Origin of the sequence: Natronobeatus ordinarius, assembly GCF_024362485.1 — an archaeon.
GTDB classification, from domain to species: domain Archaea; phylum Halobacteriota; class Halobacteria; order Halobacteriales; family Natrialbaceae; genus Natronobeatus; species Natronobeatus ordinarius.
Genome location: NZ_CP101456.1, coordinates 890,603 through 943,858, shown reverse-complemented (window position 1 = coordinate 943,858; position 53,256 = coordinate 890,603). Strand labels below are relative to the sequence as shown.

At 66.8% G+C, this 53,256-nt stretch carries 62 protein-coding genes (2 of these 62 only partly in view); 34 read left to right on the top strand and 28 right to left on the bottom strand.

Annotated elements, in window-relative coordinates; translation table 11 throughout:
• Together NMQ09_RS04850 and NMQ09_RS04845 are read right to left on the bottom strand one after the other, a co-directional pair.
• Positions 1 to 14: the start of an O-acetylhomoserine aminocarboxypropyltransferase/cysteine synthase family protein gene (locus NMQ09_RS04850; protein WP_255193316.1), read on the bottom strand. The gene continues 1,273 nt to the left of window position 1, outside the view; 14 of the gene's 1,287 nt are visible here — the first part of the coding sequence; its start codon is at positions 12 to 14; the stop codon falls past the left edge of the window.
• Between the two features lie 378 nt (positions 15 to 392).
• The gene (locus NMQ09_RS04845; protein ID WP_255193315.1) at positions 393 to 1,118 is read right to left on the bottom strand and encodes a helix-turn-helix domain-containing protein; all 726 of its coding nucleotides are present in this window, start codon (positions 1,116 to 1,118) and stop codon (positions 393 to 395) included.
• Between the two features lie 176 nt (positions 1,119 to 1,294).
• Between NMQ09_RS04845 and NMQ09_RS04840 the strand changes: the two genes are divergently transcribed.
• Positions 1,295 to 2,617 (top strand): MFS transporter, encoded by a 1,323-nt coding sequence (locus NMQ09_RS04840; RefSeq protein ID WP_255193314.1) that lies wholly within the window; start codon positions 1,295 to 1,297, stop codon positions 2,615 to 2,617.
• Between the two features lie 98 nt (positions 2,618 to 2,715).
• Positions 2,716 to 3,408 carry a LiaF transmembrane domain-containing protein gene (locus tag NMQ09_RS04835; RefSeq protein ID WP_255193313.1) on the top strand — a complete coding sequence of 231 codons (693 nt, stop codon included), beginning with the start codon at positions 2,716 to 2,718 and terminating at the stop codon, positions 3,406 to 3,408.
• A gap of 21 nt (positions 3,409 to 3,429) precedes the next feature.
• Here the strand turns inward: NMQ09_RS04835 and gpmI are convergent, their stop codons facing one another.
• Complete coding sequence (gene gpmI, locus NMQ09_RS04830; protein ID WP_255193312.1) at positions 3,430 to 4,992, bottom strand: 2,3-bisphosphoglycerate-independent phosphoglycerate mutase; 1,563 nt, start codon at positions 4,990 to 4,992, stop codon at positions 3,430 to 3,432.
• Between the two features lie 76 nt (positions 4,993 to 5,068).
• Positions 5,069 to 5,395: a winged helix-turn-helix domain-containing protein gene (locus tag NMQ09_RS04825; RefSeq protein ID WP_255193311.1), complete on the bottom strand. Its 327-nt coding sequence runs from the start codon at positions 5,393 to 5,395 to the stop codon at positions 5,069 to 5,071.
• Positions 5,396 to 5,509: 114 nt separating this feature from the next.
• Between NMQ09_RS04825 and NMQ09_RS04820 the strand changes: the two genes are divergently transcribed.
• The 10 genes from NMQ09_RS04820 to NMQ09_RS04775 all read left to right on the top strand — a co-directional run bounded on the left by NMQ09_RS04820 (position 5,510) and on the right by NMQ09_RS04775 (position 15,159).
• Entirely contained in the window at positions 5,510 to 6,262 is a 753-nt protein-coding gene (locus tag NMQ09_RS04820) for an HFX_2341 family transcriptional regulator domain-containing protein (RefSeq protein ID WP_255193310.1), read from the top strand.
• Positions 6,263 to 6,334: 72 nt separating this feature from the next.
• Complete coding sequence (locus tag NMQ09_RS04815) at positions 6,335 to 8,026, top strand: acetate--CoA ligase (RefSeq protein ID WP_255193309.1); 1,692 nt, start codon at positions 6,335 to 6,337, stop codon at positions 8,024 to 8,026.
• A gap of 101 nt (positions 8,027 to 8,127) precedes the next feature.
• Positions 8,128 to 8,448: a DUF7344 domain-containing protein gene (locus NMQ09_RS04810; RefSeq protein WP_255193308.1), complete on the top strand. Its 321-nt coding sequence runs from the start codon at positions 8,128 to 8,130 to the stop codon at positions 8,446 to 8,448.
• 281 nt (positions 8,449 to 8,729) lie between these two features.
• Complete coding sequence (locus tag NMQ09_RS04805; protein WP_255193307.1) at positions 8,730 to 9,224, top strand: Lrp/AsnC family transcriptional regulator; 495 nt, start codon at positions 8,730 to 8,732, stop codon at positions 9,222 to 9,224.
• A gap of 256 nt (positions 9,225 to 9,480) precedes the next feature.
• A complete protein-coding gene (locus NMQ09_RS04800) occupies positions 9,481 to 10,314 on the top strand; it encodes a TrmB family transcriptional regulator (RefSeq protein ID WP_255193306.1) in 834 nt (277 codons plus the stop codon).
• A 260-nt stretch (positions 10,315 to 10,574) separates the two neighbouring features.
• Complete coding sequence (gene pheS / locus NMQ09_RS04795) at positions 10,575 to 12,095, top strand: phenylalanine--tRNA ligase subunit alpha (protein ID WP_255193305.1); 1,521 nt, start codon at positions 10,575 to 10,577, stop codon at positions 12,093 to 12,095.
• Positions 12,095 to 13,828, top strand: coding sequence for a phenylalanine--tRNA ligase subunit beta (gene pheT, locus NMQ09_RS04790; RefSeq protein WP_255193304.1), 1,734 nt, complete (start codon positions 12,095 to 12,097; stop codon positions 13,826 to 13,828). The genes pheS and pheT overlap by 1 nt, the downstream gene beginning before the upstream one ends.
• 5 nt (positions 13,829 to 13,833) lie before the next feature.
• Positions 13,834 to 14,286 (top strand): DUF2240 family protein, encoded by a 453-nt coding sequence (locus NMQ09_RS04785; protein WP_255193303.1) that lies wholly within the window; start codon positions 13,834 to 13,836, stop codon positions 14,284 to 14,286.
• 23 nt (positions 14,287 to 14,309) lie between these two features.
• Complete coding sequence (locus NMQ09_RS04780; RefSeq protein WP_255193302.1) at positions 14,310 to 14,705, top strand: DUF7993 family protein; 396 nt, start codon at positions 14,310 to 14,312, stop codon at positions 14,703 to 14,705.
• A 67-nt stretch (positions 14,706 to 14,772) separates the two neighbouring features.
• Positions 14,773 to 15,159 carry a MaoC/PaaZ C-terminal domain-containing protein gene (locus NMQ09_RS04775; protein ID WP_255193301.1) on the top strand — a complete coding sequence of 129 codons (387 nt, stop codon included), beginning with the start codon at positions 14,773 to 14,775 and terminating at the stop codon, positions 15,157 to 15,159.
• Positions 15,160 to 15,161: 2 nt separating this feature from the next.
• On the opposite strand, the gene NMQ09_RS04770 is transcribed toward NMQ09_RS04775, so the two are convergent.
• Entirely contained in the window at positions 15,162 to 15,425 is a 264-nt protein-coding gene (locus tag NMQ09_RS04770) for a hypothetical protein (RefSeq protein ID WP_255193300.1), read from the bottom strand.
• Between the two features lie 149 nt (positions 15,426 to 15,574).
• On the opposite strand from NMQ09_RS04770, the gene NMQ09_RS04765 reads away from it, so the two are divergent.
• The 6 genes from NMQ09_RS04765 (at position 15,575) to NMQ09_RS04740 (ending at position 22,355) form a co-directional block, all read left to right on the top strand.
• Positions 15,575 to 16,855 carry a DNA double-strand break repair nuclease NurA gene (locus tag NMQ09_RS04765; RefSeq protein WP_255193299.1) on the top strand — a complete coding sequence of 427 codons (1,281 nt, stop codon included), beginning with the start codon at positions 15,575 to 15,577 and terminating at the stop codon, positions 16,853 to 16,855.
• A 65-nt stretch (positions 16,856 to 16,920) separates the two neighbouring features.
• Positions 16,921 to 17,280, top strand: coding sequence for a DUF7113 family protein (locus tag NMQ09_RS04760; RefSeq protein ID WP_255193298.1), 360 nt, complete (start codon positions 16,921 to 16,923; stop codon positions 17,278 to 17,280).
• 252 nt (positions 17,281 to 17,532) lie between these two features.
• On the top strand, positions 17,533 to 18,195 hold the full coding sequence (locus tag NMQ09_RS04755) for a DUF7344 domain-containing protein (protein WP_255193297.1): 663 nt from the start codon (positions 17,533 to 17,535) through the stop codon (positions 18,193 to 18,195).
• A gap of 120 nt (positions 18,196 to 18,315) precedes the next feature.
• Complete coding sequence (locus tag NMQ09_RS04750) at positions 18,316 to 19,638, top strand: iron transporter (protein ID WP_255193296.1); 1,323 nt, start codon at positions 18,316 to 18,318, stop codon at positions 19,636 to 19,638.
• On the top strand, positions 19,635 to 20,420 hold the full coding sequence (locus NMQ09_RS04745; RefSeq protein ID WP_255193295.1) for a cohesin domain-containing protein: 786 nt from the start codon (positions 19,635 to 19,637) through the stop codon (positions 20,418 to 20,420). The genes NMQ09_RS04750 and NMQ09_RS04745 overlap by 4 nt, the downstream gene beginning before the upstream one ends.
• A 111-nt stretch (positions 20,421 to 20,531) precedes the next feature.
• Complete coding sequence (locus NMQ09_RS04740) at positions 20,532 to 22,355, top strand: ATP-binding protein (protein ID WP_255193294.1); 1,824 nt, start codon at positions 20,532 to 20,534, stop codon at positions 22,353 to 22,355.
• A gap of 49 nt (positions 22,356 to 22,404) precedes the next feature.
• On the opposite strand, the gene NMQ09_RS04735 is transcribed toward NMQ09_RS04740, so the two are convergent.
• The 4 genes from NMQ09_RS04735 to NMQ09_RS04720 form a co-directional block, all read right to left on the bottom strand.
• Entirely contained in the window at positions 22,405 to 23,763 is a 1,359-nt protein-coding gene (locus NMQ09_RS04735; protein WP_255193293.1) for a hypothetical protein, read from the bottom strand.
• Between the two features lie 107 nt (positions 23,764 to 23,870).
• Positions 23,871 to 24,299: a universal stress protein gene (locus NMQ09_RS04730; protein ID WP_255193292.1), complete on the bottom strand. Its 429-nt coding sequence runs from the start codon at positions 24,297 to 24,299 to the stop codon at positions 23,871 to 23,873.
• Between the two features lie 83 nt (positions 24,300 to 24,382).
• Positions 24,383 to 24,763, bottom strand: coding sequence for a hypothetical protein (locus tag NMQ09_RS04725; RefSeq protein ID WP_255193291.1), 381 nt, complete (start codon positions 24,761 to 24,763; stop codon positions 24,383 to 24,385).
• Positions 24,763 to 25,002, bottom strand: a complete 240-nt coding sequence (locus NMQ09_RS04720) for an amphi-Trp domain-containing protein (RefSeq protein WP_255193290.1) — start codon at positions 25,000 to 25,002, stop codon at positions 24,763 to 24,765. Before NMQ09_RS04720 ends, NMQ09_RS04725 begins: the two co-directional genes overlap by 1 nt.
• Before the next feature lie 194 nt (positions 25,003 to 25,196).
• On the opposite strand from NMQ09_RS04720, the gene NMQ09_RS04715 reads away from it, so the two are divergent.
• Positions 25,197 to 26,024, top strand: coding sequence for an NAD(+)/NADH kinase (locus tag NMQ09_RS04715; protein WP_255193289.1), 828 nt, complete (start codon positions 25,197 to 25,199; stop codon positions 26,022 to 26,024).
• Positions 26,025 to 26,029: 5 nt separating this feature from the next.
• On the opposite strand, the gene NMQ09_RS04710 is transcribed toward NMQ09_RS04715, so the two are convergent.
• Both NMQ09_RS04710 and NMQ09_RS04705 read right to left on the bottom strand, forming a co-directional pair.
• On the bottom strand, positions 26,030 to 26,656 hold the full coding sequence (locus NMQ09_RS04710) for a DsbA family oxidoreductase (protein WP_255193288.1): 627 nt from the start codon (positions 26,654 to 26,656) through the stop codon (positions 26,030 to 26,032).
• An 89-nt stretch (positions 26,657 to 26,745) separates the two neighbouring features.
• Positions 26,746 to 27,465: a DNA-directed RNA polymerase subunit epsilon gene (locus tag NMQ09_RS04705; RefSeq protein WP_255193287.1), complete on the bottom strand. Its 720-nt coding sequence runs from the start codon at positions 27,463 to 27,465 to the stop codon at positions 26,746 to 26,748.
• A 497-nt stretch (positions 27,466 to 27,962) separates the two neighbouring features.
• On the opposite strand from NMQ09_RS04705, the gene mptA reads away from it, so the two are divergent.
• Entirely contained in the window at positions 27,963 to 28,892 is a 930-nt protein-coding gene (mptA, locus tag NMQ09_RS04700) for a GTP cyclohydrolase MptA (protein WP_255193286.1), read from the top strand.
• 276 nt (positions 28,893 to 29,168) lie between these two features.
• Here mptA and proS read toward each other — a convergent pair whose 3' ends face one another.
• Positions 29,169 to 30,653 (bottom strand): proline--tRNA ligase, encoded by a 1,485-nt coding sequence (gene proS, locus NMQ09_RS04695; protein ID WP_255193285.1) that lies wholly within the window; start codon positions 30,651 to 30,653, stop codon positions 29,169 to 29,171.
• A gap of 292 nt (positions 30,654 to 30,945) precedes the next feature.
• On the opposite strand from proS, the gene NMQ09_RS04690 reads away from it, so the two are divergent.
• Complete coding sequence (locus NMQ09_RS04690; RefSeq protein ID WP_255193284.1) at positions 30,946 to 31,479, top strand: hypothetical protein; 534 nt, start codon at positions 30,946 to 30,948, stop codon at positions 31,477 to 31,479.
• A 33-nt stretch (positions 31,480 to 31,512) separates the two neighbouring features.
• Here NMQ09_RS04690 and NMQ09_RS04685 read toward each other — a convergent pair whose 3' ends face one another.
• Positions 31,513 to 32,613, bottom strand: a complete 1,101-nt coding sequence (locus NMQ09_RS04685; protein ID WP_255193283.1) for an asparagine synthase C-terminal domain-containing protein — start codon at positions 32,611 to 32,613, stop codon at positions 31,513 to 31,515.
• Positions 32,610 to 33,296, bottom strand: coding sequence for a PHP domain-containing protein (locus NMQ09_RS04680; protein ID WP_255193282.1), 687 nt, complete (start codon positions 33,294 to 33,296; stop codon positions 32,610 to 32,612). Before NMQ09_RS04680 ends, NMQ09_RS04685 begins: the two co-directional genes overlap by 4 nt.
• A 138-nt stretch (positions 33,297 to 33,434) precedes the next feature.
• Between NMQ09_RS04680 and NMQ09_RS04675 the strand changes: the two genes are divergently transcribed.
• Both NMQ09_RS04675 and ilvD read left to right on the top strand, forming a co-directional pair.
• A complete protein-coding gene (locus tag NMQ09_RS04675; RefSeq protein WP_255193281.1) occupies positions 33,435 to 34,472 on the top strand; it encodes a DNA methyltransferase in 1,038 nt (345 codons plus the stop codon).
• A gap of 76 nt (positions 34,473 to 34,548) precedes the next feature.
• Positions 34,549 to 36,267, top strand: coding sequence for a dihydroxy-acid dehydratase (gene ilvD, locus NMQ09_RS04670; protein ID WP_345781280.1), 1,719 nt, complete (start codon positions 34,549 to 34,551; stop codon positions 36,265 to 36,267).
• An 829-nt stretch (positions 36,268 to 37,096) separates the two neighbouring features.
• Here ilvD and NMQ09_RS04665 read toward each other — a convergent pair.
• The 5 genes from NMQ09_RS04665 to NMQ09_RS04645 form a co-directional block, all read right to left on the bottom strand.
• Complete coding sequence (locus tag NMQ09_RS04665) at positions 37,097 to 37,792, bottom strand: hypothetical protein (RefSeq protein WP_255193280.1); 696 nt, start codon at positions 37,790 to 37,792, stop codon at positions 37,097 to 37,099.
• Positions 37,793 to 37,847: 55 nt separating this feature from the next.
• Entirely contained in the window at positions 37,848 to 38,276 is a 429-nt protein-coding gene (locus NMQ09_RS04660) for a DUF5807 family protein (protein WP_255193279.1), read from the bottom strand.
• A 48-nt stretch (positions 38,277 to 38,324) separates the two neighbouring features.
• Positions 38,325 to 38,762: a DUF7112 family protein gene (locus tag NMQ09_RS04655; RefSeq protein ID WP_255193278.1), complete on the bottom strand. Its 438-nt coding sequence runs from the start codon at positions 38,760 to 38,762 to the stop codon at positions 38,325 to 38,327.
• Positions 38,763 to 38,768: 6 nt separating this feature from the next.
• Positions 38,769 to 39,164: a 30S ribosomal protein S6e gene (locus tag NMQ09_RS04650; protein WP_255193277.1), complete on the bottom strand. Its 396-nt coding sequence runs from the start codon at positions 39,162 to 39,164 to the stop codon at positions 38,769 to 38,771.
• 80 nt (positions 39,165 to 39,244) lie between these two features.
• A complete protein-coding gene (locus NMQ09_RS04645; protein WP_255193276.1) occupies positions 39,245 to 39,715 on the bottom strand; it encodes a hypothetical protein in 471 nt (156 codons plus the stop codon).
• A gap of 88 nt (positions 39,716 to 39,803) precedes the next feature.
• Here NMQ09_RS04645 and NMQ09_RS04640 point away from each other — a divergent pair, with 88 nt between their 5' ends.
• The 7 genes from NMQ09_RS04640 (at position 39,804) to NMQ09_RS04615 (ending at position 46,400) form a co-directional block, all read left to right on the top strand.
• Positions 39,804 to 39,983, top strand: coding sequence for a hypothetical protein (locus NMQ09_RS04640; protein WP_255193275.1), 180 nt, complete (start codon positions 39,804 to 39,806; stop codon positions 39,981 to 39,983).
• A gap of 179 nt (positions 39,984 to 40,162) precedes the next feature.
• Positions 40,163 to 40,987, top strand: coding sequence for an SAMP-activating enzyme E1 (gene ubaA, locus NMQ09_RS04635; protein WP_255193274.1), 825 nt, complete (start codon positions 40,163 to 40,165; stop codon positions 40,985 to 40,987).
• A gap of 201 nt (positions 40,988 to 41,188) precedes the next feature.
• Positions 41,189 to 41,374 carry an HVO_0416 family zinc finger protein gene (locus NMQ09_RS04630; RefSeq protein WP_255193273.1) on the top strand — a complete coding sequence of 62 codons (186 nt, stop codon included), beginning with the start codon at positions 41,189 to 41,191 and terminating at the stop codon, positions 41,372 to 41,374.
• A gap of 177 nt (positions 41,375 to 41,551) precedes the next feature.
• Positions 41,552 to 41,710, top strand: a complete 159-nt coding sequence (locus NMQ09_RS21155) for a DUF7563 family protein (protein ID WP_425607257.1) — start codon at positions 41,552 to 41,554, stop codon at positions 41,708 to 41,710.
• An 83-nt stretch (positions 41,711 to 41,793) separates the two neighbouring features.
• Positions 41,794 to 43,695, top strand: coding sequence for a UvrD-helicase domain-containing protein (locus tag NMQ09_RS04625; RefSeq protein WP_255193272.1), 1,902 nt, complete (start codon positions 41,794 to 41,796; stop codon positions 43,693 to 43,695).
• Positions 43,692 to 44,774, top strand: a complete 1,083-nt coding sequence (locus NMQ09_RS04620) for a M24 family metallopeptidase (RefSeq protein WP_255193271.1) — start codon at positions 43,692 to 43,694, stop codon at positions 44,772 to 44,774. Before NMQ09_RS04625 ends, NMQ09_RS04620 begins: the two co-directional genes overlap by 4 nt.
• 303 nt (positions 44,775 to 45,077) lie before the next feature.
• Positions 45,078 to 46,400: a polysaccharide deacetylase family protein gene (locus NMQ09_RS04615; RefSeq protein ID WP_255193270.1), complete on the top strand. Its 1,323-nt coding sequence runs from the start codon at positions 45,078 to 45,080 to the stop codon at positions 46,398 to 46,400.
• Between the two features lie 25 nt (positions 46,401 to 46,425).
• On the opposite strand, the gene NMQ09_RS04610 is transcribed toward NMQ09_RS04615, so the two are convergent.
• Entirely contained in the window at positions 46,426 to 46,677 is a 252-nt protein-coding gene (locus tag NMQ09_RS04610) for a DUF7533 family protein (RefSeq protein WP_255193269.1), read from the bottom strand.
• A gap of 78 nt (positions 46,678 to 46,755) precedes the next feature.
• Between NMQ09_RS04610 and NMQ09_RS04605 the strand changes: the two genes are divergently transcribed.
• On the top strand, positions 46,756 to 47,355 hold the full coding sequence (locus NMQ09_RS04605; RefSeq protein WP_255193268.1) for a riboflavin synthase: 600 nt from the start codon (positions 46,756 to 46,758) through the stop codon (positions 47,353 to 47,355).
• A gap of 37 nt (positions 47,356 to 47,392) precedes the next feature.
• Here the strand turns inward: NMQ09_RS04605 and NMQ09_RS04600 are convergent, their stop codons facing one another.
• Genes NMQ09_RS04600 through NMQ09_RS04590 form a run of 3 tightly spaced genes read right to left on the bottom strand, consistent with a single transcriptional unit; the run spans position 47,393 to position 49,302 of the window.
• Positions 47,393 to 48,061 (bottom strand): cytochrome c biogenesis protein CcdA, encoded by a 669-nt coding sequence (locus tag NMQ09_RS04600; RefSeq protein ID WP_255193267.1) that lies wholly within the window; start codon positions 48,059 to 48,061, stop codon positions 47,393 to 47,395.
• Entirely contained in the window at positions 48,054 to 48,617 is a 564-nt protein-coding gene (locus NMQ09_RS04595; RefSeq protein ID WP_255193266.1) for a TlpA family protein disulfide reductase, read from the bottom strand. Before NMQ09_RS04595 ends, NMQ09_RS04600 begins: the two co-directional genes overlap by 8 nt.
• A gap of 1 nt (position 48,618) precedes the next feature.
• Positions 48,619 to 49,302 carry an SCO family protein gene (locus NMQ09_RS04590; protein WP_255193265.1) on the bottom strand — a complete coding sequence of 228 codons (684 nt, stop codon included), beginning with the start codon at positions 49,300 to 49,302 and terminating at the stop codon, positions 48,619 to 48,621.
• Positions 49,303 to 49,538: 236 nt separating this feature from the next.
• Between NMQ09_RS04590 and NMQ09_RS04585 the strand changes: the two genes are divergently transcribed.
• Entirely contained in the window at positions 49,539 to 49,772 is a 234-nt protein-coding gene (locus NMQ09_RS04585; protein WP_255193264.1) for a hypothetical protein, read from the top strand.
• Between the two features lies 1 nt (position 49,773).
• On the opposite strand, the gene NMQ09_RS04580 is transcribed toward NMQ09_RS04585, so the two are convergent.
• The 4 genes from NMQ09_RS04580 to NMQ09_RS04565 all read right to left on the bottom strand — a co-directional run bounded on the left by NMQ09_RS04580 (position 49,774) and on the right by NMQ09_RS04565 (position 51,512).
• Positions 49,774 to 50,040: a DUF7521 family protein gene (locus NMQ09_RS04580; protein ID WP_255193263.1), complete on the bottom strand. Its 267-nt coding sequence runs from the start codon at positions 50,038 to 50,040 to the stop codon at positions 49,774 to 49,776.
• Positions 50,037 to 50,396: an ArsR/SmtB family transcription factor gene (locus tag NMQ09_RS04575; protein ID WP_255193262.1), complete on the bottom strand. Its 360-nt coding sequence runs from the start codon at positions 50,394 to 50,396 to the stop codon at positions 50,037 to 50,039. The genes NMQ09_RS04580 and NMQ09_RS04575 overlap by 4 nt, the downstream gene beginning before the upstream one ends.
• A gap of 82 nt (positions 50,397 to 50,478) precedes the next feature.
• Positions 50,479 to 50,967 carry a hypothetical protein gene (locus tag NMQ09_RS04570; protein ID WP_255193261.1) on the bottom strand — a complete coding sequence of 163 codons (489 nt, stop codon included), beginning with the start codon at positions 50,965 to 50,967 and terminating at the stop codon, positions 50,479 to 50,481.
• Entirely contained in the window at positions 50,964 to 51,512 is a 549-nt protein-coding gene (locus tag NMQ09_RS04565; RefSeq protein ID WP_255193260.1) for a hypothetical protein, read from the bottom strand. The genes NMQ09_RS04570 and NMQ09_RS04565 overlap by 4 nt, the downstream gene beginning before the upstream one ends.
• Positions 51,513 to 51,624: 112 nt before the next feature.
• Here NMQ09_RS04565 and NMQ09_RS04560 point away from each other — a divergent pair, with 112 nt between their 5' ends.
• Positions 51,625 to 52,353 carry a DsbA family protein gene (locus NMQ09_RS04560; RefSeq protein ID WP_255193259.1) on the top strand — a complete coding sequence of 243 codons (729 nt, stop codon included), beginning with the start codon at positions 51,625 to 51,627 and terminating at the stop codon, positions 52,351 to 52,353.
• Between the two features lie 70 nt (positions 52,354 to 52,423).
• A complete protein-coding gene (locus tag NMQ09_RS04555; protein WP_255193258.1) occupies positions 52,424 to 52,900 on the top strand; it encodes a cupin domain-containing protein in 477 nt (158 codons plus the stop codon).
• Here NMQ09_RS04555 and NMQ09_RS04550 read toward each other — a convergent pair.
• On the bottom strand, positions 52,885 to 53,256 hold the end of the coding sequence (locus NMQ09_RS04550; protein ID WP_255193257.1) for a PrsW family intramembrane metalloprotease. It continues 675 nt past the right edge of the window; 372 of the gene's 1,047 nt are visible here — the last part of the coding sequence; the start codon falls outside the window, past its right edge; the stop codon is at positions 52,885 to 52,887. The two genes, NMQ09_RS04555 and NMQ09_RS04550, sit on opposite strands and share 16 nt — an antisense overlap.

Here is a 53,256-nt window from a genome sequence, read left to right as displayed (position 1 = left end):
TCGTCGTCGCTCATACGACGGGGAGGTGCCCCGAGGGTTGTAAAGCTACCAGAAGGTGCAAAAGCGGACGGGATCGCCGACGACGCGCTCGAGGCTGGAACTGGGCGGCGACGAACGCGGTCCGACTGGCGATCACGGTGCTCGAGGAGGGGCCCCGTCGAGACGTTCCTGCTCGGCGACGGCGTCGAGGCGCCCGACCTCGAGGGAGACGACCTCCGCCCGCGGTCGACGATGGGCGACCTGCTCGAGCTGATCGAGATGGCCGACAAGGTGGTGACGATCGGGTAGGCGCCTCCTCGTCATCGCCCGTCTCGGAAGCGGTCGGCAGTCGGCTGGCTGACGGAGACGTCGGCAATACTGGACGCAGGATCGTCTGGTGCTACCAGCCCGTCTCAGTCATCAGCTGGCGTGACTTCTCGAGTCTCGGCCCGGAGTACGTCACGCTGGGCTTCGGTCAACAACCGAACGAACTGGCCGGCGTTCGTGACGAGCTTGTTCTCTGCTTTCCGCAGGTGTTCCTCGAAGGTCGCCCGGGCGACGGTCGTCTCCTCGGCGAGTTCGGCGACCGACGCGCCGCGGGGCTGGTCGTAGTAGCCCGCGTCCAGCGCGATCCGCAGCGCCTCGAGCTGACGGCCGGTGAGGCCGTCGAAGAGCCGATCGACCGAAAGCAGCGAGCTGTGGGGAACCTGGCGCTGGTCGATCGAGGTCTTGGCGAGGACGTCAATCTCGCGGCTCTCGTCGAGGTCGGCCAGCAGGGCGGTGACGTCGCCCTCGTCGAAGCCGATGACGGTGTAGTGCTCCCAGCCGTTGCGGTAGACCGTCGGCGGGAGGTGCACGCAGTTGTGGCGTTCGAACGTCCGGACGATCGACTCCTCGAGCGAGCACGCACACGACCGGACGATCACGTGCAGGCCCGGACCGTCGACCGAGGTGTGAAGCACCGTCCCGAGTGCGTCGATCTCCTCGAGCAGGTCGTCCTCGGCGTCCGGGGCGGTGAGCTCGAGGACCTGGCAGTCCTGCAGGTACCACTCCCGGATCGACACGCCGGGAAACCGCTCGGAGAGCTCCCGGTACGGGCACTCGTGGCGGAGTTTGAAGGAGACTTCGTACATGCTCATGCGTCAGTAGACGACCTCGATCGACGATAACAGTGCCGGTCATAACTGGCACTGCTGATATGGCCCTGCTGTGCCTACGGATGGTCGATGACGGAGGTCACGCCGGAAGCCGTTGCACAGCGACTCGAGAGCGGGGAAGACGACTCCACCCTGGTCGACATCCGCGACACTGAGTGATGAGCGGCGAGTACGCACAGGGCATCCGCCGGAACTGGCGGCAGTTCGCCCTCCAGGTAGCCACGGTCTTCGCCGTCGGGCTCACGATGGGTTCTCAGCGCAACGTGGTGCCCATCATGGGCGAGGAGACCTTCGGCGTCGAGTCGCTGCTGGTCATCGGCTCGTTCGTCGTGAGCTTCGGGATCGTGAAGGCCGTCCTCAACCTCTACTCGGGGAAGTGGGCCGACGCCTACGGCCGCAAGCCGATCCTGATCGCAGGCTGGATCGCCGCGATCCCAATCCCGTTCATCCTGATCTACGCGCCGAGCTGGAGCTGGATCGCGGTCGGGAACGTCCTGCTGGGGGTCAACCAGGGCGTCGCCTGGAGCATGAGCATGATCTCGAAGATCGAGCTCGCCGGCCCCGACCAGCGCGGGCTCGCCGCCGGGATCGACGAGGCCTTTGGCTACACCGGCGTCGCCGCGGGCGCGTGGCTCACGGGCGTGATCGCCGCCCAGTACAGCCTCCGACCGGAGCCGTTCTACTTCCTCGCGGCGGTGATCGTCGTCGCGCTCCTGCTCGCGGTCGTCCTCATCCAGGAGACCCTCCCCTACGCGAAAGCGGAGGCCGCAGGGATCGAGGACACTGATGACGCGGCCGAAGCCGACGGCGGCGAAGTTCGAGAGGTCGACCTCTCCTTTACCGAGATCGTCAAGCGAGCGACGTACAAGGATCGGACGCTCTTTACGGCCGCCCAGGCGGGTCACGTCGAGAACTTCGTCGACACGCTCGTCTGGATCGCCTTCCCCATCTTCCTCGTCTCACAGGGCCTCGGCGTCGCCCAGGTCGGGGTCGTCGTCGGGGCTCACAGCGCGGCGTACTTCCTGCAGATCTACACCGGGCAGCTGAGCGACCGGATCGGCCGCAAGCCGCCGATCGTCGCCGGCTTCTTTCTCGCCGGCGCGGGCGTCCTCGGGATGGTGCTGGTCGAGGGCTACTCCCTCTGGATCCTCTTCTCGGCGCTCTCGGGCGTCGGCATGGCGCTTCACTATCCCAACCTGATCGCCGTCGCCAGCGACGCCGCCCACCCGCTGTGGCGCTCGACCGGCCTCGGTGTCTACCGCCTCTGGCGCGACCTCGGCTACGCCGTCGGCGCCATCCTCATCGGGCTGACCGTCGACGCACTCACCATCGAGGCCGCCTTCTACGGCACTGCCATCGCGATGTTCCTCTCGGGCGGGCTCGTGGTGTTCTGGATGGAAGAGACCCACCCCGAGTTCGGCACGCACGAGCCGCCGGCGGTCGAACTCGAGACGACTGACGAGGTCGCCACCGAGGACTGATCACGTCGAGAGTCAGCTTCCTCGGTTGACCATGAATGGTATCGGCAGCGACATGACAGAGTGGTATTTTATATCTCCGCTCGAGTCGTCTCCCTCGTATGGATTCCACTTCCACGTCCCGGCGCCTTCCGACCAGCCAGCTCCTGCTCGGAGCGATCGTGATTCTGGTCGGCGTCTTGCTCTTGCTCCAGACGACCGGTCTCTTTCCGACGCGGAGCCTCTTGCTGTACGTCCCGTCGCTGTTCGTCCTCGTGGGCGTCTGGGCGCTCGTGCAGAGTCGCTTTCGGAACCTCGTCGGCCCGGTCGTCCTGATCGGCGTCGCCGGGGCGTGGCAACTGGTCGCCCTCGAGTACGCGACCGTCGACCAGGTCGTCGTCTTCTGGCCGGTGCTCGTGATCGCCTTCGGCCTCTCGATCGTTCTGGGCCAGTACCGCTCGCGCGTTCGCGCCACCGACGACGCCTACACGTCCACCTTCGCCGCGTTCGGGAGCGTCGAAAAGCGCAACACCTCACAGTCGTTCGCCGGTGGCGACCTGACCGCCATCTTCGGCGGCACCGAACTCGACCTCCGTGACGTCGAGCTCGAAGAGCGCCCGGCGCAGGTAAATGCCGTCGCCCTCTTCGGCGGCGTCGACGTCATCGTCCCCCGCGAGTGGAACGTTCGGATGGACGTCCTGCCGATCCTGGGCGGTGCCTCCGACGACCGTCCCCGCCGCGAGGGCCAGCACGAGGAAGTCGACCTCGTCGTGACCGGCTTCGCCGCCTTCGGTGGCGTCTCCGTGGTCGACTGAGTACCGTTCCACTCGGCAGGATTACTCGAGCAGCGGCTCGCCGGTCATCTCGTCGGGCTGGTCGACGTCGATGGCCTCGAGCAGCGTTGGCGCGATGTCGGCTAAGGTGCCGCCCTCCCGGACTGCTCGGTCCCCGTCGGTGCCGTCTGGAGTCACGTAGACGAACGGCACGTCGTTGTAGGTATGAGCCGTGTGCGGGTCGTCTTCGGTGCCCATGTCGTCGGCGTTGCCGTGGTCGGCCGTGACGAAGACGTGCGCGTCGTGGGCCTCGAGCACGTCCACAAGCCGGCCGAGCTGGGTGTCGACGGCCTCGACGGCCTCGACGGCGGCGCGGTAGTCGCCCGTGTGGCCGACCATGTCGGGGTTGGCGTAGTTGAGCACGAGCACGTCGGGATCGTCGGACTCGATGACGTCGATCGCCGTGTCCGTGACCTCGGGGGCGCTCATCTCCGGTCGCTCGTCGTAGGTCGGGACGTCCGGGCTCTCGACGATCTCGCGAATCTCGCCGTCGAACTCGACCTCGCGGCCGCCGTTTAAGAAGTAGGTGACGTGGGCGTACTTCTCGGACTCGGCGATCCGGAGCTGGGTCTTGCCGGCCTCGGCGAGCACCTCCCCCAGGGTGTTCTTCGGCTGGCTCGGCGGGAAGGCGATCGGGAGGTCGAACGTCTTGTCGTACTGGGTCATCATCACGGCCGCCGTCTCCGGCGGGTCGGTCTCGAAGTCCCACACTGGCCGGATGTCGGCGAGCATCCGCGTCAGCTGGCGGGCCCGATCCGAGCGGAAGTTGAACCAGATCACAGAATCGCCGTCTGCGAGCGCCGGACCGCCCTGCTCACGGCTTCGCCGGTCGCCCTCCGAAGCGCGGATCGCCTCGCTCTCGACCAGCGTCGGCTCGACGAACTCGTCGGTGACGCCGCGCTCGTAGGACTCTTCGACGGCCTCGACGGCCGACTCCGCGGTGTGGTCGCCCTCGCGGTGCACGATCGCGTCGTAGGCTCGCTTCGTCCGCTCCCAGTTCTGGTCGCGGTCCATCGCGTAGTACCGGCCCGTCACGGTCGCGACGTGACCCGTCCCCACCTCGTCGATCACGTCCTCGAGTTCGGCGAGGTAGCCTGCCCCGCCCGTGGGGGACGTGTCGCGGCCGTCCATGAACGCGTGGGTGACCGCCTCGAGGCCGCGATCCGCGGCCATCTCGATCAGCGCGTGGAGGTGTTCGTGATCGGAGTGAACGCCGCCGTCGCTGACGAGGCCGAGGAAGTGCACGCGGCCGTCCTCCTCGGCGGCGTGGTCGAACGCCGTATTGATCGCCTCGTTCTCGCGGAACGAGCCGTCCGCGATGGCGTCTTCGATCCGGGTGTACTCCTGGTAGACGACCCGTCCGGCGCCGATGTTGAGGTGGCCGACCTCGCTGTTGCCCATCTGCCCCTGCGGGAGGCCGACGCGCCGACCGGACACCTCGAGTCGGCCCGAGGCTCCCGTCCTCGAGAGCCGGTCGAACACCGGCGTGTGGGCTGCCTCGACCGCGTTTCGGCGATCGTGCGCACCGAGTCCCCAGCCGTCGAGGATGACGAGTGCCGCTTCCATGCGAGACGGGTCACGGCCGCGGCGTAACTACCTGTCGTTCGCCGGTTGGCGCCGCGCGTGGCGACGGCCGGGCGCGTCACCGGTCGCCCTCGAGTTCGACATCGACCCCGTCCGGCGAGAGGGTGATTCGAACCGTCCGGTCGACGGTCCGGAACACCTTGCAGTGGTTGCCATCCGACCGGATCTTCGTCCGCGAGCGGACGAACCCGAGCTCCTCTAAGTCGTTCAGTCGCCGATAGATCGTCACCCTCGAGGCGCGACACCGGTCGGTCAGCTCGTCGACGGTCGCCGGCCCGTCCTCGAGCGCCTCGAAGAGTTCGTGGACGTAGTCGTCACCGAACAGAGTGAACACCGACTCGGCGTCGATCGGTCCTCCGTGCCGATTCGTCGCTGTCTGTGGCATACATCTCTCTTCTCCGACCGATATATTCATTTCTATGACATTACAATCAATACCATATATACTATCAAAACAATCAATACTTCTATAGTATGGGTACAAACCATACTATCTACAATGGCAGGTGAGACCGAGTTACGGTCGATCGTCGAGGTCCACGTCGCCCCACTCGGCTACGAGTACGACCGGATCAAAGACCCCGTCCTCGAGTACGGTGCGGACGTGCTGTACGCGCTCGACGACGCCGACCGCGACCGGCTGGCGTACCACGACGAACTCGAGGCCGTCCTCGCCGACGCGGGCGTCACCGTCCACGTCCGGGAGGTCGACCTCGGCGACGTTTACGACGTGCTCGGCGAGATCACGACGATCGCCGATCGCTACGCAGCGGACATCGTCCGAGTCAACGTCTCGAGCGGGCCGAAGCTGGCGGCGATCGGGGCAGCACTGGCGTGTATGGCGACCGATGCGATCGGCTACCACGTCCACCCCGAGTCCCGCTCACACCCCGTCGAGGAGACACCACGGACGGCGGGTATGCGGGTCGCCGAGCAGCTTCCGTCGTACCCACTCGAGACGCCGACCGAAGACCAGGTCCGCATCCTGAACTACGTCGAGGAGACCGACGACGCGGCCTACACGCCGAAAAAGAGCGACCTGATCGACTACGCCGAGGAGGCCGAACTCGAGTTCATCACTCGTTCTGCACCCGCCAACGGCAAGGCCAAGTTTGCGCTGTTGAACAACCGCATCGTCGACCCGCTCGTCGCGGACGGCTACCTCGAGGTCGAAACCGTCGGCCGGTCCAAACAGGTGTCGCTGACCGAGACGGGCCAGAACGCGCTACGGGCGTTTCGACACAAGCTGTGACGGAACGCTCCGTTCGCCTCGAGTCATCAACTGGCAGTTACGTTTATCGGGGCTCGAGTCGCTCGTCAACACATGTCGTGGCATCTCACGCTCGAGGGAGACACCTACGAGGCCGCCCGGGAGGCGTTCGAGTGGGACGTTCCGGAAGGGTACAACGCCGCCCACGATCTGGTCCGAAAACACGACGATCCCGATGCGGTGGCGCTGTACCAGACCTACCCGGACGGGCGACGGGAGACGTACACGTTCAGGGACCTGGATCGGCGGTCGAACCGGCTGGCGAACGCGCTCGAGGCGCTGGGTGTCGAGCGGGGCGACCGCGTCGGCGTCGTCCTGCCACAGCGCCCCGAGAATCCCCTCACCCACCTCGCCTGCTGGAAGCTTGGAGCCATTTCGATACCGCTCTCGGTGCTGTTCGGCCCCGACGCCCTCGGCTACCGGCTGGCCGACAGCGAGGCGCGGGTGGCCGTCGTCGACGCGAGCGTCGGCGACCGTGTCGACGACGCCCTCGAGGAGTGTCCTGGGCTCGAGCACGTCGTGGTCGTCGGCGACGACGGAGCGCCAGCGGCGGCCGCCGACGTCGCTCGCGAGGAGGTGGGTGCCACCGGATCGTCCACCGAGATCCACCCGTTCGCGGACGTACTCGACGGCTACGCCGCCGAGCGCGACCTCCCCGAGACCGACGTCGATACCCCGGCGATCGTCATGTATACGAGCGGGTCGACCGGGCCGCCGAAGGGAGTCTTACACGGCCACGGCGTCTGGCTCGGCCACTGTCCGGCCTTCCACATGTACTTCGAGCGGGACGTCTTCGAGTCGGTCTACTGGACGCCCGCCGACTGGGCGTGGATCGGCGCGCTCGGCGACCTCCTCTTTCCGGCGTGGCACTACGGCCAGCCCGTCGTCGGCTCCCCGATGGCGGGATTCGACGCCGACGAGGCGTTCTCGATCCTCGAGGCGTTCGAGGTCACCGACGCGTTTCTCCCACCGACGGCGATCCGCATGTTAATGGAGGTCGACGAGCCCGCAACCACGTACGACCTCGCACTCGAGGCGATCTGCTCGGGCGGCGAGCCGCTGACGCCGGAGATCCTCGAGTGGGCCGACGAGGAACTGGACGGCGTCGTCGTCAACGAACTCTACGGCCAGACGGAGGCGAACCTGCTGGTGACGAACTGCCGCGACTGGTTCCCTGCCCGGGTCGGCAGCATGGGCAAGCCGGTACCGGGCCACGAGGTGGCGGTCATCGACCCCGAGACGGGGACGGAGCTGCCGCTCGGCGAGGTCGGCGAGTTCGCGGTTCGTCGAGACGGCGACGATCCGGTGGTGTTCGAGGAGTATTGGCGCAAACCCGAGCAGACCGCGGCGGCGACGGTCGGCGAGTGGCACCGCACCGGTGACCTCGGCTGGCGCGACGTGGACGGTTACTGCTGGTTCAAAGCGCGCGACGACGACGTCATCATCACGAGCGGCTACCGGGTCGGACCGGGCGAGGTCGAGCGGGCCATCCTCGAGCACCCCGACGTCGAACAGGTCGGCGTCGTCGGCGTTCCGGACGAGACCCGCGGCGAGGTGATCAAAGCGTTCGTCCAGCCCGTCTCGGGCGTCGACGGCGACGACGACCTGCGCGAGGAGATTCGGTCACTGGTCAGAGAGAACCTGGCCCAGTACGAGTATCCCCGCGAGATCGCGTTCGTCGACTCGCTCCCCCAGACGACGACGGGGAAAATAAAGCGGCGGAAGCTGCTCGAGGACGGCGGCTGAGCCGCTTCTTCCCGCCGACTCGGTCTGTCACTCAGTTCCTCAAACGGTGGTAAATTCTGAAAAGCTGTGTCTTTCTTGTTGCTCGGGATCCATAACTGGATATGGCCTCTCACGCGCTCGACGAGCAGTTCGAGATGGTGTCGAACGTCCATCGGCGGCGATTGCTGCTCTCGCTGCTGGCACACAATCCCCAGCCGGATCGACCAGTAGAACCCGATCGATCGGACCGGGCCGCCGACGAACGGGCGTTGACGATCGAACTGCGACACGTTCACCTGCCCAAGCTGGCGGCGGCCGGATACGTCGAGTGGGATCGGTCGACGGGAACGGTGATCAAGGGTCCACGGTTCGACGACCTCGAGCCGTTGCTCACCCTGTTGCACGAGAATCGCGAGGAGCTTCCCAGCGACCTGTCTCCGTAGCGATCGGCGCTCGAGGACTGCTCACGTGTACGGTGCGGCGGGGTCCTAATTTTGTCGACGCGGCTCGTCCCGTGGTTCGCTAACTGGACGAGGAGTCGCGACTCTCGAGAAACGATGGCACGGAACGTCAGTGGTTGGGACCCTGCTGAATTCCGTGCCAGGTTCCCCTTCGAACCGGTCCGGTATAACCTTACTGTGATTATCTGGGTGACGATCTGTATCGGACCGTTCGACGCGTCGACGGCCCAGCGTACATATGTGTCGTCCACGACTGTATCGGTATGCCCAGGGAGTTGGACGAGGTCGACAGAGGAATTCTGTATCGCCTCCAGCGTGACGCTCGAGGCACGACCGCCCAGGAGATCGCCGAGACCGTCGGCGTCTCGCCGAGCACGGTTCGAAACCGAATCGACCGGCTCGAAACGGAGGGGGTGATCAACGGCTATCATCCGGAGATCGACTACGAAGCGGCGAACCTGCCGTTACAGGTGCTTTTCATCTGCACCGCACCGGCGAGCCACCGGTCCGAACTGGCCGATCGAATTCTGGACGTACAGGGGGTGGTCGATCTCCGCGAGATGATGACTGGCCGACATAACATCCACGTCGAGGTCGTCGCGACGAGCACGACCGACATCTCCCGGATCACGGATGCGATCCACGACCTCGGCCTCGAGATCGAGAGCTCCGAACTCATCAAACGGCGACGGAGGCAGCCGTTCGATCACTTCCATTTCGCCGACCTGGATGGTGGGACGTCGGATGCAGGACCGTGATAGTTCTGGAATCCACAGTATTTCGGAGCCATTTCCGTGTTTCAAATATCTTTGATTGTGAATACCGGAGTATAATGCTCCATAAGCCACAATATTCGCAACGTATCGGCTTTTGTATGAGTGTGATTCATAGCCGTTGACGCACTCGAAGTTGGTATGATTGTCGAGACCGGTTGGTGGGACAGGAACTATCTTGTAAGCGGCGGCATAACACCGGAGACGGTACCGGAAGCTCCCGGTAGCATGGTTGGGACCCATGGACGAATTATCTAATCGGCAGCAAGCAGTCGAATTGCTTCAGCAACTCGGGTTGAAAGAGTACGAAGCGCGGTGCTTCGTGGCGCTGACGCGCCTCCCGAAAGGGACGGCCAAGGAAATAAGCGAGAACTCCGACGTCCCCCGGACCCGCGTGTACGACGCGATCCGGGTGTTAGAGAGCAAGGGGCTCGTCGAGGTTCAACACTCGAGTCCGAAGCAGTTTCGGTCCGTTCCGGTCGGGGAGGCGGCCGAGACGCTCCGCCAGGAGTACGAATCGCGAACGGAGACGCTCGTCGACCTGATCGAAACGATCGCCCCCGCGTCGGGTGACGACGACCGGGAGGTGACCCACGAGGTCTGGGCGTTGTCGGGCAGTCCGTCGATCGCGAACCGGACGCGGCAACTCGTCGAGGGTGCCGGACGGGAGGTCATCTTCGTCGCCGGCCGGGGCGACGTCGTCACGGAGGAGTTGCTCGAGGAACTGCACGCGGCTCGAGACGCGGGCCTCACCGTCATCGTCGGTGCGTCGACGGAGGAGATGCAGGGGGCACTCCAGGACGCGCTTCCCGACACCGACGTGTTCGTCTCGGGGCTCGAGTGGCTGGCGAGTTCACCGATCGACCCCGCAGACGAGACGACGATCAGCCGGCTCCTGTTGGTCGACCGAAACACGATCCTCGTCAGTTCGGTCAACGAAACCGGCGGCGATGGCCTCGAGACCGAGAAGGCGGTGTTCGGCAGAGGGTTCGACAACGGGCTGGTGGTGATCGCTCGCCGGCTGATGGCGACGGGCTTGTCACCGGCCGACGATCCTGACGTTTCTGCGGGGTAGCGGGCGCCACCGCACGACGTCGACCGGACGCGACGCGTAACGTTTTTTACGACCCCTCACAACCGTTCGCACATGGCATCCGAACCCCACAGACGGTCGATCGCAGGCGAGCACCCAGCACGGCCGGGGTTCGGCTTCTTCTTCGCCCGATGAGCCGGGCCGGTGGACCTCGAGGCGCCCACACCGGGCGCCGAGGGCGAAACCGTCCGCGCCGAGTCGGAACCGCTAACTGACCGACCCACAGCCATAGAGGTAAGCGAATGCAACTACCGAAAGCACAGGCCGCGGTGTTAGAGACCGCGAGCGCAGACGAGGCACAGTCCGTCGACGCCCTCGCTTCCGCGACCGACCTTCCGCCTGAGACCGTCACCGGGGCGGCGTTCGAACTCGAGGCGGAGGGGCTGGTCGCCGTGGACGAGCGCGTCGAGCAGACGATCACCCTCACCGACGAGGGCAGCGAGTACGTCGAGGACGGCCTCCCGGAGGTCCGCCTCTATGAGGCCGCCCGCCAGGCCGGCGCCGACGATGACTCCGTTCAGATGGGACAGGTCATCGGCGCGTCGGGCCTCGAGGGCGCTGGCGTGAACATCGCGCTGTCGAACTACGCCCGGAAGGGCTACGGCGCGATCGAGAGCGGCGAGATCACCGCCGCGCCGGACGCCGAAAGCGACGCCGATCCCGAGGCGACGGCACTTTCGGCGCTGGCTGCGGGCGAGAGCGAGGAGCCGAGCGACCTCGACGACGAGGTCCTCGAGCACCTCGAGCGCCGCGACCTCGTCGAGCGCCGCGAGACGACGATCCGCGAGGTCACGCTCACCGATGAGGGTGTGACGACGCTGATGGCGGGCGTCGAGACGGCCGAGACGGTCGGCGCGGTGACGCCCGACCTGCTCACGAGCGGCCAGTGGCGCGACGTCGAGTTCGCCGAGTACAACGTGGGGGCCGACGCAGAACGCATCGACGGTGGCAAGGTCCACATCCTGCGCCAGACGGCCGAACGAGTCAAGGACGTCTTAGTCGGGATGGGCTTCCAGGAGATGGAAGGCCCCCACGCCGACGCGGACTTCTGGATCAACGACTGCCTGTTCATGCCCCAGGACCACCCGGCGCGAACGCACTGGGACCGGTTCGCCCTCGAGCAGCCGACCCACATCGACGAGCTCCCCGCAGACCTGGTCGAGCGCGTCGAGCGCGCCCATCGCCAGGGCGTCGGCGCCGACGGCGAGGGGTATCACTCCCCCTGGGACGAGGACTTCGCCCGCGCGCTCGCGCTTCGCGGGCACACCACGTCGCTCTCTGCGCGCTACCTGTCGGGCGAGGAGATCGGGCGATTGGAGCCGCCCCAGCGATACTTCAGCGTCGAGAAGGTGTACCGAAACGACACGCTCGACCCGACGCACTTACTCGAGTTCTTCCAGATCGAGGGCTGGGTGATGGCCGAGGACCTCTCGGTCCGGGACCTGATGGGCACCTTCGAGGAGTTCTACGCCCAGTTCGGCATCCACGACATCGAGTTCAAACCCCACTACAACCCCTACACCGAACCCTCCTTCGAGCTGTTCGGTACCCACCCGACGACGGGCGAGCTCGTCGAGATCGGCAACTCCGGCATCTTCCGCCCGGAGATGTTAGAACCGCTGGGCGTCGACTGTGACGTGATGGCCTGGGGGCTCGCCCTCGAGCGACTGCTCATGCTGATGTACGGCTTCGAGGACATCCGCGACATCCACGGAACGCTCTGTGACCTCGAACTGCTGCGGGAAACGGAGGTGACCTACTGATGCCAACCGTCGACGTCGACCCCGACGAACTGCGCGAGTTGACCGGCCACGAGGAGAAAGGAGACGACGAGTTGATCGAGGACCTCTTCGCGCTCGGCCTGGAGTACGAAGGCGAAACGGAGGAGGGCGAGTTCGAACTCGAGTTCGCCCCCGACCGGCTCGACCGGCTCTCGGTCGAGGGCGTCGCCCGCTCGCTTCGCTACCAGTACGGCGACGCTCGCGGGGTCGCCGTCCCGTCGACCAATTCGCCCGACTGGGCCATCGAGGTCGAGGAGTCGGTGCCCGACGAGCGCCCCTACGTCACGGGCGCCGTGATCCGAAACGTCGACTTAGACGAGGACGCCCTCGAGTCGCTGATCCAGCTCCAGGAGAAGCTCCACGCGACGATGGGCCGAAAGCGCGCGAAGGGCGCAATCGGCATTCACGACCTGACGATGCTGAAAGGAAGCCCGGCGACGGATGGCAACCCGACCATCCGCTACGTCGGCGTGTCCCCCGACGGCGACCGATTCGTTCCGCTCGACGCCGACGAGGAGATGACGCCCGAACAGGTGCTCGAAGAGCACCAGACGGGGCGCACCTACGCCGACCTCGTGAGCGAGTACGACCGGTATCCGGCGATCTACGACGATATCGGGTTGTTCTCGTTCCCGCCGGTGATCAACGGCCGCCGGACGGAGGTCACCACCGACTCGCGGGACCTCTTCGTCGAGATGACCGGCACCGACCAGTGGACGATCGACAAGATGTGCACCATCGTCTGCTACGCCCTCGCCGCACGCGGGGCTCGGATCGAGGAGGTGACCGTCGAGTACCCCGACGACCCGGCGTACGAGTCGGTCGGCACCGAACTCGTCCGACCCGACCTCTCGACCAAGACGAAGACCGTCAGTCACGATCGCATCGAGACGGTCCTCGGTATCGACCTCGATCCCGACGAGGTGATCGACCTCGCCGAGCGCTCCGGCCTCGAGGCCGAGCGCGAGGAAACCGACGAGGGCCTCGTCTACGAGGTGACGATCCCGCCGTACCGCGTCGACGTCCTCCATCCCGTCGACGTGATCGACGACCTCGGGCGCGCCTACGGCTTCAACGAACTCGAGCCGAAGTACCCCGACGTGGGCACCGTCGGCGGCCGCCACGAGCGCAGCCGCCTCGAGAACGCCGCTCGAAACCTCCTCGTGGGCCTGGGCTTCGAGGACATGCTGAACTTCCACATGATCAGCGAGGCGGAGAACTACGACCGCCTCGGGCTCAGTTCGGAGGACGACGTCTACGGCGCCGGCGAGCCGGCGACGATCAAAGAGCCCTACAGCGAGGACTACACCATGCTCCGGACGTGGGTCCTGCCATCGCTGCTGATGGTCCTCGAGCGAAACACCCACCGCGCCTATCCGCAGGATTTGGCCGAGATCGGCTTCGCCGCCGAGCTCGAGGGGTCCGAAAACACCGGCGTGGGCGAACGTCGGTCGGTCGGCGCCGTCCTCGCGCGCCACGACGCCGCCTACGAGGACGCGAAAGCGCGCCTCCAGGCGCTCGCGCGCAACTTCGACGTCGACCTCGAGACGCCGCCGACGGAGCACCCGACGTTCATCCCGGGTCGCACCGCGGCCGTCGTCGTCGACGGCGAGGCGGTCGGCGTGATCGGCGAGGTTCACCCGAAAGTGCTCGTCGAACACGACCTCGAGTTGCCCGTCGCGGCGTTCGAGTTCGACCTCGAGGCGCTTCGCTGATCGATATGAGTCTGCGCGTCGCCGTCGCCGCGCCGTTCGCCCAGAACGGGACCCGGTCGCTCCGGGAGAACGAGTTCGTCGTCGCGCTCTCGCTCGACCGGGACTGGTTCTCGCCCGACCAGGCCAAGCGGCTGGTCGACGTGGCCACCAAGGAAGGACTGCTCGAGCGCGAGGAGGCCCAGCTCACCTGCACGTTCGACCCCGCAGCGGTGACGATCCCCGAGGCGTTCGTCCCGGACGAGGACCTGCTTCGCGAGCGGTCGGCGTTCGAACGCGTGCTCGACGCGCTCGTCGCCGAGGGCGTGGAGAAACACGAGGCAGTGGGGGCGATCAACGCGCTCCAGCACGAACTCGGCGTCACGATCGAGACCGCGGCGGTGGTCTACGCCCGCCGCCAGGGACTGGACGTCTCCGAGCTCGTCCCCGTAGCGCGAGCGGCGCTGTTCGAAGCGGATTAACCCCGCGAGCGAGAGGGAGACGTATGGTCGAAGACCGGATCACCGACGGTCGCCGGATCGCCGAGCTACTCGCCTCTGAACTCGACGGCCGGCGGGACGACGAACTCGAGCGCATCGCCGTGACGGACGCCGACCGGGACGTCGAGCCGACCGTCGAGGGGGCGCGAGCGTACACCATCGTGCGCGACGGCGAGCGATTCGCTCGCGTCTTCGTCCACCCCGACCGGGCCCACGTCGAACTCGAGGCGGGCCAGGAGGCGGGACTCGAGGCGGCCCGCGAGCGGGACCTGCGCGTCCGGCCGAAGGCGACGACGCCCCCGCGGACGATCGTGTTCGTCGAGAGCGGCGCGGCGGTCAAGCGCGCGACGGCCGTCGTCCAGGCGGCGAGTCGGGCCGCAGGTGCTGGCGACCGGCAGTAACGATCACGGAACGGTCCGCCCGCGAAACCTAGCTTTACGTGATCGCTCGAGTATCGTGTGACAACCCATGACGAGTCCGAACGCGGGCGAGGAGTACGTCTTCGAGCGGACGTTCACGACCGAGGACGTTCGGCGCTTTGCGTCGCTGTCGGGGGACACCCAGCCCCAGCACGTCGAACCGGACGGGGACGGCCGGCTGATGGTCCACGGGTTGCTGACGGCGACACTGCCCACGAAGATCGGCGGCGACCTCGAGGTGCTGGCGCACACGATGACGTTCACGTTCCACCGACCGGTCTACACGGGCGAGCCGATCACCTGCACGTGGACGCACGAGGAGGTCGAGGAGCGCGACGATCGGTACGTGGTCTCGGTGGCGATCGATTGCCGGAGCGACGACGGTGAGACGGTGATGAGCGGCTCGCTCTCGGGAATCGTCTGGAAAGGAGCGTGAAATCACTCCCGCGAAGCGTGGTCGAATCGCGCTCCGCAATCGCCACAGACCGAGCCGTTACCCGGGGTCGTCCGCTGGGCGAAAATTGCCCCACAGTCGGGACAGATCATGAAGAGCCGGTGTTCGGGCGCTACCCCCGCTGTGAACTCCATCCGAACCCACGCGTCGGGGTTCGTCTCGTCGTAGATCGTTACCCCCGTGCTCGTCCCCCGCCAGTTGATTGCCTCCCCCTCGGACGCCACGTCCCGGGTCGCTCGTTCGGACATCGAGATAGCCGTCCCTCGAGAGCCGGCAGGCATACGCTTTCTGATATAAACTTACACGAGTGCGAGTGAATTCTGACGCTCGACCGAGAACCCGTCGGATCGCGAGACGTATCACGAGACTTTTGACGGCTGGCCGGGTCGCCGTTGGTATGACGCTCGATCCGGTTCACTTCGACGGCATCGCGCGGCTCGCGCGACGGATCGACCACGGTGCAGACGAGCGCGACCACCGCGAGTTCGCCGAGACGGTCTGGGAGTCGTTTCTCGACCCGTTGACGGACGACCGGGGGCGGACCGTCCTCGAGCCGGTCGCCGAGGTCTCCCGGCACGTGGTCGACTGCGAGGACGTCGCCCTCGCCGAACGGCCGTTCCCGACCCAGCACGGCCTCGACGCCGGGACGATCAACCCGACGACGTTCCGAAACGGGCTGGTGATCGACGTCGCCCAGGCCGCGATGGCGTCGACACCCAGTGACCTCGAGCTCCACCGCTCGCGGACCGTCGTCGCCACGGTCCACTCGAACGACGAGACGGCGACCGTCGACGACCGCTGGGGGAAGTTCGACGAAGGGTACAGCCGAAGCCGGGCAGTGAAGGTCCCGCCGCTGCCGCGCTTCGCCGAGGGAGTCGTCCACGCGCTCGCGCTCTATCAGGCCGAGAGCGAACACGCCCGACGTCACGCCGAGGCGGTGAGTGACCTCCTCGTCCTCGACGGCCCGCTCTACCCTCGTGGGCTCCTCCGCTGGGCCGACCAGCACCCCGACCTCGAGGACTTCCTGCTCGAGGATCCGCGGCCGACGACGGTCCTCGAGAACTACCTCCGGCTGGTCGAGGACTTCGTCGAGCGCGGGATTCCGCTCGTCGGCTTCGTGAAGAACCCCTCGACGCGGGTGCTCTGTCGGACGCTCAAGCGAAAGCGCGAGGCCGGGATCGACGCCCCGTGGGCCGACGATTCGGCCTTTTTTACGCGCGTCTTAGAGCGCGGCGAGTACGTCGACGACGTCGAGGGCCGCCGGTGGGAGCGGGACACCTCGGCGCTCACTTACACCGGCTGGTTCCGGTCGCGCGGCGGCGTCGACCGGCCGCTCTCGGTCGACGGCGACGCCCTCGGGGTGGACCGGGGACTCGAGCCCGAGGCGTACGAGGTCACCTTCTTCGTCGTCTACGATCCCCGAACCGACCTCGTCTACCGTATCGAGGCGCCCTACGCGTTCACGCGCGATCCCGACGTTCGCGAGGCGCTGACGCTGCAACTGCTCTCCGACGTCGCCGTCTCCCGCGGCCCGCCGCCGGTCGTCGAGAAGGCGGACGAACTCGCCCGCATCGGGGCGACCGAGAAACGATCGCTCCGGGAGACGCTCGAGACGGCGTTCGACACGACGCAAGATCGGACGTACGACGACCACCGCTGGAACGACGAGTTCGCGTGACGCGGTCGCGGTGGGACTCGTCGCCTCGCACACGGCTTTTAAGCGTCGGCGTCGAAGTGAGCAGTATGCTCCTCGTCCGAGGCCGCGCCGGCGGAACCGAACTCACCGGAACGATCTACGAGCGCGGCGAAGAGTCGCCCCGATTCAGGGGCGCCCCCGACGAAGACGCCGCCTACGTCTGGGTCTGTGACGAGTTTTACGAGGTCGACAGCGGCGGCTCGAGCATGGAGCTCGCCGACCGCGAGATCAACATCGCGTTCGAGTCGCCGATGCCCCGCGGGTTCGACACCAGAGATCAGGCGCTCGAGGCGGCCGAGGATCACGTCCGGACCCAGTTTGCCCGGATCGGCGTCGAACCCGATGACGTCGAGGTGGCGGTCGAAAAAGAACACGAGGGCCGTCCATCCGGCGATCAGGTTGGATGAAAGCAGAGGCCAGGGATCAGGTAGAGACGCCTGCCGACGTCGCCTGTCGGTTGCGGTGGTCGAGCCGATCGAATGCGTCATTGCTGATCAGTGTGTCCCAGCCGGGACGGTCGCCGCTGATTGGAGAACCGCCGAAACGGCAGTGGACGGCTGAGACAGGCTCATTTGGCTGCTCGCCACCTGACGTTCAGGTTTCCGAGACCAAATCGTATAGGGGACGACCTTTTTCCCCCGTAGCTGATGCCTCTGAGTATGAGCCTCGACGTACGGTACGGCGAGGGAGATCGGAAACGCGATGTGATCGCCGACGGCGACGGTGATCTCTACGAGATACTCTCCCACCCCCGACGATCGATGGTGTGCTCGCTTCTGCTCGAACGAGGTGGCTCGCTGTCGATGACGGAACTCGTCTCCATGATCCTCACTTTCGAGGACACCGATCCGACCGCCATGCCGTCGGCCGAACAGCGCCGGGACGTGCACGTGGACCTGTACCATCGTCACCTGCCGATGCTGGTCACCCACGGTCTCCTCGCCTGGGATCGCCGGATGGAAACCGTCACACTCGCCGACGATCCCGACGTTGACGTCGACCGACTCGAGGCCTTTCTCGAGCCGCTCGGCATCCACCGGTCGGGGGAACTGTTCGAACTCCTCGCCCATCCCCGTCGGCGGACGGTGCTCGTCGCGCTCGATCGCGGCGACACCGTTGCGGTCGACGAACTCGCGACGCGCATCGTCGCCATCGAAGCGGGAATCTCGACCGACGCAGTTTCGCCATCCGACGCGACCCGTGCACACATCGATCTCCGACACGTTCACCTGCCAGCGATGGCCGACCTCGACGTCGTCGACTACGATCACTCGAGCGATCGCGTCACGTACCGGGGCCATCCCGCGCTTCTCGGCCGCTAACCTCACTGGAGCGCCGTCCGACGGCGCGGCCGTGAACGCATTGCCGCCGAACCGAGATAGCCACAGGTTCTGCCAGAGGGCGCACGTACATACGGGATCGACGACAACTCACGAGCGAGAATGACCGGGCCACGACAGCCGCGCTACACTCGCCGACGGCTGCTCGAGGGGGCGACGATCGCCGGGGGACTCGCCGTCGCCGGCTGTACGAGCAACGGGGGTGACGACGGGGCAGACGCCGACGACGGAATCGGTAACGACCTCGAGAACGACCTTCTCGCGTTCCCCGAAATCGAGGACCCGCCCGAGGCCGTCTACCGGCCGACGCACCGAGAGCAGATGGTGATGCTCGAGCCCGTCGTCGCCGGCGAGTACGTCGTCGCGCCGATGTACACCTACCCCCACCCGTTCTGGATCTTCACCGGCGACCTCGAACACCACGAGCCGACGCCCGAGGAGGACGTCCACCTGATGGTGACCGTCTGGGACCGCGAGACGGGCGTCGTCGTTCCGATCGACGCGAGCGTCACCCTCGAGCTGTTCAGCGACGACGACCTCGTGAGCACCACCACCGGCTGGCTGATGATCTCCCAGCAGATGGGCTTTCACTTCGGGGACAACGTTCCTCTCGACGGCGACGGGACCTACCGCGTCGAGGGCCGCATCGCCCCCCTCGACGTCCGCCGAATCGGCGCGTTCGAGGGGCGGTTCGAGGAGGCAGTCGACTTCGCGTTCGAGTTCGACTTCGATCGGGACGACCTCCACACGCTCGTCGAAGGGATCGAGTACTTCCCCGAGGAGGAGTGGGGCGAACCCGGCGCGCTCGAGCCGATGGGCCACGGCGATCACGTACACGGAGACCACGACGACCATCACGATCACCACCACGACCATCACGATCACCACCACGACCATCACGATCACCACCACGACCATCACGATCACCACCACGACGACGACCACCGCCACCACGACGAGCACAATCACAACGACCACCACGACGACGACCACCGCCACCACGACGAGCACGACGTCTCCTACTCCGCGCTGCCGCCAGCCCAAGCCCTCCCCGGCACGCTCCAGGGGACGCCCGAGAGCGGTGACGCCGTCCTCGCGACGACGCTCATAGCGCCCGGCTCGCGCTTCGTCGACGGCGACGAGTGGTACCTCGCCATCTCGCCGCGAACGCCGTACAACCGGTGTGTGCTCCCCCTGATGGCCCTCGAGGCGACGCTCGAGGGCGCGGACGGAACCGAGACGGTCGACCTCGTCGAGACGCTCGACCACGAACTCGAGTATCACTACGGGGCGCCGCTCTCGAGCGCCTCGGACGGCGACGAGCTGACGATCGCGGTTCGGACGCCGCCACAGGTCTCGCGTCACCAGGGGTACGAAACCGCCTTCGTCGAGATGCCTGACGTCACCCTCGAGCTCTCACCATGAGTCGTCGACGGCTCGAGGAGGACCGACGCTCGGGCGCTCGAGTCGGCGCGGTCGCTCGCTGGGTCCTCGGGGGCGTTGCCATCGTCTTCGTCGCTGTCGGGCTCGCACTCGGCGGGCCGGCGATCGGTACCGCCGTCGCGGGTGACCAGCTCGCCGTCGTCGATCCGGTTCCCCACCAGGTCGAGGTCGAGCCCGGCGAGGTGTTCGAGGTCGACGTCGTCGTGCGTAGCTGGGGCGGCCACGGCAGCGCCGGCGTCGAGAACGTCACCCTCCGGGCGCAGTACCACCCCGACCACCTCGAGGTGACCGACGTCGACGCCGGCACGTGGTTCGGGGCGGACGCCGACGTCGAAACCGAGGTCACGGTGGCGAACGACCGGGGCGTGACCGAGGTCCGCCAGTACGAGGAGCCGCCCGCAGGTGGCGCGACCGGCGAGGACGTCTTCGCGACGCTCACCGTCCGCGTCGCCGAGGACGCCCCGCCGTCGAACGCGACGATCGACCTCGACGAGACGAGCGCCGAGCTCGCGGACGACCAGCCCTTGCCGATCCTCGAGCGACCCGTCACCGTGGTGATCGACGGCGGCGGCGAGCCCCGCGAGTCGTCCGACTACGGCGAACTCGACGACCTCGAAGGCGAGGCGTCAGCTGACAGGACTGACGAACCGCTCGAGACCGACGACGACCCGATCCCCGCGTTCACGGCCGTCGCCGGCGGGATCGCGGTCGTCGCACTGCTCGTCGGTGCGGCCGTCGCCGGACATCGATTCGCTCGTCGGTGAACCGGCTATTTCCGCCCGTCGGCACACTCCCGTTCGATCGAGGGGAGGTTCACCGGATCGCGACAGACACGATGGGAAAGGTGTTTTACCGATGCGACAGATGACGTGTACATGGCCGAGCTGGGCGACTTCGGCGACTTCGGCGGTGACGACGACTCCGACGAGCGTGGGGACGAGCCGGACGACGCCGGCTCGAGCGCGGGCGCTGACGGGAACGCGGAGGCAACCGAGGACTTCGAGCCGACGTCGGTCGAACCCCGCGGGGAGGACACCGGCATCGGGACGATCTGCGTCTCCCAGGGGCTGCGGATCGCCGAGGACGAGACGGAGACGACGTTGCGCGCGTACGTCACCCGAGGGAACCGCTCGTCGGTCCGTATCGGGGCGTACCTGCTCGCACCGTACCCCGACGGCGAGACGCTGTTCTGTCGTATCTCGGGGCTCGAGTACGCCCAGCAGTTTCACGCCGACGACGCGACGGAGATCCACGCCCGGCGAGCGATGCGCGCCAGTGGGATCGACGAGGCCGACTACAAGTTCGTCGCCTCGCTGGAACCTGTCGCCGTGCTGTACTCTGACGACGGCGAGCTCAGGCGGCGGCTGACCGACCGGGTGCCGAAGCCGGCGACGGTGATCCGGCAGGCGACCGACGTCGAGGAGATCAAGACGGGGCTGAAGATCCCCGAGGACGGCGTCTTCCTGGGTCACCTTTCCGTGGGCGGCGAAAAAGTGAAGACGGCGGCCTCGCCCCCGACGATCGACTACCGGCTCAAAGACGACTACGAGGCGGGCGACCCGCTCGTGTTCCGACACTCCCTGATCGCCGGCGGGACGGGCTCGGGGAAGACCCACGCCGCGAAGAACGTCCTCCGACAGTACCTGAGCGAGGAGCGGACCTACCCCATGGAGGACGGCCGGGAGGTCCAGGCCGCGGTCGTCCAGTTCGACCCGCAGGACGAGTACGCCCAGATGCACGACGACAACCCCGAACTGGACGGCGAGTACGCTCGGCGCCTCGAGCGTGAGGGGGTCGCCTACGGCGGCCACGACGACACGGTGGCGTTCGTCCCCAAAGTCGGGGACGCCGCCTACTCGGGTGGTCACCACCGTGCCGAACAGGTCGAGTTCACGATTCCGTTCTCGATGTGCCGGAGTCGGCCGTGGCTCGTCTCCGGTGGCTCGCTCAACGACAACCAGTACGGCGCGCTCACCTACCTGATCGACCGCTTTTTCAAACAGTACGGGAACGCTGGCACGTACGCCGAGTTCAAATCCTTCCTCGACGATCCCGCGCTCCGGGAGGAACTCGACGAGTCCGGCCGCGTCCACGAGGCGACCTACGACGCCGTCCGCCGGCGCGTCTTCGGCTTCGACTCGGTGTTCGACCAGGACGCCCGCCCGATCACCGAGTTGGTCCACCAGTTCGTCCGTCCTGGTGGGCTGTCGGTCGTCCCCACCTACCACGTCAACGACAGCCGGGCGACCGAGGCCGTCGTGCTCGCGCTCTCGAGTCTGCTGATCGACGAGAAGCTCTCGAACGACCCGACCTACGACCGGATCAAGGAGACGCCGCTCGTCCTCGGGATGGACGAGGCGCACAACTTCCTCACCGACGCCGACAGCGTGCAAGCGCGCAAAGTCATCACGAAGTTCACCGAGGCCGCCAAACAGGGACGAAAAGAGCGACTCGGACTCTTTCTCATCACCCAGGACCCTCAGGACATCGACGACGCGGTCTTCAAACAGATCAACACCACCGTCGTGCTCAATCTCGGTGACGAGGACGCCATCAAGAGCGTCAACATCCCGAGCAACCTCGAGTCGAAGGTGCCCTACATGGAGAAAGGGCAGATGGTGGTCTACTCGCCCGATAATTCGGAGCCCGTCGAGTTGATCGGGCTCTCCCGGTGTCTGACCCGCCACGGGCGGGACTAGGCGTTCGGCAAGCCTGATAGCGGCTCGAGTGACGAGTCCGCTCCCGGGCTCACAGATACCCGAACAGCGTCCCGACGAGTACGATCACCCACAGCGCGACGCCGGCGAGCAGCATGTCGTTCAGGCGCGACTCGCGCGTCGCCCGCTTCGCCGCCCCGCCGGCGATCAGGCCGAACGCAACGACGACGAGGATGCGCTGGAGCACGACGTCGATCGCCAGCGAGTCCACGCCGAGCAGTCCGTAGTCGATCCAGATCGCCACCGCGAGCGAGCCCGACGCGGCGACGGCGGCGTCGAGCCGGCGCTCGAGGCCGCTCGCGATGGCGTACGCCGCGAGCGGGAGCCCGACGGCGATGACTGGGTAGAGCAGGGCGGCGATCGCGTGCACGGAGAGAACGCCCGCGTGGCGATCCAGCGCGATTCCCGCGATGCGGACCCCGAGGATCACCGTGAGGACGGTCCCCGCGAGGATCAGGTGTCGGGCTTCGATCCGGTCGGCGGCGGCCGAAAGCCGCGCGCGGTCGACGTCGGTCAGGTGCTCGTCGACCTCCGTGCCAGCGCGCTCGAGGACGCCCTCGCGCCGGGCGGCGAGGCCGACGACGAACGCGAGACTCGCCACCGCGGTGAGGTCGGCCTTCGTCGCCCAGCCGTCGGCGTCCGACGGCCCCTCGTTCCCGAGGTAGGTCCGGTGGACGTCTTGCTGGACCTCGACGCCGGGGATGGCCATCAGGTCGGCCTCGACACGTGACTGGGCGGCCTCGACGCCGTCGACGCGGTGGCGCAGGGTGAACCAGTCGAAGTGTTCGGAGTGCGTCTGCATGACGACCCACTCGTCGTCCGGGTTGGGACTCTCGTAGAGGCGAATGTGGTAGCGGTAGCCGTAGTATTCGCCGTCCTCGAGCTGGAGTGTCTCGGTCGTCCAGTAGGCCTCCTCGTCGGGTCCAGGGTCCAGGTAGGCGAGTCGGGTCGTCCCGTCGGCCTGCGACCACGGGATGTCGGTCGGCGAGAGCAGCTGTGAGGCGTTCGCCTCACCTTCCGTGTGGGCGTGGACGCCGTCGTCGCTCTCGTTTCCGAGGATCGGATCGACGAGCTCCTCGGCCTCGAAGTGGTCGTGGTCTGTCTCTTCCCAGTCGGTCTCGCCCGCGTCGCCCAGTGCCCTGACGATCTCGTCGGTATCCCCGCGGACGACGACGTTGAGCGGGCTCCGCTTTTCGTGTACCTCTCGAGCGTTGAGGTACGGCCAGAAGCCGCTCTCTGCACCCTCGAGCGAGACTATTTCCGGTGCCGGTGCGTCGGCTTCTTCCGGCGCGATGTCACTCGTCGACGGCGAGACGAGCAACGAGGGACCACCGACGAACAGAACGGCGAGAACGACCAGCACGGCCGCGATGACGATCGAACGTCGCATCGGTCACCCTAGCGGCGCCAGCCACATTACTCTAGGCGTTCCCGAAACTCACACCACTGATACAGAATCGCTCGAGCCGATCGCCCGGTCTCGCGGACGCTCCTCGGTTACGCGTCGAGGCCGACGGTCAGGACCGGCACGGGCGACGTCTGGACGACCCGCTGGGAGACGCTGCCGACGACGTTGCGTTCGTAATCGGCGCCGCTCGTCCCCATCACGACGAGGTCGACGTCGTTCGCCTCGACGTAGTCGACGATGCACTCGGCGGGGCTGCCGACGTCGACGCCGGTGACCGTTTCGACGCCGTGGCCTTCCGCGACGGTGACGGCCTCGTCGATCGCCTCGAGCGCGTTCTCCTCGAGTTCGCTCCGGACCTGCTCGACGCGTTCGTCGTCGAGCACCAGGAACGCGCGGTCGTCGACCACCGAGAGGACGTGCAGCGTCGCGCCGCGCGTCTTCGCGGCGTCGATCGCGTGTTCGGCCACCGTACTCGCGTGGTCGCTCCCGTCGGTCGGAAAGAGGATCGTCTCGTACATCTATACGGAACACTCGAGCGGCGGCGGAAAAGTACTTCGCGATCGGTTCTCGGCCGGTGGGAACGGCTCCGGTTCGGGCGCGGTCAGCCGCCGGGAAGCAGCGCGTCGGGGGTCACGACGCCGGCGAGCGACAGCCCGTACACGACGGAGACGGCGACGATCCAGGCGACGCCGCCGATCGCGGCCGCCGTTCCCCACCCACCCGGATAGCGCCAGTTGACGACGCCGATCCAGAGGACGAGCATCAAAACGGCGCCGAGCATCGGGCTCCAGTCGACGGCGTCGGCCGCCATCGTCCTGGCGTAGCTCGAGGCCGCCCAGACGGCCGCTCCGACGAGCGCGGTGAACAGGGCGTTCGGGACGCCCGCGTCGCTGTCGACGAGTAGCCGTACACCGACGAGGATGGCAGCGGTGCCGACGACCAGACTCACGACGAAGATCGCGACGGCGTCGGCGAGGACCATCAGGGTTTCCAGCTGAGTTCGATCTCGACCGTCTCCCGGTTGCCCCGGAGGACCGACGAGCGCTCGACGATTTCGACGTCGCACTCGACGGTCTCCGGCGGACTGAGCGTCACCGTCTTGTTCCCGACGGCGACCTCGATCTCCTCGCCGCCGCGGTCGAACTCCTCGGCGAGACTCGCCAGGTACGTCGCCAGCTCCGAACGCTCCATCGTCCGTGTCGATTGCGTCCGATCGGCCATGCCTCCACGGAAGGTCGTCTGGCGGAAAAGTATGGACAGCGAACAGGTCGCTAACAACGTCTTACTCGCGTTTCGGGTGCCGAAAGACGACGTTTCGCTTCGGTTCGCGTTCTGGCCGTCTCGCCCTCGATCTACGCCGGCCGCTTCAATCGCGACACGGGGCTTTTTGCTCTCAGAAGCGCTATCGAGCGACGATGGACGTGGACGTAGGACTCGTCGCTCAGCGCGACAACGAGCGGGCGCAGGCACTCGCAGCGACCCTCCGCGAGACGCTCGCAGCCGACGACGTGACCGTCACGGTCGACGACGAGACGGGCACCGCGATCGACGCCCCGAGTGCGCCGGTCTCCGCGATGGGGTCGTGTGACCTCGTCGTGAGCATCGGCGGCGACGGCACGTTCCTCTTCGTCGCGCGCGAGGCCGCCGGCGCGCCGCTCGTCGGGGTCAACCTCGGCGAGGTCGGCTTCCTCAACGCCGTCCCGCCCGAAGCGGCCGTCGAGGCGGTGTCGGAACTCGTCGCCACCCTGCGAACCGAGGGACGCGTCGACGGAACCCGCGTCTCCCGCCTGCGCGCGAGCGGTGAGGGCTGGCACCTCGAGCCCGCGCTCAACGAGGTCGTCGTCCACGGACCGCGACGGGGTCGTGGTGGCGGCGCCGAGATCGAGGTCCGCGTCGACGGCGAGCCGTACACCAGTGGGCACGCCGACGGCGTCCTGGTCGCGACACCGACCGGTTCGACGGCGTACAACCTGAGCGAGGGCGGGCCGCTCCTCCAGTCGGTCGACGCCCTCGTGATCACGCAGATGTGTGCGACTGAGTCGATGCCGCCGCTGGTCGTCGACGCCGACAGTGAGGTTACCCTCCACGTCTCCGGCACGGAACGGGCGTGGGCGATCAGCGACGGGCGCAACAGACGCCCGCTCGAGCCCCCCGAAACCGTCACGGTGACCGTCGCCGACGATCCCCTGACGATCGCCGGCCCGCGGACGAACTTCTTCGACGCGCTCGAGAAACTCGAGTAGTCGTTCTATCCGTCGACGAGCCGCCGCAGGTGCTCCGGCGGAACGGCTCCACGGGCGACCTGTCCCTCGAAGACGAACGCCGGGACGCCCGTAACCCCCGCCCGTCTCGCGTCGTCGAACCGTTCCTCGAGCCGGTCGCGGAGCTCCTCGTCCTCGAGGGCGTCTCGAATCTCGGCTTCTGGAATCCCGACCTCGCCGGCGAGGTCGACGAGTACGTCGGGGTCGCCGATATCTCGACCGTCGACCCACAGCGCCTCGTAGATCGCCGCGTCGAACGCCGGCCACACTCCGGGGTGTTCACGCGCGACGAAGAACGAGGTGAGCTGGGCGGGAAGCGAATCGACCTCGATCGCCAGTTCCTGGCCCATCTCGACGTCGTACTCCTCCTGCAGGCGGCGGACGTTCCGCTTCGCTTGCTCGTAGTACGCCTCGTCTTTCCCGTCGTCGGCGTCGTGGTCGATCGAGCCGTCGGCGTTTCGCTTGCCCGCCCGAAGGTCGAACGGGTGCCACTCGACCGCGAGGGGCTCCTCGCGTTCCTCGCGATAGCGCTCGAGCGAGGTCCGCCCGAGATAGCAGAACGGACAGACGTAGTCTGCGTAGCAGACGATCCGGTCGTCGGTGTCGGTGGCCATGGCTCGGCTACGGCGGCTCGCGGGAAAAGTCGACCGTCCTGGGCGACCGGTGAGAGGGGTCTCGAAACGGTATCGAGGGCTCGAGTCGATCACTCTTCGTTCGCGGCGTCCCCCCGATCGATGAGATTGGGCAGGTTCGGGTCGCGGTGGGGGGTGCGCCCGAACGCCGGGAGCGCGTCGTCCTCGAGTTGTTCCTGGAGCACCCGGCGCAGCCGGTTGAGGCTCGTCACGTCGAGGCCGTGCTGGGCGGCGAGCCGTTCGAACGTGGGCTCGTCGGTGACGTCGTGGGCCCGGTACCGGGCAAACAGCTCGTCCATTCGCTTGGGACTGAGCGCGCTCACGTCGACGTCGTCGAGTCCGAAGTACCGCCGTCGGTCGAGGTCGACGACGTGGCGGATGACTACCAGCGCGACTTTCGGGATCGACCGCTGGCTGCCGAAGGCCGTCAGATCGATCTCGTCCATGATCCCGAGGGCGAGGTCGCGCTGCCACGGCGTCAACTCGAGGGCGTTACACAGCGCCTGGGTCGTCCGCAGGCGATCGAGGTGGTGGGCCCGCGTGCTGTGGCCGGCCATCGCCGGGTGCTGTTCGTCGTGGAGTCGACGGATACTCTCGGACAGCTCGTCCCCGGGCGACTCCGCCCGCCCGATGACCGTCGCACTCGGGGTGACGACGCCCCAGCGTCTGACCGTCGCGTCGCGCCGGGCCTCCATCCGCGAAAGCGACCCGGAACCCGGACGCGTCTCGAGCCGCCGCTCCTCGTCGGGATGCTCGAGGCCGGTCCCGGTCGGGGCGCCGTAGCCACTCATACAAGGTGGAGGTCACACAGGGAGACGGATAAAGGCATCACCCCGAAGCGTGTCGTGGCAGCACGGAAAGGCGAACGCGGCGCTCCTCGAGGCTCGAAAACGCGAGAGAATTCCCGTCTATATCTCTACCTTGTGACCAGAAGTACTTAAAGGCCGATCGAGTTGGACGAACGCCGATAGACGCGTTGGGTGAACGTGCTCCAGGGATCCGTCGACGTCGCTCGTCGGTCGTCGACCAGTCGAGAGAAAGCCGAGAATTCCCGTCTGTATCTCTACCTTGTGACGAGAAGTACTTAAAGGACGCCGCGATGGCCGCGCCGCGTCGACACTGGATGCAGCTCAACGCCGCGGCTCGCCGGCAATAGTGCCTCGAGAACCCCTCTGTATCACCACCTTGTGACGAGAGGTACGTAAATGGCGGACCGACGGGCGTCGAGCGCCGGCCGGGAGTGTACCTTCCGAAAGCCCTAATCGCCTGCTGCCCCGACTAGCCGTCAATGAGTCACCAGTTGCCGGACGTGCAGGCGACGGCACCCGAGGTCACCGTCGGGTTGAGCCAGGTCGGCGTCACCGACGTCACGAAGCTCGTGAAGATCGCTCGCGACGGCAAACGTCCCCTCATCCTGATGGCCGAGTTCGAGGTGTTCGTCGATCTGCCCTCCTGGCGCAAGGGCGCGGACATGAGCCGCAACATGGAGGTCATCGACGAGACGCTCGAGGCCGCGACCCGCGAGGAGGTCGACCGCGTCGAGGACGTCTGCGGCGACGCCGCCGAACGGCTGCTCGAGAAACACGACTACACCTCACGCGCGGAGGTCTCGATGCAGGCGGAGTTCATGCGCCGCGAGCAAACGCCCGCGACCGACCGCGAGACCCAGCACACCGTCGACATCGTCGCTTCGGCGACGGCAACCGAGGAGGGCACCCGCGAGGAGATCGGTGCCCACGTCGTCGGGATGACCGTCTGTCCCTGTTCGCAGGGGATGTCCGCCGCCCGGGCGAAGCAGAAACTCGAAGATCTCGAGATTGCGGAGGCGAAGATCACCGAATTCCTGAACGAGATCCCCCAGCCGGGTCACTCCCAGCGCGGCCACGCCACCCTGACGATCGAGGCCGCGGGCGACCCGGAGGTCGACCTGAACGACGTCATCGACGTCGCCCGCGATGCGATGAGCGCGCGGACCTACAACCTCGCGAAGCGGCCGGACGAAGATCACATGACGTTCGAGGCGCATTCGGACGCGAAGTTCGTCGAGGACTGCGTGCGTTCGATGGCCGAGGGCGTCCTCGAGCAGTTCGACCACCTCCCGGATGACGCGGTGATCACGATGAGCCAGTCGAACGACGAGTCGATCCACCAGCACAACGCCCACGCCGAACGCATCGTCGAGATGGGGACGCTGCGTGAGGAAGTCAACGGTAACTGATCGATCGACCGGTTCCACACCGTCTGCTGACGCGGGGCGTGTGAGTCGACAGGATTGCCTGCTCGAGTCAGCGTCGGGAAAGTCAGAGGCACGTAGTGTCACTGCGCCGGACTGGGCACGTCCGACCTCGGGACACCACGATCATCGGTAAGCACCGAAGCATCAAGTTCTGAGGGGCTAAACGATTAGGTGGTTCGATCGTCGAACGCACGTCGAGCGACGAGCTCAGTTCGGCACTGTCGATCCTAACGCGTACGAAATCGGCAGGGGAGTTGGTCAGTAGGACTTCGCGAAGTACGCGATCTGGTCGGCCGGTTCGCCACAGACTGCACACACCGCGTCTTCGTCGGGTCGCTTTGTCTCGCCGGGTGTCGATCCGCCCTCGTCGGCCAGCGGTTGCATGACGATCTCCGCGGCAACTTTCTCCTTGATCGCCTCTTCGCAGGCTTCGTCGCCACACCACGGCACCTTCACGTAGCCGCCGTGGCGACCGATCGTCCCCATGATCTCCTCTGGGCTGTCGGCCGTCCGAACGTTCTCCTCGAGTCGCTCCTCCGCGGCCGCGTACAGCTTGTCGTAGATCGTCTCGAGGTGCGCCTCGACGGTTTCGGCGACGTCGTCGCGCTCTGCGACGACCTTCTCGTTGTCCGGACGGTGAACCAGCGTGACCTCTTCGTCGGCCGCCTCGTTGGGGCCGATCTCGATCCGAAGGGGAACGCCGTTGAGCTCGTGTTCGTTGAACTTGAAGCCGGGGTTGCGCTCGTCGCGGTCGTCGAGTTCGACGCGAACGTTCGCTTCCTCGAGTTCCTCGGCGACGCCGGCGGCGTACTCGAGCACGTCGTCTCTGGTCTCCTCTTGCCAGATGGGGACGATCGCGACCTGGGTGGGGGCGATCGTGGGGGGTAAGACGAGTCCCTGGTCGTCGGAGTGAGTCATGATGAGCGCCCCGATCGCGCGCCAGGAGAGCCCCCAGGAGGTGGTGTAGGCCGTCTGCTCTTTCTCGTCCTCGTCGACGAAGGTGATGTCGAACGCCTCGGCGAAACTTTGCCCGAGGTGGTGGCTGGTCCCACCCTGGACCGACTTGCCGTCGGGCATCAGCGCCTCGACCGTCGTCGTGGTGTCCGCGCCGGGGAACTTGTCGTGTTCTGGCTTCTTCCCGCGGAGGACGGGAATCGCGAGCACCTCCTCGTAGACGCGTTCGTACTGGTAGAGCCGGGTCCAGACCTCCTCCCAGGCGCCTTCGTTCGTCGCGTGGGCGGTGTGCCCCTCCTGCCACATGAACTCCTTCGTGCGGAAAAAGGGCTTCGTGTCCGTCGCCTCCCAGCGGACGACCGAACACCACTGGTTGAGCCGCAGGGGGAGGTCACGGTGGCTGCGGACCCACTGGGCCATGTACGGCGCGATGATCGACTCGCTCGTCGGCCGGACGGCGAGGCGCTCCTCGAGTTCCTCGTGGCCGCCCTGGGTCACCCAGGCGACCTCGGGGTCGAAGCCCTCGACGATGTCCTTCTCGCGCTCGAGGTAGGACTCGGGGATGAACATCGGGAAGTAGACGTTGTCGACCCCGGTCTCCTTGAACCAGCCGTCGAGGGCGTCCTGGATGGACTCCCACAGCGCGTAGCCGCGGGGTTTCGTGACGATGAAGCCGCCCATGGGTGCGTAGTCGGCGAGGCCAGCCTTCTGGACGACCTCGGCGTACCACTCGCCGGGTCGGTGCGATTTGGACTCGGTGATGCCGAGTTCCTGACTCTGGTCGCTCATACCTCGAACGACAGTCACGGCGGCCTTAAACCATGCGAAGGTGGGGCGTCGGTTCGCACGGTCCGACCGTCGAGTGCCGACCCGTCGCAGGCCCCGTGGGTCAACGCTCCGACGTGCGGTTGTGAGGGCGGTCGTCCGAGAAGGGTTGATTCGCGGAGTCTTCGGAATCCCGAGGAGTGAAAGAGCGATATAGTGTAGTGTGTTAGCAATTAACTGGGTCGAGTGGGCGGCGATGCGAGCGGCAAACCGCGCTGAGATCGGCGGATCTCGACCCAGCGACGCCAGTAGAGCCATGACCGACCACGACCAACCGACGCGACGAACGGTGGTACAGGCCGCCGGCGCACTCGTGGGGGGTTCCCTGACCGTCGGGGCTGCGACCACGGTCGCGGGACAGCCCGACGAGGACGAGGTGCCGGACGAGCTGCCTGCAGACGTCGCCGCCGTCGTGCCGGCGGACGTCCCCACGGGCGTTCACCAGCAAGCGGTCACGCATCGACACACCGGGTGGTCGATCCGGGTCGACATGACGTCCGACGACGCCTGGACCGTCCGCGGTGGGCACCGCCTCGAGGCGTTTTGCACCGTCTGGAACGGCAACAATATGTCGCGGCAGGCGACTGTCTGGCTCGTCGTCGGCCACGACCCGCAGCTGACGGACCAGGCCGCGGTTCGCGTCCCCGGCCGATCGACCGGACAGGTCGACGTCGGCTACCAGACCTACCCGGTCCAGCAGTACGTCACGTTCCCCATCTACGTCGTCGTCTCCGGACCGGGCGGCTACGACTGGGACGGGACGATCGTCGAAGTGTACCCGGCACCGTGAGCGATCCGGTCCCCGCACCCACCGCGGTTCCCTTTACACGCCGTCCTCGAGCAGCGCTTCGACGTACTTCGTGACGTGGTCGTCCATCCGGCGTTTGTAGCCCGCCTGCCGGGCCAGTCGGTCGAGTTCACGGGCGACGAGGCTGCCGTACTGGACGGCCTTCTTCTCTCGGGTCGCGACCGAATCGGGCAGATACTCGCCCGCCACGATTCGCAGCCCGCGCTTGCGGATCTCGCCGTCGACCAGCAGCGCCGTCGGCAGCCGAAGCGCCGCGTCGACGACGTCGTCGTGCAACAGCGGCGCGACGGGCTCGACGCCAGCGGCCTCGAGCGCCAGGACGTCCCGCGGGAGCTGATCCGGGAGCGTGTGGATCTGCTCGCGAACCGCCCCGCGGACGGTGTCGGCGTCGACCCGGTGGTCCAGCCGGGCGACCTTCTCGTAGCCGCCGAAGAGTTCGTCCGCCCCCTGGCCGACCGCGAGCGCGTCGAACCCCTCGGCGGCGACTCGCTCGGCGACCAGGTACAGCGGCAGCGCGATCTGGACGTCCATCGCGTTCGTCCGCCCGATGGCCCGCGCGACGGTCGGGACGGCGCGCTCGAGGTCGGCCGGCTCGAGCGTGACGACCTCGAGCTCTCGCCCCATCGCCTCGGCGGCCGTCCGGGCGGCCGCGACGTCGTGACTGCCGGGAAAGCCGGCGACGTAGAGCGGGGCGTCGAGCAGTTCGGCGACGAGTGCCGAGTCGACACCGCCGGAGAAGGCGACTGCGACGTCCGTCGCGTCGACGGCCTCGGCTGCCCGGCCAATCGCCCGATCGACCCGCTCGAGCGCCCGGTCGTGGTCGGCTTCCACGGGCGGCTCTGGCAGCTCCCACACCTGCGTTCGCTCGACCCCGTCGGCGACCGCGCCCGCGGGAAACGGGACGGGGTCGGCGAGGTCGGTCGGCGAGAACGCCCAGGAGTCGCGTCCGAGAACCGAGCCATCGACACCCTCGCGCTCGACGAACAGCGGAACGCGTCCCAGGACGTCCCGGACGAGGCGTCCGTCGAGTTCGCCGGCGAACCCGAACGTGCCGGGGAGCGACTCGGCGCGCTCGAGGGCGTCGCGGACCGTTGCGGCGTCGGTTCCGCGGATCATTCGAGCAGCTCCGAGACGCGGCTCTTCACCCGGCGTTTCGCTCCGCCGGCGGCCTGCCGGAAGCTGATGTGCCAGGGGGTTCGCTTCCCCTCGACCGACGTCCGGCCCGCACGAATCGCCTCGAGGATCGCGTCGACGTCGGGCTCGTCGGCCCCGACGCGGGTCACCGCCTGGCCGACCATCTCGCTGATGTGGGCGTCGCTCCCGGCCGTCATCGGGAGCCCGCGCGAGCGAGCGAACCGTTCGGCCTGGCGGTTCGCCCGGCCGGTGAGCAGCCGCGAGTTGTACACCTCGATCGCGTCGGCCATCCCGAGTTGTTCGCGCGTGATCCGCGCCATCACGCCGTGGCGCGACTCCTGGAACGGGTGTGGAACGACGGCGAGACCACCCTGCTCGCGGATCCGCTCGAGGGTCTCCTCGAAGGGCAAGCCGGGTGGGACGGCCTCCTCGACGCCGAGTCCGAGGACGTGGCCCGCCTTGCTCGAAATCTCGATGCCCGGGATGGCGACCAGGCCGTACTCCGGCGCGAGGTCGACGGCCTCGAGGCTCGCGTCGATCTCGTCGTGGTCGGTCACCGCGACCGCGTCGAGGCCGACGGCCCGGGCCTGTTCCAGAATGAGTTCGACGGGGTCCCGACCGTCGTAGGAGAGCGCCGAGTGGACGTGGAGTTCGACCGACAGCACGGACCGATATTGGTTCGAACGACTGAAAAACACCTCGATACGGGTTGCACCTGCTGGCGTTCCGCGGGCAGACGGGGTGTGGCGACGGGCCGAAGGGCGATGGCGAGCGCTTATGCCGCCGGAACGAGCACACCGACCATGGCCGACGACGGGGAGCGCCACCGACAGAGTCGCCTGTTCACGACCGACGACGGCGGGTTCGACGCCGAGCGCGCTCGAGCCGACTCGCTCCCGATCGACGACGGCGAGGTGGTCGACGTCGACGAGCTCGAAGCCCACCAGACCTACCTCGAGGGCCGGGGGATCTACGACGAGCGCAACCGGGTCAACGACCTCACGGGCAAGGAGTGGAAGTACGCGACGAAGTCCGTCATCGCACAGCGGTACCCGCCGGACGTCCAGCACGACCTGCGCAGTGAACACGGTGGGCAGAAACCCCCACGACTCTGCGCGGAGCTGATCGGCCGGTTCAGCAAGGCCGGCGACACCGTCCTCGACCCGTTCGCCGGCGTCGGCGGCACCTTGCTGGGGGCCAGTTTCTGCGAACACGAGGGGACCGGCCTGCGCGAGGCGACCGGCTTCGAGCGGAACCGGCGGTGGATCGAGCTCTACGAGGACGTCCTCGAGCGCGAGAACGCCGAGCGCCGGGCTCGCGGAGAGCCGCCGCTCGCCGAACAGGACGTTCGTCACGGCGACTGCGCCGACCTCGTCGAGGAGCTCCCCGACGACTCGGTCGACCTCCTGCTGACGGACGTCCCGTACTGGCACATGGACGAACTCGAGCAGACGCGAAACGAGCGCGCAACGCGAAAGAGCAAGCTGGGGGCGTTCGACGGAGACGAGGGAGACGACTCGGGTACGGACGGATTCGACGACGAACCGATGGCGACGAAAGACGAGTGGCTCGCGGACATGGCCGAGAAGTTCGAGCGATTCACCCGGACGGTGACGCCGGAGGGATACGTCGTCGTCTTCATCGGGGACATGTACCGCGAGCAGCGCTACGAGTTCCTCTCGGCGGACCTCGCGCGGGCGATCGAAGGGGCCGCGCCGGTGACGCTCAAGGCGAACCTGATCTGGTACGATCCCCTGAAGGACCTTCACGTCTACGGCTATCCGTTCTCGTTCGTGCCGTCGATGGTCCATCAGAACGTGCTGGTCTTCCGGATGGACTGAAACCGGCTATTCCCGTGTCGACCGCAACCTTTGACCCCTTCGGGTGAGTGGGTTCGACTCGAGTGAACACTCCATCATGAGCGACGAACCATTCGACTACGGCAAAGACGACCTCCCGAGCCGCGAGGTGACCCAGGGGGCAGAACGCGCCCCGCACCGCGCGATGTTTCGGGCGATGGGTTTCGACGACGAGGACCTGTCCTCGCCGATGATCGGCGTGGCGAACCCGGCGGCGGACATCACGCCGTGTAACGTCCACTTAGACGACGTGGCCGCCTCGGCGATCGAGGGCGTCGAGACGGCCGGCGGCATGCCGATCGAGTTCGGGACGATCACGATCTCCGACGCGATCTCGATGGGGACGGAGGGGATGAAGGCGTCGCTGATTTCCCGGGAGGTGATCACCGACTCCGTCGAACTCGTCGCCTTCGGCGAGCGCATCGACGGGCTCGTGACCGTCGGCGGCTGTGACAAGAACATGCCCGGAATGATGATGGCCGCCATCCGGACGGACCTCCCCTCGGTGTTCCTCTACGGCGGCTCGATCATGCCCGGCGAACACGACGGTCGAGACGTCACCATCCAGAACGTCTTCGAGGGCGTCGGTGCCGTCGCCGACGGGGAGATGGCCCCGGAGGAACTCGACGAACTCGAGCGCCACGCCTGCCCCGGGGCGGGCTCCTGTGGCGGGATGTTCACCGCGAACACGATGTCGTCGATCTCCGAGGCGCTCGGCTTCGCGCCGCTGGGGTCGGCCTCCCCGCCCGCCGAGGACGACAGTCGGTACGACGTCGCCCGCGAGAGCGGCGAACTCGCCGTCGAGGCCGTCGAGGCCGGCCGCCGACCTTCGGACTTCCTCTCCCGTGAGTCGTTCGAGAACGCCATCGCCCTGCAGGTCGCCGTCGGCGGCTCGACCAACGCCGTCCTCCACCTGCTCGCACTGGCCGCCGAGGCGGGCATCGATCTCGAGGTCGAGGACTTCAACGAGATCAGTCGGCGGACGCCGAAGATCGCCGATCTCCAGCCCGGCGGACAGAAGGTGATGAACGACCTCCACGAGATCGGCGGCGTGCCGGTCGTTCTCCGTGAACTGCTCGAGGCGGACCTCCTCCACGGCGACGCGCTCACGGTGACAGGCGAGACGATGGCCGAGGCACTCGAGCGGGTCGACCCGCCGCAGGTCGCCGAGCTCGACGCCGACTTCCTCCACACCGTGGCCGACCCGATCCACGAGCGCGGCGCCATCCGCATCCTGACGGGCAACCTCGCGCCCGACGGCGCTGTCATCAAGATCACCGGCGAGGACCACCTCCACCACGAGGGGCCGGTCCGGGTGTTCGAGAACGAAGAGAACGCCATGGCCTACGTCCAGGAAGGGCACGTCGAAGAGGGTGACGTGCTCTGTATCCGCAACGAAGGGCCACGGGGCGGCCCCGGCATGCGCGAGATGCTCGGCGTCACGAGCGCCGTCGCCGGCCAGGGCCACGCCGAGGACGTCGCGCTCTTTACGGACGGTCGGTTCTCCGGGGCGACGCGAGGCTTTTCCATCGGCCACGTCGCACCCGAGGCCTACGTCGGCGGCCCGATCGCCGCCTTAGCGGACGGCGACACCGTAACCATCGACATCGACGACCTCGAGCTGTCGGTCGACCTCAGCGAGGAGGAGCTCGAAGAACGACTCGAAGGCTTCGACCCTGAGCCGAACTACGACAGTGGCGTGCTCGCGAAGTACGGGGAGGCGTTCGACTCGGCGGCCAACGGCGCGGTGACGAACCCCGCCGTGAAGCGGGACTGAACGCCTTCGGGACGCGCATCAACACCCCGTACGTCTGTTGAAGAACACTATAGAACGGTTCTCGTGCACTCGTTGTGCAAACTATCGAATTGGCCAGTACCAGTTTTGGTCAGTACAGGTCAAACTGGTAATAGAACCTCACTGACAGCTGTCAAGAACTATCTGCGGACGGACGTCCAGTTGGGGACAGCGACGCGATCATTGGAGCGACGGCCGACGTGGTCGACGAACCGGTTCTCACATGAAATGATTTCGAGGCGGAAGCCCACGGCTTCAGCCGTGGGAGGAAGCCGACCTGGTGGGAGCCAACTGAACGATGTCGGCAGGCTGCCTCCTCAACGTTTTTCGTCGTTCCGCCCGTACATCCGATAGCCACATGACGCGCCCTGTCCACGGGACGCTCCCCCCACAAAGGCACTCGCGGTGGCCGGCGTGTGACCCGCGAGAAAACCGCTTCGTGGAGCGAGCGCCCGGCCTTGCCGTGGCCGGGCGCGTGGCTCAGAGTGGAACTGTCCACGGCGAGACGCAGTATCGGTGCTTTTGCGAGATACCGTGGTGGGCGACCAGACTGTACCACGGGGCCAACGAGCCGAACGCGGTTGCGGATACCGCCGAGCGGTATCCGTTCCCCGTGGGTTGGGCTGTCCGTCAGCCAGCCCCGAAGCGCGGGCCGATGACCACGAACGGTAGCTCCGCTCTCCTGCCGTCGTCTGACGGCCAGAGTGGGAGGCCACGCGCAAGCCCACGACGTTAGTCGTGGGTAGCTGACGAGAAACGTCACGGACTTCGAGCGACTCGAGGACGTTTCGGTCGAGACGTACTAACGCGATCACTCGCGCGAGGCGAGGTACCGGAGCACGAGTTGCAACACGTGGACGAAGACGCCGGCGACGGCGATGTAGACGCCGATCGTCTGGAGCGCGACCGACCCGGTCCGGTGGTCGCGCACGCGCCAGATCTCCCAGCCCAGTCGGAGGAGGAAGCCGAGGAAGATCAGGAGGAAGCCGACGAGCAGGACGGGCGAGACGAACGTCCCGATCAGGATCGCCACGACGCCGCCGATGAACGAGAAATTGGCGTACCGTCCCCAGTGCTCGAACGTCTGTGAGCGCGCGTAGACGTAGGTTGCGATCAGTCCCGTCAGTACCGCAACGACGATCGCCGTCAGCCCCAAGGCGGTCACACGGACGTCCGGGGGAACGAACGCGAGCACCCCCGCACCGAAGATGCCAAACGCGAGCTGTAAGATCACCAGGCCGACAAACGCGACGCCGAAGTCCCCACCCTCCACGCCGCGTTCGGCGACCCACTCGCCGGCGACGATCGCCGCCCCGTAGACGAGCACGCCGACGATCGGAACCGCGAAGAGAAACTCGTTGATCACCGCGAGTGGCGACACGGCGAGGAGGTACATCAGGACCACGTTGATCGCCATCAACGCACTGGCACCGCCGACGACGCGCCACTCACGACCCGAGAGGAGGACACCGCGTCGAGTCTCGTGTGGCGTCTCGAACGAACTCATATTCCTTCCAATTCGCGTGACAGGGGGAAAAGCCTGCGGCTTGGCGACAGCGCCGTCACTCGTCGACGACGGTCCACCGATCCGAGTACGCCGTCCCGCACCGACACTGCGCGTAGGCGTGGATCACGTCCCCCTCGGCGTAGATGCCGCCAACCTCCTCGTTCTGTTCCTCGGCGAACGCGAAGACGAACTGGACCTCGTGGTCTCCGCCCTCGAGTTCGTTGGGACAGGTCCCACCCGTCAGATCGCCGTCGACGATCCCCTCGAGTCCCATCGCTGCGCCGGCGAACTCCATCGCGCCGACGCCCGTCGCCGCCTGGAACGCGTTGCGGCCGCGCTCGCCGTCGACGACGAGCAGGTAGCCGCCGTCGACCCGGTCGCCAAAGCGCTCGAGTCGGTCGTCCTCGACGAACGAGTCGGCGAGAAAGAGGGCGACGTCCTCGGGTCGCTCGCCGGCGAGAAACTCCTCGCGTGCGTCACTCATGGCCCGGGCTTCTCTCCGGAAGGGGAAAAAGGACGCGACAGCGACCGATCAGCCGTCCTCGAGCTCCTCGGCGATCGAGGCGAGGCTGTCTTTCGGTGGCTCTCGGGCCTCGTAGACCGCGGTTTCGCCGGGGGCGCGAAGCCCGTAGAGAAACGCCGGTTCGACGACGTCGACGAGGACGGAGCCGCCCGTCCTGACGTCGTTATCTGTGACCCACTTGGCGAGGCGGTCCGTTCCCTCCCGCGGGTCGCGAGCGAACGTCGGCGAGTCGTAGACGCCGGAGACCGTCAGGTCGTCGCCCGTGAGCGCTCGCTCGATTCGGGCGAATCGCTCGTCGCCGCCGAGAACGATCCGAACGACTTCGTCGATCGGGAACGCCTCACGCTCGTCGGCTGGGATCTCGAGTCGAACGCCGGTCGCCGTCTCCGCGAGCGTCGCCCGCACGGTGTCGACCGACGGGTGATCGCTCGAGATGCGGTCAGCCATCGAGGGTTACTCGTCGTCGCCCTCGCCGAGCAGGTCCGCGATCGAGGCGTTGCCACGTTCGGTGACGGTGGCGTTCACCTGGGCGACCGCGTCGGAGAGCTCGCGGCCGCGAACCGTGATGCGTCGGCGCTCGCCGTCGCGCTGGGGCTTGTAGCCCGTCTGGCGCTCTTTCATCAGCACTTCGTCTAAGTCCGGACCGGCGACGCTCTCGTTCAGCGGGCGACCCGCCTCGTCCGAGCCACCCGTGATCTCGAGCGTGTAGCCGTCGAGGGAGACGGCGCTTCCGTCGACCTCGTCGCCGATGGACTTGCCGAGGAACCGGTTTGCGTCCTGTCCGTCCGCTTCGAGCTGGTACGACGCCCCCGACTCGGGGTCGCCGACGACGACAGTGAAACTTGCCATGACCGACGGAAAACGGCCTGCGGTCAAAAATACGTCGATCGACCCGTCGTGTACCGGTCGGACGGCTCCGTTCGTGCCGATTACCCTCGCTCGTCGCGGCGCTGGTGGACGGAGACGAGCCCCGCTCCGTCGTCGCTCACCCGGAGGTCGACGACGTCACCGACTTCGACCTCGTTGAAGTCGTCGAGAAAGAGCCGCAGGTCTCGACAACCCCGGCGGTCGTCGTCGGGTGACTCACACGCCACGACCCCGTAGCGGACCTCGAGGAACTCGCGCTCGAGTTCGTCGCCCGTCGACGCAGAGAGCACGAGTGGGGTCGTCTCGTCGACGTCGTCCGCGAGTAACGCGTGGATCGCCCCCTCGTAGGTCGGCTCCTCGTCGTCGGCCCGGTAGCGTCTCCTGGCGAGTTCGTGCTCGCGTTCGAGGTCGTCCCGGTCGACCGTTTCGACGTACTTCTCGACGACCACGACGCGGTCGACGAGGCCGAGTCGCGCAGCACATCCCGCGAAGGCGATAGTCGGCAGCGATGCGAGGAACGTCCGTCGGTTCACTACGTCACAGTCGGGAAGCGAGCCTCGAGTACTTTTTCCCCACCGTAGTTCGAAATCGCTATGAGCGCGTCGGCACTCGACTCGAGTGATGGAGCTGGTGACGTTTCTCGTGGCGACGGTCGCTGCCCACGTCGGGTTCACAGCCTGCGTGACCGTCCACGGCTACGTGACCGGCCGTGAGCTCGGACGGTGGCCGTTGCTGACGCTCGCGTTCGGTCTGGCGGGCGTCGCGGGCTACCTCTTTTACGACCCCGACGACTCGAGTTGAGCCAGCCGATTGACGATCGGTGGCGAGCGATTGACGTTTGTGCCCGCGGGCTGCACGTCATAACGATGGTTGTCGTCTCTTGTCGGTGATCGCCCCACCGGGACGGTGATCACCGGTAACCGGTTCCAACTGTCGTTATGACCCATCCACTTTTTCCCTTCTCGCGCCAAGGTCGTCCTATGAGCGACCTTCGCCTGGACGCGACCCAGCTCGACCGGTACTCGAGACACGTCATCATGGACGAGGTGGGTCCAGAGGGACAGAAACGGCTGCTCGACGGGAGCGTGCTGGTCGTCGGAGCGGGCGGACTGGGTTCGCCGGCCATCCAGTACCTCGCCGCCGCTGGCGTCGGCCGACTGGGGATCGTCGACGACGACGTCGTCGAACGGTCGAACTTACAACGCCAGATCGTCCACCGCGACGAGGACGTGGGCAAGCCGAAAGCCGAGAGTGCCGCCGACTTCGTCCGCGGGCTGAACCCCGACGTCGACGTCGAACCGTACGAGACGCGGCTCACGCCGGAGAACGTCAGGGCGCTCGTCGACGGCTACGACCTCGTCCTCGACGCCAGCGACAACTTCGCCACCCGCTACCTGCTCAACGACCACTGCGTCCTCGAGAACGTCCCGCTCTGTCACGGCGCGATCTACCGGTTCGAGGGGCAGGTGACGACGTTCACGAACGACGGCGACGGTCCCTGTTATCGATGCATCTTCCCCGAAGCACCCGAGCCCGGAACGGTTCCCGACTGTGCAACGACCGGCGTCCTCGGCGTCCTCCCTGGCACCGTCGGCTGTATCCAGGCGACCGAGGCCGTCAAGTACTTCCTCGGGAACGGCGAGCTGCTCGAGGGCCGCTTGCTGATGTACGACGCGATGGACATGACGTTCGACACTGTCGAGATCAAGCCCAACCCCACGTGTCCAGTCTGTGGTGGCGACCCGGCGATCGAATCGATTCACGACGTCGAGTACGAGGGTGTCTGTTCGATCGCCGCGGACTGATAATGACGGTTGTAACTATTTTCCGGTGATCGCCGTCCCGGTGGGGCGATCACCGACAAGAGACGACAACCATCGTTATCAGTCGTCGACCACCGGTGCTCGAGCGATCGCGTTCCGGACCACGGCACACCGCCAGTCGAAGTCATGGTACTTATTGCCACACCCGATCGATTTATTACCCTGGTTTGCCATAGCACACCTATGGCATCCTCACCCAATGGTGCCGGCGACGAGGTGTTCGACCAATTCCTGGCGGATCGCGGCCACACAGTCGAACGAGTAGGGTGGGAGCGAGACTATAACAAGAAACAGTGTCCGGAGTGTGGTGGACTTCACGATCCATCCGCTACGTCCTGTACCGTCTGTGGGTGGGATCCGCGAGAGTAGCGCCTCGCGGCGAGAGTAGTCGAGCGTCGACGGCCTCGAGCGATCGTCTCGCTCATATCGTCGTTCCATCTGATTATTTCGGGTAATTCACTTTTCCCCGCCCCCGGGTATTTTTATACTCGAACGGTCGATACAATTATAGTGGACTATTTCTCACTGGTCAAGTGGAGAGAGACTATGCCGGAATGTCAAAACTGCGGCTCCTTCGTGACGGTTGCCTACGCTCGCGTGTTCACCCCTCCAGGAGTCGACAATCCTCGCGTCTGCCCCGAGTGTGAAGACCTGATTCGCGACGGTGCCGAGGTACGGACGGCGCGATCGCCGCGAAACAACTGATCCGGTCACACCGCCGAATCAGTGGAGTTCTCGTCGAATGAAACCCACGTGACTTATAGGTATTGCGCGCTTGACTGTGTACAATGGCTACCTCGGAGACGCAGGTGACTCGGCTGTTCGGTGGGCCGGGAAGCGGTAAAACGACGGCGCTACTCGACCACGTTGAGGAGATACTCGACGAAGACGACGTAACCTTTCGGGACATTCTCGTCGTTTCGTACACTCGAGCGGCCGCCCAGGAGGTTCGGGAACGACTGGCCGAGCGACTCGACGAGAGTCCGCGAGCGCTGCAGGGGAACGTCTGCACGATGCACGCGAAGGCCTACGACTTACTCGACCTCTCCCGGGGCGACGTCATCGGCGAGAAGGACAAAGAGGCGTTCTGTGACGAGTACGGCATCGAGTACGAAGACGAATACAGCGGGGCCGGCCGGCGCACGGCGCGATCGACGACCATCGGAAACAAGGTCATCGCGACGAGCCAGTGGCTCCAGCGCACCCGCCGGGAGGTCGCCGACTGGTACGACGTTCCCTTCCAGTGGGACGTCGAGGAGGTTCGCTTGCCCCCGGAAATCGATCCGAACGCCCAGGAAGGCAACAAGTACACTCCCACCTGGCCGAGCGACGACGACCGTATCGACGTCCCCGAGGCGATCCGTGCCTGGCGATCCTACAAGGGCCGAGAGGGGAAGATCGGTTTCGCGGACATGCTCGAGCGGGTCAAACAGCGCTCGCTCGTCCCGAACGTCGACTACCTGGTGATCGACGAATTTCAGGACATCACGACGTTACAGTACGACGTCTATCAGGAGTGGAAACCACACGTAAAGCGAGTTCTGATCGCGGGCGACGACGACCAGGTCGTCTACTCCTGGCAGGGTGCCGATCCCGCCCTCCTGCTCGACGAGGCGGTCGACGAGGACGTCATCCTGCCAAACTCCTACCGACTCCCCTCGAACGTGCTCCACGCGGTCAATCGGGAGATCCGTCACATCGACAAGCGCCAGGAGAAAGACCTCAATCCGCGAAAGGAAGGTGGCTCGGTCGAGGCCTACCAGAACAAGTCGATGCTCGACCTCGTCCGGATGGTCCGACGAACGCTCGTCGAGGGCGACGGCACCATCATGTTGCTGTTCCGGGCGCGCTACCAGATGTTCCAGTTCATCGATGAGTTCATCACCGAAGGCGTCCCCTTCACCGCACTCACCGACCAGCGGATGTGGACCGACCGACTCACCCAGTACGTCCGCGCCGTCGAGGCCATCGAGGCCGGCGAAGACGTCGACGGTTTACAGGCCCGTCGGCTCGCAGACATGCTGATGGAGTCGGCGTTCGGGACCAACGAGCGCGACGACCTCTTCGACGTTATCGACGAGCTGAAAGAAGACGCCGGCGTCGACGACCTCGAGGAACTGACCGTCCCGAAGGAGGTCATCAAAGACCACGCGCCGTTCATGCCCGGCCCCGCCTCGGCGGCCGACATGGTCCGGAAGGTCACGAACTTCCAGAAAAAGAGCATCCGGGCGTACTTCGCGATCGGGACCTACGAGCACATGGACCCCGACCGCGTCCGCGTCGGCACGATCCACTCCGCGAAGGGTCGCGAGGCCGACCACGTCTTCATGGCCACCGACCTCACCGAGAAAGTCGTCGAGCAGATGGCGGCCACCGTCGAGGGAGCGACGTCGGAGACGTCGGACGAAGCCGGTGCGGCCGGCGGAGTCGAGAACGTCCCCGGCTGTGAGGAGTTCACGAAGACGACCAGTCCCGTCCCGATCCTCACCGACAACGAGCGCCGCGTCTTCTACGTCGGCATGTCCCGTGCCCGCGAGCGACTCGTCATCCTCGAGAACCTCGTCGACGGCGCCCCGACCCTGCCCATCGGCGTCCTGCTCAACAACGAGCCGACCGAGGCCGACCTCGAGGCGTTGATCGAGGAAGCCCAGCGGCCGATCGACGTCGAAGTCGAAGCCGAAGCGCCGTGACCGAACGGGACGAACACCGTCGGGCGGCGATCCGGGCGGAACTCGAGTCCCGGGACGCCGGCGCGTTCGTCCACGTCGGGACCGGGGAAGAGCCGTCGGTCGCGTACTGCGGGGTCGACGGACACGAGCGAGCCATCGCCAACGACGCGACCGTCGCGGTCGCTTTCGACGGTGACGCGTGGCTCGTCGTCGACGAGGCGAGCGTCGACGGCCACCCCGCCGACCGCCTCGCTCGCGAGCTCCGCGAACGGGACGTCGCTACCCCGCTGCTCACCCCACAGGACGTCCCACACGACGCGGCACTCTACCTCGAGCAGGCAGGATTCAGCCTCGCCTCGAGCGACGTCCTCGAGCGGGCGCGGGCGACGAAAACGAGCGACGAACGCGACCGGATCGACCGCGCGAGCGCGGCGGCGAGCGCTGGCGTCCGGGCGGCCGCTGCGGTCCTCGCCGACGCGACGGTCGTCGACGGCCGGCTCGAAGCCGAGGGCGAGGCGGTGACCCCCGAGCGACTGCGCCGGACTGTCGACGGAGCGATCGTCGAGGCGGGTGCGTTCCCGGCGGGGAACACCGTCGTCGACGAAGGGGTCACATCGGAACGCCGCGAGGCAGCCGAACCACTTCGCGCCGGCGAGCCGATCGTTCTCGAGGCCACTCCTCGCGGTCCGACGGGCTATCACGGGAGTCTCGCCCGAACGCTCGTCGTCGAGAGCGAGGGCGGCCCCGAGCGACGCGCCCACGTCGCCGTCACGAGCGCGCTGCGCTCGGCTCGCGCGATGCTCGTGGGAGGTGACCAGCCCCTCGAGGCCGTCGAGGCGGACCTCGAAGCCGAGGTCCGATCGTTCGGGTTCGACGAGGGCGTCGAGGCCGCCGTCCACGGCGTTGGGCTCGAGCCCCGAGAGTGGCCGGGCCACGGCGACGAGATCGCCGTGGGGAGCGTGGTCCGACTCGAGGCTGCGGTGACCGACGCCGACGCTGGCTGTGTCAGGGTCGCCGACCTCCTCGCGCTCGAGGCGAACGGGCCGCGGTGGCTCGCTTCGCCCTCGCGGTCGCTGTCGCCAGCGGCGGTCGTGGAGTAGCGGTCGAACCCGATCGACGGCGCCAGCTAACGCGTCACGACCCGTTCGCGTCAGTCACCGTCCCCGTCGGGCGCAGCTGCTGTGAGGTGTCGCCGGACGTCCCCGACTCGAGCAGTGTTGTCCGCCCCTATCGGCGTTCAACCCGATCGTACAGCGTTCGGGCGGTGACGCGGCCGTCGGCGACGACCTCGAGCGGGTCCGTTCGGTCCGATTACCGACGGCCAACTCGCCGTAGGGGCGGTCGATCAGTGCTACTTCGCAATTAACAATTCGAGATGGACGAGTCGGTGCAGACCGAGCCATATGAGACGACGCACGTATCTGACGAGCGCGACGGTGACGGCACTCGGGCTCTCGATTGCGGGTTGTGTCGGCGGCGACGGTGACGACACTCCCGACACTGCAGACAACGACTCGAACGACGACGACCCCGAGACTGACGGCCACGACGACGATTCGGGCGACGAATCCGAAGCCGACGACGAACCGGAGGACGAGGAGGAGCCGACCGAGGAGTTGCCCGATCTGGTCGGCACGTTCGACGACTTCGAGGAGCTGGACGCCTGGGAAGCGGTCGTTGGCACGCTCGAGGCCGACGGAGAGCGCGCGTTCGAGGGGTCCCAGTCGGCTCGCCTGACGGCCTCGGAGGCCGAAGAGCAGGTCAGGATCTCACGAGAGCTGTCCGAGCCCATCGACGTCACAGACGTCGTCCCCGGGCTGGCCTTCGCGACCAGCAGCGCCGCGAACGTGGTGATCCAGCTCCACGACGAGGACGGCGACTACCTCCAGTACCAGCAGTTGATCCACGCGAGTCACCCGTTCCTCCGGCAGAACTTCGGACACACGGCCGTCTCCGGCGAGCCGGACGCGAGCGAGATCACCGAGATCCAGATCGTCCACTGGACGGGCGACGGCGAGGGAGAGGTCTGGATCGACGACCTCCACTTCGTCCCCCGCGTCGAAACCGGCCGGGTGATGTTCCAGTTCCAGGGCGGATTCGAGACCGACTACACGCACGCGTTCCCGATCCTCGAGTCGTACGACCTGACGGGATCGACGTTCGTCGCGACCGATCGGATTCGCCCGAGCGGTGAGGCCGACGGGAGCCGGCTGACCCTCGATCAGCTGGCCGAACTCGTCGACGCCGGCTGGTCGCTCGGCACCGTCGGCGCGAGACACCAGCAGCTCCACCGAATCGAACCCGGCGAGAACGAAATGCACATCCTCGAGCCGCTCGAGTGGTTCGACGAGCACGGGTACGACGACGCCCGGTACTTCGCGTTCCCCGGCGGCCGGTACGATCAGGCGCAGTACGACCTCGTCGCGGAACACTATGACCTCGGCTACGCGGGACGGTTCCGCTCACAGGGCTGGGCGAGCAACCCCTACACCATCACGCGCATCTCGGGCGACGTTGGCCAGCGCAACCTGAGCGCCGAGGAGCTGATCGACGCACTCGACTGGACGGCCGCACGCGGCGGCATCACGACGATCGTCTTCTACGAGATGGACGGCGACGATGCGGAGGCGCTCGAGGCGGCGGCCGCACACCTGGCCGAACTCGTCGCCGCGGGCGAGCTCGAGCTGATCACGCCGGGCGAGATCGCCGACGAGTACGTTCCCTGATCGAGGCCGCGCTCGAACGCCGTCGTCAGTCGTCTCTCGACTCCGACTCCGAGTCAGCCGAGCCCGAGCCGAGAACGCCGTTCAGAAGCAGTCCACGAACGCTCGTCGGCAACGAGAGGTAGTGCTGACCGACGACGAGCGCCGTCGCGAGCACGAGGAGGGCCGCGCCGATGACCGGCTCGCCCCGGACGAGCAGGAACTCGAGGCCAGCGAGCGCGGCAGGGATCGCGAGGATGAGCACGCCGACGAGTTTGATCGAGTCGAAGAGTCCGACCATCGACCCGGGGTAGAACGGGAACGTTCAAAAGCGCGGCGACCCGGAACGGCTTTGGCCCGCCGGCTGTCACCCTCGAGTATGTTTACGGGGATCGTCGAGGAGACGGGCGAGATCGTCGGGCGGACGGCGACGGACGAGGGGCTCCGGCTTCGGATCGCCGCCGACGACGTAGCCGACGGGCTGGCCCACGGCCAGAGCATCAGCGTCAGCGGGGCGTGCCTGACGGTCGAGCAGTACGAGGACGGCGCGTGGTTCGAGGTCTTTCTCGCCGCCGAGACGGTCGCAAAGACCTACCTCGGCGACCTCGAGGAAGGCGAGTCGGTCAATCTCGAGCGAGCGATGCCCGCCGACGGCCGGTTCGACGGCCACGTGGTCCAGGGCCACGTCGACGCGGTGGCGACGGTCGAGGGGGTCGAGTCGGTGGGCGAGGACTGGTTCTTCGAGTTCCGGCTGCCCGAGGGCTACGATCGCTACGTCGTCGAGAAGGGCTCGATCACGCTCGACGGAATCAGCCTCACCGTCGCCGCGCTCGCCGAGGACCGCGTGACCGTGGCGATCATCCCGACGACGTACGAACTGACGACGCTCTCGGAAAAGGAGCCCGGCGACCCGGTCCACCTCGAGGTCGACGTGCTGGCGAAGTACGTCGAACGGTTGCTCGAGGGCTACGTCGAGTGAAGTACCTCGGGGACAACCCCGAGGCACTCGCCCTGGGTTATCTGTAGACGAAGAGGGCGAGGGAGAGCTGGCCGAGGCCGGCGAGGATCATCACCACCCCGGCGAGTCGCTCGATCGTCTTCGCGTGGGGTGCGAACAGTCCCGCGCCCGTGAGCAGCCCGATTCCGGTCGCAACCGTCACCGAGACCATCAGGACGGCAACCACGCCGGCGTACGTCGCGAGGACGAGGGCGGCGCTGCCGGGCGGGAGGACGATCGTGTGAGTCACGACGGCGAGGAAGACCGGGGCCACGCAGCCGGCCCCGGCCAGCGCGTACCCCGCGCCGAAGATGCCGAAGCCGAGGATCCCTGACCGTCGCTTCGGGAGTGCCAGCGTGATCGACGGTGCCGATCCCGTCACCACGAGAAGGCCGAACGCGACCAGTGCTGCCCCGACGAGCACCTCGAGAAACGTACTGTTCGACAGCGCGGCGTGACCCGCCGCGAGCGTCACCCCCGACAGGACGCTGAAAGTCGCGAGTACACCGAGTCCCGCGGCGATGCCACGAGCCCCCGCACCGCGAAGCGTCACTCCGTCGCTGTCCGTCCGGTTGACGTAGAACCCGACGTAGCCCGGCAACAGCGGGTACGCACAGGGGGAGAAGAACGTCGCGACGCCCGCCGTGAGCGCGAACGAGAGGGACGTGGCGAGCGCCGCGTCACTCATCGGCCTCGAGTGCCCGTCCGATCCCGGCGACGAGTTCGGCAGCCGTCTTGACGCCCGCGTCCGACCACTGCACGCGTCCGGCCGCGTCGATGGCTGCGGCGGACGGAAACCCGCCCGCGAGGTACCGGGCTGCGAGTTCGGCGGTTGGGTCGATCCCGAGCAGCCAGTTTCCGTCGTGTTCGTCCCACCACTCGACGACCGTCGACTCGGGGACCGCGTCGCCGACCGGTTCGGTCGTCACCGACATGAACTGCACCGAGTCGCCGACGCGCTCGTGGGCCGCCCCGAGCGCCGGCATCTGTTCGACACACGGCGGACACCACGTCCCGAAGAAGTCGACGAACGTCACCCGATCGCCCGCGGGGACCGTCACCTCGCCGGCGCTGCTTCCCGGCGCCTCGAGCGTCTCGACGGTGATCGGGTCGGCTCCCGCGTCGACGGTGGCGCCATCCCCGTTGCCGTCGTCGAACGACGGGACGCCGCGCGTCGCGACGAGGCCGGCACCTGCGAGCACGCCGACGCTGCCGACGCCGGCGAGGACGTCTCGTCGACGCATCTCAGGCGGTCACCACCGTTTCGACGTCCGCGACGACGCGAGCGACCTCGACGGTTGCGCCGTTGGGATAGGCGCGCTCGACGATCCCCCGTTCGTTGACCAGCAAGAGCAGGTTGTAGTGCGGAAAGACGTACTCGAGGTGGTCGTACTCCTCGGCGTCGACCTTCTTGAGTGGCAGCCCGAACCGTTCGGTGAGGACCGTCGCTCCGTCCTCGTATCGGTCCGGACGCAGATAGTGCCAGTTGCCGGCCTCGAGGTCGACACCCCGTTCGACGCCGTAGCTCTCGAGTTCGACTGCGGTGTCACGTTCGGGGTCGAAGGTCATTGCGAGGAACGCGATGTCGTCGTCGTAGCCCTCCGCGGCGGCGACCTCCTGTGACCGCCGGAGCCGCAAGATCAACGCGGGACACATTCCGTCGGGACAGTTCGTGTAGAAGAACGTCAACAGGACGGCTCGCTCGCCCTCGAACTGCGTCGTCGAGACCGGCTCGCCGGTGAGCGGATCCGGGAGCTCGAGTTCGGGCAGTTCGTCACCGTAACTGGGGTGTGACGCCGCGCTCAGATCCTGTGCCGGCGGCTCGAGTACGGTCTTCCCATCGTCGGTTTCCGACAGCCCATCGAGACAGCCGGCGACGCCGGTGACGCCCGCCGTCGCGACCGCCTGCAGGTAGTGGCGACGGTCCATACGTCTGACTTTCGCACAGGCAGATAAACCGGATCCGCCGATTCTCCGGGTCGGCAAATCGGGCCCGTCGCCGACGCGTTCGTCCGTACGGCCTGGTCGACTCGAGCCCGGGCCGGCGCCCAGGGCGGAAGCGGTTCGGGGCCGACTCGAGCGTCCCGCCGGCGCGATGCCGTCGGCTGCGCTGCCGGCGAGTGGTTCCCCAATCGATATAGTGATCGGTCGCGAAGGAACGACCGATGGACGACGACACGGCAGCACGACGGTCGATCGTCGGCGTCGGGGGGCTCGCGAGTCTCTGCTGTCTCGGCCCCGGAACCGCCGCCGTGACCGGTGGCGTCGCCGCCAGTGGGATGGGCGCCGGACTCGTCGAGACGGCCGTCCTCGCGCTGGCGCTCGTGATCGCCGTCTTCGCGCTCCGGCGACGGACCGGGTGTGCGGGCTGTGAGACCGACTGCGTGCCGGACTCGTGAGTCACTTCGTCAGCGAGAAGAGGACACAGAGCATGCCGCTCGAGACGATCACCGCCTGAATGAGGCCCGCAGAGACGATCGAGGTCCCAAAGAACAGGTAGATGAGTCCCTCACAGATCGCACCGGCGCCGATGAGGACGAAGCCGGCGGAGACGTACAGCATCGGCTCGCGGCCGTTTCGCCGGTAGCCATGGTAGGCCAGATACGCGACCGCGAGACTCAACGCGAGCGTGACGAGCTTCGCGGCGAGAAAGGGTGCTTCGGTCATCGGCTCCCCCGAAGCTCGTCCCACAGCGACGTAAAGTTGTCCGCGAGTTCGTCCCGCGTGTCCACGCTGACGGTCAGCTCTCCCTCCGAGAGGTCGACGTGGAGCTCCTCGAGCACCGTCTCGAACTTGCGCCGGTGAGTGCCGTCGGACCCGATCGTCCGTCGTTCCTCGAGGAGGCCGTGTTCTTCAAGCATCGAGGCGCGCCGGTAGACCGTCGCGAGCGAGGCGTCACAGGCGTCGCTCAGCGCTTTCGCGGTCATCGGCCTCCGATCGGCGGCGACGAGGATCCGCCGGGCGTACTCGTCTGCCAGCAACTCGAAGACGTCCGCCGGAGTCACGTCCCCCGCCCGGTTCATGGCACTGGCATCGCCGGACGATCACAAATAGCCGGCGGTTCTCGAGAGTGGGCGGTTCCGACGTCGGGACTCGAGCCTGCGTTCATAGGTTACACACCCCACACGTCCGTCGGTGGCGCACGGAGATCAGTCCCGCCAGGAGCGCGACCGAGAGGAGCCCCAGGAGCGGTCGTAGTGGGTCGAAGTACGTCATGAGCATCGAGGAACTGAACAGCGCGAGCAGGACGGCGTTACAGACCGGACAGCCGACCGCCAGGAAACCGCCGACCAGCCCCCCGAACGCCCAGCGGTCCGTGCTCCCTCCATCGAACCGTCCACCCGCGTCCTCGGGTTGTGTGCAGGCCACCTCGGTCGTCAGCCGCTGGGTGACGTACACGCCAGCCAGCAGCGCGGTCAGCGTGAGAAACAGATAGTCTGTCGGCGTCCGTGACACCATCCGAACGTAGAGTGGGTTCGGAATCAGGCCGGTGACGAGACCGAACAGCGAGAACACGCCGACCGCAGTGAGCGTGCCCCACGCGACCGCGCGCGGATTCGATCGGACCGTCCGGACGAGGCCACGTCCCGTCATTCGGCCGCCTCCATCGCGAACGAACACCGCTCGGGGTGGCCCGTCCGTCCCAGGAAGAAGAGCAACAGGAGGAGGCCGCCGACACGGAGGAGTGCACCGTCGAACGGGAGGACCGCCACGCCGCCGGCGAACCCCAGGAAGCCGAGGAGTCCGGCGCCACAGCTCGCACAGCCCGACGCAAGGAAACCGGGGAGCACGCCGGAGACGTCGGCGAGACTCGAGAGGCCGACGACGCGCAGCTGTGCGACCGCGTTGACGATCGCGATCCCCGAGAGCAGCGCGTAGAGGACGACGAGTGCGAGCCCCGACGGCCCGTCGGTCCGGTACACCGTCTCGGTGAGCGAGACGAGGGCGTAGTCGAGCCAGTGGAGCCCATCGCCGAGCAGCTGCAACGAGAACGCCGGCATCGTGCTCAGGATCAGAAGGACGTAGATGGCGAGCGAGACGATGACCAGTCCGATCGTGCCTCGCCAGCTCTCGAACGGGTACGAAACCGCCGCCGCGAGGTTCCGCAGGAACCGTTCGATCGAGTCGCGCGTGCTCATCGATCGGAACGAACGACAGTCGCGTTGATACGTTCGACTCCGATTTGCTGACCCAGCGAATCGGCGACTCCTTTACCGTCGACTGGTGAAATCGTGAGCACGAAGATACCGAATGACGTTCGATCAGCCGTCCCGTCGTGCCTTTCTCGCCGCCTCGGTCGTAAGCCTCGGTGCCGCCGGCGCGTACGTTCTCACGCGCGCTGACGATGAGCCCGATCACGACCGAGCCGTATCGTTCCACGCCAGCGACGAGACGTCGGCGTTCGGCGTCGACCTCGCAGGCAAACCGATCATGGGGTCGGCCGACGCCCCGCTCGAGCTTTACTACTGGACCGACTTCCAGTGTCCGTTCTGCGCGCGGTTCGAACGGGAGACGCTCCCCGAACTCGTTCGCGATCACGTCGAGCCGGGTCGGGTTCGCGTCGTGTTCGTCGCGCTGCCGTACTTCGGCCCGGATTCGATGACCGCCGCGGTCGCCTCGCGGTGCGTCTGGTCGCAGGTCCGCGATACCGGGTCGTCGGCGTACTGGGACTGGCACGCCGCCGTCCTCGACGAACAGGGCGAGCGAAACGCCGGCTGGGCCGCGGCCGACAGCCTCCTCGAGTACACTCGCTCGGTCTCGAGCGTCGATGCAGACGCCCTCGAGACGTGTCTCGACGAGCGTCGGGAAGCGTTCGAAACACAGGTTGAGGCCGACGCGGCGCAGGCACAGTCGTTCGGAATCTCCGGTACCCCGACGTTCGTCGTCTTCGATCCGGGGACCGAGACGGCCGGGACGCTCGTCGGCGCCCAGCCTGCCGAACGGTTCGACGAGGCCATCGAACGGATCGGGGACAGCTGACGTCGGCGAGACTCGAGGCGACCGCGGTCGGAGGCTCGGTTTTAAGCCGTCGAGCGATCCACGTCGAAGTATGTCGAAGCGTAACGAGCAGGACGTCGAGTGGACGCGCTACGACCGGGACGGGGTCGCCATGCGCCGCAAGGAGCTCTCGAACGCGACCGACGCCGAGCAGCTGGGCTGTAGCCTGTACGAACTCGAGCCCGGCACGCGGTCGTGGCCGTATCACTACCACACGGCCAACGAGGAGGCCATCTTCGTCCTGCGTGGGGAGGGAACGATCCGGCTCGACGACGGCGAGAAATCCCTCGAGGTTGGCGACTACGTCGCCCTGCCGGCCGACGAGTCCGGCGGTCACCAGGTCGTCAACGATGGCGACGAACCGCTTCGGTACCTCGCCATGTCGACGATGGCCGAGCCGGACGTGACCGTCTACCCGGAGATGGAGAAGCTCGGCGTCTTCGTCGGCTCGGCGCCGGGCGGTCGTGACGAGCGTTCCGTTCACGGCTACTACCCGATCGATGGAGACGTCGACTACTGGGAGGAGTAGTCAGGCTCGTCCGTGTGGGACTGCCGGTCGGGGTCGAACTCGGTCAGTTCGGGCGTCGGGACGCCGTCGACGTCGTCTCTGGCCGACCGGTAGGCGCGGCGGTAGCGGGCGATCTTCCGGTAGAGGTAGAGGCCGATGAGGAGGTTGAAGCCGATCACGTAGGCGACGAACGCCAGTTCGACGCTGATGGGGTGGATCGCCGCGACGAGTGCGGGAACGACGCCGACGGTGGCGTTGTAGGTCGCGTGAACGAACGCGGCGACGAGCAGGCCTTTGACCACGAGCGGGCCGGCGTACTGGGGATTGAACTTCGCGAGGCCGAGGTAGTAGCCGGCGATGGCTGAGTAGATGACGTG

Excerpts from the sequence above, each read along its gene's own strand:
- mptA (WP_255193286.1), top strand. The coding sequence starts at position 27,963 with ATGAGTCACCAGTTGCCGGACGTGCAGGCGACGGCACCCGAGGTCACC.
- NMQ09_RS04740 (WP_255193294.1), top strand. The coding sequence starts at position 20,532 with ATGGCCGAGCTGGGCGACTTCGGCGACTTCGGCGGTGACGACGACTCC.
- NMQ09_RS04770 (WP_255193300.1), bottom strand. The coding sequence starts at position 15,425 with ATGTCCGAACGAGCGACCCGGGACGTGGCGTCCGAGGGGGAGGCAATC.
- proS (WP_255193285.1), bottom strand. The coding sequence starts at position 30,653 with ATGAGCGACCAGAGTCAGGAACTCGGCATCACCGAGTCCAAATCGCAC.
- NMQ09_RS04765 (WP_255193299.1), top strand. The coding sequence starts at position 15,575 with ATGACGCTCGATCCGGTTCACTTCGACGGCATCGCGCGGCTCGCGCGA.
- NMQ09_RS04845 (WP_255193315.1), bottom strand. The coding sequence starts at position 1,118 with ATGAGCATGTACGAAGTCTCCTTCAAACTCCGCCACGAGTGCCCGTAC.
- NMQ09_RS04575 (WP_255193262.1), bottom strand. The coding sequence starts at position 50,396 with ATGAACCGGGCGGGGGACGTGACTCCGGCGGACGTCTTCGAGTTGCTG.
- NMQ09_RS04600 (WP_255193267.1), bottom strand. The coding sequence starts at position 48,061 with ATGAGTGACGCGGCGCTCGCCACGTCCCTCTCGTTCGCGCTCACGGCG.
- NMQ09_RS04750 (WP_255193296.1), top strand. The coding sequence starts at position 18,316 with ATGACCGGGCCACGACAGCCGCGCTACACTCGCCGACGGCTGCTCGAG.
- NMQ09_RS04665 (WP_255193280.1), bottom strand. The coding sequence starts at position 37,792 with ATGAGTTCGTTCGAGACGCCACACGAGACTCGACGCGGTGTCCTCCTC.
- NMQ09_RS04560 (WP_255193259.1), top strand. The coding sequence starts at position 51,625 with ATGACGTTCGATCAGCCGTCCCGTCGTGCCTTTCTCGCCGCCTCGGTC.
- NMQ09_RS04760 (WP_255193298.1), top strand. The coding sequence starts at position 16,921 with ATGCTCCTCGTCCGAGGCCGCGCCGGCGGAACCGAACTCACCGGAACG.
- NMQ09_RS04685 (WP_255193283.1), bottom strand. The coding sequence starts at position 32,613 with ATGATCCGCGGAACCGACGCCGCAACGGTCCGCGACGCCCTCGAGCGC.
- NMQ09_RS04640 (WP_255193275.1), top strand. The coding sequence starts at position 39,804 with ATGGAGCTGGTGACGTTTCTCGTGGCGACGGTCGCTGCCCACGTCGGG.
- NMQ09_RS04570 (WP_255193261.1), bottom strand. The coding sequence starts at position 50,967 with ATGACGGGACGTGGCCTCGTCCGGACGGTCCGATCGAATCCGCGCGCG.
- pheS (WP_255193305.1), top strand. The coding sequence starts at position 10,575 with ATGCAACTACCGAAAGCACAGGCCGCGGTGTTAGAGACCGCGAGCGCA.
- NMQ09_RS04565 (WP_255193260.1), bottom strand. The coding sequence starts at position 51,512 with ATGAGCACGCGCGACTCGATCGAACGGTTCCTGCGGAACCTCGCGGCG.
- NMQ09_RS04705 (WP_255193287.1), bottom strand. The coding sequence starts at position 27,465 with ATGAGTGGCTACGGCGCCCCGACCGGGACCGGCCTCGAGCATCCCGAC.
- ubaA (WP_255193274.1), top strand. The coding sequence starts at position 40,163 with ATGAGCGACCTTCGCCTGGACGCGACCCAGCTCGACCGGTACTCGAGA.
- NMQ09_RS04595 (WP_255193266.1), bottom strand. The coding sequence starts at position 48,617 with ATGCGTCGACGAGACGTCCTCGCCGGCGTCGGCAGCGTCGGCGTGCTC.
- NMQ09_RS04775 (WP_255193301.1), top strand. The coding sequence starts at position 14,773 with ATGACGAGTCCGAACGCGGGCGAGGAGTACGTCTTCGAGCGGACGTTC.
- NMQ09_RS04590 (WP_255193265.1), bottom strand. The coding sequence starts at position 49,302 with ATGGACCGTCGCCACTACCTGCAGGCGGTCGCGACGGCGGGCGTCACC.
- NMQ09_RS04690 (WP_255193284.1), top strand. The coding sequence starts at position 30,946 with ATGACCGACCACGACCAACCGACGCGACGAACGGTGGTACAGGCCGCC.
- NMQ09_RS04630 (WP_255193273.1), top strand. The coding sequence starts at position 41,189 with ATGGCATCCTCACCCAATGGTGCCGGCGACGAGGTGTTCGACCAATTC.
- NMQ09_RS04625 (WP_255193272.1), top strand. The coding sequence starts at position 41,794 with ATGGCTACCTCGGAGACGCAGGTGACTCGGCTGTTCGGTGGGCCGGGA.
- NMQ09_RS04810 (WP_255193308.1), top strand. The coding sequence starts at position 8,128 with ATGGCCTCTCACGCGCTCGACGAGCAGTTCGAGATGGTGTCGAACGTC.
- NMQ09_RS04580 (WP_255193263.1), bottom strand. The coding sequence starts at position 50,040 with ATGACCGAAGCACCCTTTCTCGCCGCGAAGCTCGTCACGCTCGCGTTG.
- NMQ09_RS04805 (WP_255193307.1), top strand. The coding sequence starts at position 8,730 with ATGCCCAGGGAGTTGGACGAGGTCGACAGAGGAATTCTGTATCGCCTC.
- NMQ09_RS04825 (WP_255193311.1), bottom strand. The coding sequence starts at position 5,395 with ATGCCACAGACAGCGACGAATCGGCACGGAGGACCGATCGACGCCGAG.
- NMQ09_RS04755 (WP_255193297.1), top strand. The coding sequence starts at position 17,533 with ATGAGCCTCGACGTACGGTACGGCGAGGGAGATCGGAAACGCGATGTG.
- NMQ09_RS04610 (WP_255193269.1), bottom strand. The coding sequence starts at position 46,677 with ATGGTCGGACTCTTCGACTCGATCAAACTCGTCGGCGTGCTCATCCTC.
- NMQ09_RS04720 (WP_255193290.1), bottom strand. The coding sequence starts at position 25,002 with ATGGCCGATCGGACGCAATCGACACGGACGATGGAGCGTTCGGAGCTG.
- NMQ09_RS04675 (WP_255193281.1), top strand. The coding sequence starts at position 33,435 with ATGGCCGACGACGGGGAGCGCCACCGACAGAGTCGCCTGTTCACGACC.
- NMQ09_RS04555 (WP_255193258.1), top strand. The coding sequence starts at position 52,424 with ATGTCGAAGCGTAACGAGCAGGACGTCGAGTGGACGCGCTACGACCGG.
- NMQ09_RS04735 (WP_255193293.1), bottom strand. The coding sequence starts at position 23,763 with ATGCGACGTTCGATCGTCATCGCGGCCGTGCTGGTCGTTCTCGCCGTT.
- NMQ09_RS04800 (WP_255193306.1), top strand. The coding sequence starts at position 9,481 with ATGGACGAATTATCTAATCGGCAGCAAGCAGTCGAATTGCTTCAGCAA.
- NMQ09_RS04780 (WP_255193302.1), top strand. The coding sequence starts at position 14,310 with ATGGTCGAAGACCGGATCACCGACGGTCGCCGGATCGCCGAGCTACTC.
- NMQ09_RS04835 (WP_255193313.1), top strand. The coding sequence starts at position 2,716 with ATGGATTCCACTTCCACGTCCCGGCGCCTTCCGACCAGCCAGCTCCTG.
- pheT (WP_255193304.1), top strand. The coding sequence starts at position 12,095 with ATGCCAACCGTCGACGTCGACCCCGACGAACTGCGCGAGTTGACCGGC.
- NMQ09_RS04715 (WP_255193289.1), top strand. The coding sequence starts at position 25,197 with ATGGACGTGGACGTAGGACTCGTCGCTCAGCGCGACAACGAGCGGGCG.
- NMQ09_RS04655 (WP_255193278.1), bottom strand. The coding sequence starts at position 38,762 with ATGGCTGACCGCATCTCGAGCGATCACCCGTCGGTCGACACCGTGCGG.
- NMQ09_RS04840 (WP_255193314.1), top strand. The coding sequence starts at position 1,295 with ATGAGCGGCGAGTACGCACAGGGCATCCGCCGGAACTGGCGGCAGTTC.
- ilvD (WP_345781280.1), top strand. The coding sequence starts at position 34,549 with ATGAGCGACGAACCATTCGACTACGGCAAAGACGACCTCCCGAGCCGC.
- NMQ09_RS04660 (WP_255193279.1), bottom strand. The coding sequence starts at position 38,276 with ATGAGTGACGCACGCGAGGAGTTTCTCGCCGGCGAGCGACCCGAGGAC.
- NMQ09_RS04745 (WP_255193295.1), top strand. The coding sequence starts at position 19,635 with ATGAGTCGTCGACGGCTCGAGGAGGACCGACGCTCGGGCGCTCGAGTC.
- NMQ09_RS04710 (WP_255193288.1), bottom strand. The coding sequence starts at position 26,656 with ATGGCCACCGACACCGACGACCGGATCGTCTGCTACGCAGACTACGTC.
- NMQ09_RS04815 (WP_255193309.1), top strand. The coding sequence starts at position 6,335 with ATGTCGTGGCATCTCACGCTCGAGGGAGACACCTACGAGGCCGCCCGG.
- NMQ09_RS04730 (WP_255193292.1), bottom strand. The coding sequence starts at position 24,299 with ATGTACGAGACGATCCTCTTTCCGACCGACGGGAGCGACCACGCGAGT.
- gpmI (WP_255193312.1), bottom strand. The coding sequence starts at position 4,992 with ATGGAAGCGGCACTCGTCATCCTCGACGGCTGGGGACTCGGTGCGCAC.
- NMQ09_RS21155 (WP_425607257.1), top strand. The coding sequence starts at position 41,552 with ATGCCGGAATGTCAAAACTGCGGCTCCTTCGTGACGGTTGCCTACGCT.
- NMQ09_RS04650 (WP_255193277.1), bottom strand. The coding sequence starts at position 39,164 with ATGGCAAGTTTCACTGTCGTCGTCGGCGACCCCGAGTCGGGGGCGTCG.
- NMQ09_RS04820 (WP_255193310.1), top strand. The coding sequence starts at position 5,510 with ATGGCAGGTGAGACCGAGTTACGGTCGATCGTCGAGGTCCACGTCGCC.
- NMQ09_RS04725 (WP_255193291.1), bottom strand. The coding sequence starts at position 24,763 with ATGGTCCTCGCCGACGCCGTCGCGATCTTCGTCGTGAGTCTGGTCGTC.
- NMQ09_RS04785 (WP_255193303.1), top strand. The coding sequence starts at position 13,834 with ATGAGTCTGCGCGTCGCCGTCGCCGCGCCGTTCGCCCAGAACGGGACC.
- NMQ09_RS04585 (WP_255193264.1), top strand. The coding sequence starts at position 49,539 with ATGGACGACGACACGGCAGCACGACGGTCGATCGTCGGCGTCGGGGGG.
- NMQ09_RS04615 (WP_255193270.1), top strand. The coding sequence starts at position 45,078 with ATGAGACGACGCACGTATCTGACGAGCGCGACGGTGACGGCACTCGGG.
- NMQ09_RS04605 (WP_255193268.1), top strand. The coding sequence starts at position 46,756 with ATGTTTACGGGGATCGTCGAGGAGACGGGCGAGATCGTCGGGCGGACG.